The sequence below is a fragment of the Actinosynnema sp. CA-299493 genome, assembly GCF_050946825.1.
Taxonomy (GTDB): domain Bacteria; phylum Actinomycetota; class Actinomycetes; order Mycobacteriales; family Pseudonocardiaceae; genus Actinosynnema.
In genome coordinates, this window is sequence record NZ_CP191993.1 from 6,071,326 (window position 1) to 6,127,470 (window position 56,145).

General features: G+C 73.8%; 56 protein-coding genes (2 of these 56 cut by a window edge). 16 read left to right on the forward strand and 40 right to left on the reverse strand.

Annotated elements, in window-relative coordinates; genetic code table 11:
* The 3 genes in view from ACQPYE_RS25305 to ACQPYE_RS25315 are tightly spaced (at most 37 nt apart) and all read left to right on the forward strand, a layout consistent with a single transcriptional unit that may run on beyond the window.
* On the forward strand, positions 1–1,049 hold the 3' portion of the coding sequence (locus ACQPYE_RS25305; protein WP_498714877.1) for a FecCD family ABC transporter permease. The gene continues 64 nt to the left of window position 1, outside the view; 1,049 of the gene's 1,113 nt are visible here — the last part of the coding sequence; the start codon falls outside the window, past its left edge; its stop codon occupies positions 1,047–1,049.
* Positions 1,046–2,113 carry an ABC transporter ATP-binding protein gene (locus ACQPYE_RS25310; RefSeq protein WP_498714878.1) on the forward strand — a complete coding sequence of 356 codons (1,068 nt, stop codon included), beginning with the start codon at positions 1,046–1,048 and terminating at the stop codon, positions 2,111–2,113. Before ACQPYE_RS25305 ends, ACQPYE_RS25310 begins: the two co-directional genes overlap by 4 nt.
* Before the next feature lie 37 nt (positions 2,114–2,150).
* Positions 2,151–3,359 carry an ABC transporter substrate-binding protein gene (locus tag ACQPYE_RS25315; protein ID WP_498714879.1) on the forward strand — a complete coding sequence of 403 codons (1,209 nt, stop codon included), beginning with the start codon at positions 2,151–2,153 and terminating at the stop codon, positions 3,357–3,359.
* Between the two features lie 18 nt (positions 3,360–3,377).
* Here the strand turns inward: ACQPYE_RS25315 and ACQPYE_RS25320 are convergent, their stop codons facing one another.
* The 4 genes from ACQPYE_RS25320 to ACQPYE_RS25335 all read right to left on the reverse strand — a co-directional run bounded on the left by ACQPYE_RS25320 (position 3,378) and on the right by ACQPYE_RS25335 (position 6,504).
* Positions 3,378–4,115, reverse strand: coding sequence for a class I SAM-dependent methyltransferase (locus ACQPYE_RS25320; protein ID WP_498714880.1), 738 nt, complete (start codon positions 4,113–4,115; stop codon positions 3,378–3,380).
* 142 nt (positions 4,116–4,257) lie between these two features.
* Positions 4,258–4,392: a (2Fe-2S)-binding protein gene (locus tag ACQPYE_RS25325; protein ID WP_498722983.1), complete on the reverse strand. Its 135-nt coding sequence runs from the start codon at positions 4,390–4,392 to the stop codon at positions 4,258–4,260.
* 171 nt (positions 4,393–4,563) lie between these two features.
* Complete coding sequence (locus tag ACQPYE_RS25330) at positions 4,564–5,850, reverse strand: ArsB/NhaD family transporter (protein ID WP_498714881.1); 1,287 nt, start codon at positions 5,848–5,850, stop codon at positions 4,564–4,566.
* 186 nt (positions 5,851–6,036) lie between these two features.
* The gene (locus ACQPYE_RS25335; protein WP_498714882.1) at positions 6,037–6,504 is read right to left on the reverse strand and encodes a CBS domain-containing protein; all 468 of its coding nucleotides are present in this window, start codon (positions 6,502–6,504) and stop codon (positions 6,037–6,039) included.
* Between the two features lie 302 nt (positions 6,505–6,806).
* Between ACQPYE_RS25335 and ACQPYE_RS25340 the strand changes: the two genes are divergently transcribed.
* On the forward strand, positions 6,807–7,760 hold the full coding sequence (locus ACQPYE_RS25340; protein WP_498722984.1) for a HAMP domain-containing sensor histidine kinase: 954 nt from the start codon (positions 6,807–6,809) through the stop codon (positions 7,758–7,760).
* 2 nt (positions 7,761–7,762) lie between these two features.
* Positions 7,763–8,419, forward strand: a complete 657-nt coding sequence (locus ACQPYE_RS25345; protein ID WP_498714883.1) for a response regulator — start codon at positions 7,763–7,765, stop codon at positions 8,417–8,419.
* A 64-nt stretch (positions 8,420–8,483) separates the two neighbouring features.
* On the opposite strand, the gene ACQPYE_RS25350 is transcribed toward ACQPYE_RS25345, so the two are convergent.
* From ACQPYE_RS25350 to mbhE, 9 genes are all read right to left on the reverse strand, one after another.
* Complete coding sequence (locus ACQPYE_RS25350) at positions 8,484–8,648, reverse strand: hypothetical protein (protein ID WP_498714884.1); 165 nt, start codon at positions 8,646–8,648, stop codon at positions 8,484–8,486.
* A gap of 216 nt (positions 8,649–8,864) precedes the next feature.
* The gene (locus tag ACQPYE_RS25355) at positions 8,865–9,299 is read right to left on the reverse strand and encodes a hypothetical protein (protein ID WP_498714885.1); all 435 of its coding nucleotides are present in this window, start codon (positions 9,297–9,299) and stop codon (positions 8,865–8,867) included.
* Positions 9,300–9,369: 70 nt separating this feature from the next.
* Positions 9,370–9,708 carry a monovalent cation/H(+) antiporter subunit G gene (mnhG, locus tag ACQPYE_RS25360; protein ID WP_498714886.1) on the reverse strand — a complete coding sequence of 113 codons (339 nt, stop codon included), beginning with the start codon at positions 9,706–9,708 and terminating at the stop codon, positions 9,370–9,372.
* Positions 9,705–9,974, reverse strand: coding sequence for an MrpF/PhaF family protein (locus ACQPYE_RS25365; protein WP_498714887.1), 270 nt, complete (start codon positions 9,972–9,974; stop codon positions 9,705–9,707). Before ACQPYE_RS25365 ends, mnhG begins: the two co-directional genes overlap by 4 nt.
* 5 nt (positions 9,975–9,979) lie before the next feature.
* Positions 9,980–10,489, reverse strand: a complete 510-nt coding sequence (locus ACQPYE_RS25370) for a Na+/H+ antiporter subunit E (RefSeq protein WP_498714888.1) — start codon at positions 10,487–10,489, stop codon at positions 9,980–9,982.
* Positions 10,486–11,868: a complex I subunit 5 family protein gene (locus tag ACQPYE_RS25375; protein WP_498714889.1), complete on the reverse strand. Its 1,383-nt coding sequence runs from the start codon at positions 11,866–11,868 to the stop codon at positions 10,486–10,488. The genes ACQPYE_RS25370 and ACQPYE_RS25375 overlap by 4 nt, the downstream gene beginning before the upstream one ends.
* On the reverse strand, positions 11,868–12,353 hold the full coding sequence (locus tag ACQPYE_RS25380; RefSeq protein ID WP_498714890.1) for an NADH-quinone oxidoreductase subunit K: 486 nt from the start codon (positions 12,351–12,353) through the stop codon (positions 11,868–11,870). Before ACQPYE_RS25380 ends, ACQPYE_RS25375 begins: the two co-directional genes overlap by 1 nt.
* On the reverse strand, positions 12,350–12,814 hold the full coding sequence (locus ACQPYE_RS25385) for an MnhB domain-containing protein (RefSeq protein ID WP_498714891.1): 465 nt from the start codon (positions 12,812–12,814) through the stop codon (positions 12,350–12,352). The genes ACQPYE_RS25380 and ACQPYE_RS25385 overlap by 4 nt, the downstream gene beginning before the upstream one ends.
* Positions 12,811–15,102 (reverse strand): hydrogen gas-evolving membrane-bound hydrogenase subunit E, encoded by a 2,292-nt coding sequence (gene mbhE / locus ACQPYE_RS25390; protein WP_498714892.1) that lies wholly within the window; start codon positions 15,100–15,102, stop codon positions 12,811–12,813. The genes ACQPYE_RS25385 and mbhE overlap by 4 nt, the downstream gene beginning before the upstream one ends.
* Before the next feature lie 474 nt (positions 15,103–15,576).
* Here mbhE and ACQPYE_RS25395 point away from each other — a divergent pair, with 474 nt between their 5' ends.
* The gene (locus ACQPYE_RS25395; RefSeq protein WP_498714893.1) at positions 15,577–15,702 is read left to right on the forward strand and encodes a hypothetical protein; all 126 of its coding nucleotides are present in this window, start codon (positions 15,577–15,579) and stop codon (positions 15,700–15,702) included.
* A gap of 27 nt (positions 15,703–15,729) precedes the next feature.
* Here ACQPYE_RS25395 and ACQPYE_RS25400 read toward each other — a convergent pair whose 3' ends face one another.
* Complete coding sequence (locus ACQPYE_RS25400) at positions 15,730–16,953, reverse strand: PP2C family protein-serine/threonine phosphatase (protein WP_498714894.1); 1,224 nt, start codon at positions 16,951–16,953, stop codon at positions 15,730–15,732.
* A 273-nt stretch (positions 16,954–17,226) separates the two neighbouring features.
* On the opposite strand from ACQPYE_RS25400, the gene ACQPYE_RS25405 reads away from it, so the two are divergent.
* The gene (locus ACQPYE_RS25405) at positions 17,227–17,499 is read left to right on the forward strand and encodes a GlsB/YeaQ/YmgE family stress response membrane protein (protein WP_367129090.1); all 273 of its coding nucleotides are present in this window, start codon (positions 17,227–17,229) and stop codon (positions 17,497–17,499) included.
* 64 nt (positions 17,500–17,563) lie between these two features.
* Here the strand turns inward: ACQPYE_RS25405 and ACQPYE_RS25410 are convergent, their stop codons facing one another.
* The 8 genes from ACQPYE_RS25410 to ACQPYE_RS25445 are packed head-to-tail and all read right to left on the reverse strand — an operon-like array spanning position 17,564 to position 24,195.
* Positions 17,564–18,169, reverse strand: coding sequence for a GTP-binding protein (locus ACQPYE_RS25410; protein WP_498714895.1), 606 nt, complete (start codon positions 18,167–18,169; stop codon positions 17,564–17,566).
* A gap of 28 nt (positions 18,170–18,197) precedes the next feature.
* Positions 18,198–18,635 carry a roadblock/LC7 domain-containing protein gene (locus ACQPYE_RS25415; RefSeq protein WP_498722985.1) on the reverse strand — a complete coding sequence of 146 codons (438 nt, stop codon included), beginning with the start codon at positions 18,633–18,635 and terminating at the stop codon, positions 18,198–18,200.
* Positions 18,636–18,658: 23 nt separating this feature from the next.
* The gene (locus tag ACQPYE_RS25420) at positions 18,659–20,386 is read right to left on the reverse strand and encodes a sensor histidine kinase (RefSeq protein ID WP_498714896.1); all 1,728 of its coding nucleotides are present in this window, start codon (positions 20,384–20,386) and stop codon (positions 18,659–18,661) included.
* Between the two features lie 16 nt (positions 20,387–20,402).
* A complete protein-coding gene (locus ACQPYE_RS25425; RefSeq protein ID WP_498714897.1) occupies positions 20,403–21,017 on the reverse strand; it encodes a DUF742 domain-containing protein in 615 nt (204 codons plus the stop codon).
* 29 nt (positions 21,018–21,046) lie between these two features.
* Positions 21,047–21,328: a hypothetical protein gene (locus ACQPYE_RS25430; RefSeq protein WP_498714898.1), complete on the reverse strand. Its 282-nt coding sequence runs from the start codon at positions 21,326–21,328 to the stop codon at positions 21,047–21,049.
* Positions 21,329–21,362: 34 nt separating this feature from the next.
* Positions 21,363–22,610, reverse strand: a complete 1,248-nt coding sequence (locus ACQPYE_RS25435) for an NAD(P)/FAD-dependent oxidoreductase (RefSeq protein WP_498714899.1) — start codon at positions 22,608–22,610, stop codon at positions 21,363–21,365.
* Positions 22,607–23,449, reverse strand: coding sequence for a 4Fe-4S domain-containing protein (locus ACQPYE_RS25440; RefSeq protein ID WP_498714900.1), 843 nt, complete (start codon positions 23,447–23,449; stop codon positions 22,607–22,609). The genes ACQPYE_RS25435 and ACQPYE_RS25440 overlap by 4 nt, the downstream gene beginning before the upstream one ends.
* Positions 23,440–24,195, reverse strand: a complete 756-nt coding sequence (locus ACQPYE_RS25445) for a DUF4142 domain-containing protein (RefSeq protein WP_498714901.1) — start codon at positions 24,193–24,195, stop codon at positions 23,440–23,442. The genes ACQPYE_RS25440 and ACQPYE_RS25445 overlap by 10 nt, the downstream gene beginning before the upstream one ends.
* 933 nt (positions 24,196–25,128) lie before the next feature.
* On the opposite strand from ACQPYE_RS25445, the gene ACQPYE_RS25450 reads away from it, so the two are divergent.
* The 5 genes from ACQPYE_RS25450 (at position 25,129) to ACQPYE_RS25470 (ending at position 31,896) form a co-directional block, all read left to right on the forward strand.
* Complete coding sequence (locus ACQPYE_RS25450; RefSeq protein ID WP_498714902.1) at positions 25,129–26,235, forward strand: cytochrome P450; 1,107 nt, start codon at positions 25,129–25,131, stop codon at positions 26,233–26,235.
* Between the two features lie 2 nt (positions 26,236–26,237).
* A complete protein-coding gene (locus ACQPYE_RS25455) occupies positions 26,238–26,327 on the forward strand; it encodes a hyalucidin A family RiPP precursor (RefSeq protein ID WP_498714903.1) in 90 nt (29 codons plus the stop codon).
* A gap of 54 nt (positions 26,328–26,381) precedes the next feature.
* Positions 26,382–27,629 (forward strand): cytochrome P450, encoded by a 1,248-nt coding sequence (locus tag ACQPYE_RS25460; RefSeq protein WP_498714904.1) that lies wholly within the window; start codon positions 26,382–26,384, stop codon positions 27,627–27,629.
* Positions 27,630–27,842: 213 nt separating this feature from the next.
* On the forward strand, positions 27,843–30,593 hold the full coding sequence (locus tag ACQPYE_RS25465) for an ATP-binding protein (protein WP_498714905.1): 2,751 nt from the start codon (positions 27,843–27,845) through the stop codon (positions 30,591–30,593).
* Between the two features lie 229 nt (positions 30,594–30,822).
* The gene (locus ACQPYE_RS25470) at positions 30,823–31,896 is read left to right on the forward strand and encodes an alpha-hydroxy acid oxidase (RefSeq protein WP_498714906.1); all 1,074 of its coding nucleotides are present in this window, start codon (positions 30,823–30,825) and stop codon (positions 31,894–31,896) included.
* Here ACQPYE_RS25470 and lipP1 read toward each other — a convergent pair.
* The 14 genes from lipP1 to ACQPYE_RS25540 form a co-directional block, all read right to left on the reverse strand.
* Positions 31,886–32,824 carry a LipP1 family hormone-sensitive lipase gene (gene lipP1, locus ACQPYE_RS25475; RefSeq protein WP_498714907.1) on the reverse strand — a complete coding sequence of 313 codons (939 nt, stop codon included), beginning with the start codon at positions 32,822–32,824 and terminating at the stop codon, positions 31,886–31,888. The genes ACQPYE_RS25470 and lipP1 overlap by 11 nt on opposite strands.
* A gap of 14 nt (positions 32,825–32,838) precedes the next feature.
* Complete coding sequence (locus ACQPYE_RS25480) at positions 32,839–33,807, reverse strand: alpha-ketoacid dehydrogenase subunit beta (protein ID WP_498714908.1); 969 nt, start codon at positions 33,805–33,807, stop codon at positions 32,839–32,841.
* The gene (locus ACQPYE_RS25485; protein ID WP_498714909.1) at positions 33,807–34,790 is read right to left on the reverse strand and encodes a thiamine pyrophosphate-dependent dehydrogenase E1 component subunit alpha; all 984 of its coding nucleotides are present in this window, start codon (positions 34,788–34,790) and stop codon (positions 33,807–33,809) included. Before ACQPYE_RS25485 ends, ACQPYE_RS25480 begins: the two co-directional genes overlap by 1 nt.
* Positions 34,778–35,686 carry a phytanoyl-CoA dioxygenase family protein gene (locus tag ACQPYE_RS25490; protein WP_498714910.1) on the reverse strand — a complete coding sequence of 303 codons (909 nt, stop codon included), beginning with the start codon at positions 35,684–35,686 and terminating at the stop codon, positions 34,778–34,780. Before ACQPYE_RS25490 ends, ACQPYE_RS25485 begins: the two co-directional genes overlap by 13 nt.
* Positions 35,683–36,765, reverse strand: coding sequence for a 4-hydroxyphenylpyruvate dioxygenase (gene hppD, locus ACQPYE_RS25495; protein ID WP_498714911.1), 1,083 nt, complete (start codon positions 36,763–36,765; stop codon positions 35,683–35,685). Before hppD ends, ACQPYE_RS25490 begins: the two co-directional genes overlap by 4 nt.
* A complete protein-coding gene (locus ACQPYE_RS25500; RefSeq protein WP_498714912.1) occupies positions 36,765–37,040 on the reverse strand; it encodes a hypothetical protein in 276 nt (91 codons plus the stop codon). The genes hppD and ACQPYE_RS25500 overlap by 1 nt, the downstream gene beginning before the upstream one ends.
* A 4-nt stretch (positions 37,041–37,044) precedes the next feature.
* Entirely contained in the window at positions 37,045–38,454 is a 1,410-nt protein-coding gene (locus ACQPYE_RS25505) for a class I adenylate-forming enzyme family protein (RefSeq protein WP_498714913.1), read from the reverse strand.
* Positions 38,455–38,554: 100 nt separating this feature from the next.
* Entirely contained in the window at positions 38,555–39,883 is a 1,329-nt protein-coding gene (locus ACQPYE_RS25510; RefSeq protein ID WP_498714914.1) for an aminotransferase-like domain-containing protein, read from the reverse strand.
* Positions 39,880–42,519, reverse strand: a complete 2,640-nt coding sequence (locus tag ACQPYE_RS25515; RefSeq protein ID WP_498714915.1) for a condensation domain-containing protein — start codon at positions 42,517–42,519, stop codon at positions 39,880–39,882. Before ACQPYE_RS25515 ends, ACQPYE_RS25510 begins: the two co-directional genes overlap by 4 nt.
* Before the next feature lie 3 nt (positions 42,520–42,522).
* The gene (locus tag ACQPYE_RS25520; protein WP_498714916.1) at positions 42,523–44,169 is read right to left on the reverse strand and encodes a class I adenylate-forming enzyme family protein; all 1,647 of its coding nucleotides are present in this window, start codon (positions 44,167–44,169) and stop codon (positions 42,523–42,525) included.
* Positions 44,166–44,930 (reverse strand): ABC transporter permease, encoded by a 765-nt coding sequence (locus ACQPYE_RS25525; protein ID WP_498714917.1) that lies wholly within the window; start codon positions 44,928–44,930, stop codon positions 44,166–44,168. Before ACQPYE_RS25525 ends, ACQPYE_RS25520 begins: the two co-directional genes overlap by 4 nt.
* Before the next feature lie 12 nt (positions 44,931–44,942).
* The gene (locus ACQPYE_RS25530) at positions 44,943–45,998 is read right to left on the reverse strand and encodes an ATP-binding cassette domain-containing protein (protein ID WP_498714918.1); all 1,056 of its coding nucleotides are present in this window, start codon (positions 45,996–45,998) and stop codon (positions 44,943–44,945) included.
* A 35-nt stretch (positions 45,999–46,033) separates the two neighbouring features.
* The gene (locus ACQPYE_RS25535) at positions 46,034–46,939 is read right to left on the reverse strand and encodes a thioesterase domain-containing protein (protein ID WP_498714919.1); all 906 of its coding nucleotides are present in this window, start codon (positions 46,937–46,939) and stop codon (positions 46,034–46,036) included.
* A 26-nt stretch (positions 46,940–46,965) separates the two neighbouring features.
* Complete coding sequence (locus ACQPYE_RS25540; RefSeq protein ID WP_498714920.1) at positions 46,966–48,111, reverse strand: glycosyltransferase; 1,146 nt, start codon at positions 48,109–48,111, stop codon at positions 46,966–46,968.
* Between the two features lie 43 nt (positions 48,112–48,154).
* On the opposite strand from ACQPYE_RS25540, the gene ACQPYE_RS25545 reads away from it, so the two are divergent.
* The 4 genes from ACQPYE_RS25545 to ACQPYE_RS25560 are packed head-to-tail and all read left to right on the forward strand — an operon-like array spanning position 48,155 to position 51,318.
* The gene (locus tag ACQPYE_RS25545; protein ID WP_498714921.1) at positions 48,155–49,096 is read left to right on the forward strand and encodes a 3-oxoacyl-[acyl-carrier-protein] synthase III C-terminal domain-containing protein; all 942 of its coding nucleotides are present in this window, start codon (positions 48,155–48,157) and stop codon (positions 49,094–49,096) included.
* Between the two features lie 25 nt (positions 49,097–49,121).
* Positions 49,122–49,403, forward strand: coding sequence for a phosphopantetheine-binding protein (locus ACQPYE_RS25550; protein ID WP_498714922.1), 282 nt, complete (start codon positions 49,122–49,124; stop codon positions 49,401–49,403).
* Between the two features lie 5 nt (positions 49,404–49,408).
* Positions 49,409–50,167: a hypothetical protein gene (locus tag ACQPYE_RS25555; protein WP_498714923.1), complete on the forward strand. Its 759-nt coding sequence runs from the start codon at positions 49,409–49,411 to the stop codon at positions 50,165–50,167.
* 32 nt (positions 50,168–50,199) lie between these two features.
* Positions 50,200–51,318 carry a DegT/DnrJ/EryC1/StrS family aminotransferase gene (locus ACQPYE_RS25560; RefSeq protein ID WP_498714924.1) on the forward strand — a complete coding sequence of 373 codons (1,119 nt, stop codon included), beginning with the start codon at positions 50,200–50,202 and terminating at the stop codon, positions 51,316–51,318.
* A 33-nt stretch (positions 51,319–51,351) separates the two neighbouring features.
* Here the strand turns inward: ACQPYE_RS25560 and ACQPYE_RS25565 are convergent, their stop codons facing one another.
* The 4 genes in view from ACQPYE_RS25565 to ACQPYE_RS25580 are tightly spaced (each overlapping or abutting the next) and all read right to left on the reverse strand, a layout consistent with a single transcriptional unit that may run on beyond the window.
* Positions 51,352–52,356, reverse strand: coding sequence for an aminotransferase class I/II-fold pyridoxal phosphate-dependent enzyme (locus ACQPYE_RS25565; protein ID WP_498714925.1), 1,005 nt, complete (start codon positions 52,354–52,356; stop codon positions 51,352–51,354).
* The gene (locus ACQPYE_RS25570) at positions 52,353–53,645 is read right to left on the reverse strand and encodes an FAD-dependent oxidoreductase (RefSeq protein WP_498714926.1); all 1,293 of its coding nucleotides are present in this window, start codon (positions 53,643–53,645) and stop codon (positions 52,353–52,355) included. Before ACQPYE_RS25570 ends, ACQPYE_RS25565 begins: the two co-directional genes overlap by 4 nt.
* A complete protein-coding gene (locus tag ACQPYE_RS25575) occupies positions 53,642–55,300 on the reverse strand; it encodes a prenyltransferase/squalene oxidase repeat-containing protein (RefSeq protein ID WP_498714927.1) in 1,659 nt (552 codons plus the stop codon). Before ACQPYE_RS25575 ends, ACQPYE_RS25570 begins: the two co-directional genes overlap by 4 nt.
* Positions 55,297–56,145, reverse strand: partial view of a UbiA family prenyltransferase gene (locus tag ACQPYE_RS25580; RefSeq protein WP_498714928.1) — the 3' portion only. Its footprint extends 204 nt past the window's final position; only the last 849 of its 1,053 coding nucleotides appear in the window; its start codon lies off the right edge, out of view; the stop codon is at positions 55,297–55,299. The genes ACQPYE_RS25575 and ACQPYE_RS25580 overlap by 4 nt, the downstream gene beginning before the upstream one ends.

The following is a 56,145-nucleotide window of genomic DNA, read 5'->3' on the forward strand; positions in this document are numbered from 1 at the left end:
CCGGGTCCCGCAGGCGCGTCGGGCACGTGGCCGGGTTGTTCGGGCTGCTGGTCCTGTTGTTGCTGGGCGTCGTGGTGGTGCTGGTCGCGCAGGGGTCGATCGCCATCCCGATCGGTGACGTGCTGCGGATCCTGACCGGTCAGGACGTGCCGTCGCAGGTCAGTCGCACGATCGTGCTGGACGCGCGGCTGCCCAAGGTGGTCGCCGGGTTGCTGGCCGGTGCGGCGCTGGCGGTGGGCGGGGCGCAGATGCAGACGCTGTTCCGCAACCCGCTGGCCGACCCGTTCGTGCTCGGCGTCAGCTCCGGGGCGGTCCTGGGCGCCTCGGTCGTCATCCTGGGCACCGGTGGCGTGGGCTGGTTGTCGGGGTTGGGCGTCGTCAGCCAGCTCGGGGTGACCGGTGCGGCGGTCGCGGGGGCCGCCGGGGTGCTGCTGATCGCCCTGGGCATCGCCCGGCGGGTCGGCGACCCGGTGGTGGTGCTGGTGGTCGGGGTGATGCTGGGCTACCTGGCCGGGGCCGCGGTCGACGTGCTGGTCTACTACACCGACCCGGACCGGTTGCAGGCGCTGGCCACGTTCACCCGCGGTTCGGTGCGCAACGTGACGTGGACCGAGTTGCGGGTCGTCGCGGTGTCGTGCGGGGTGGTGCTGGCGCTGTCGGTGTTCCTGGCCCAGCCGCTCAACGCCCTGCTGCTGGGCGACCGGTACGCGGGCAGCCTCGGGATCGACGTCCGGCGCGTCCACTTCCTGTCCCTGGCGAGCGTCGCGGTGCTGTCCGGCGTGATCACCGCCTACTGCGGCGCCATCGGGTTCGTCGGCTTGGCCGCGCCGCACCTGGCGCGCGGGCTGGTGCGCACCGCCGACCACCGGGTGGTGCTGCCGGCCGCCGCGCTGATCGGGGCGGTGATCGTGCTGGTGGCCGAGTACGTCGCCGGCGGCAACGGGTTGACCGGGACGTCGCTGCCGCTGAACTCGGTGACCGCGTTCGTCGGCGCGCCGGTGATCCTGTGGGTGCTGCTGTCCGGTCGGGCGAGGAGGCAGGCGCGATGACCGTCGAACCACGTCCGGCGCTACAGGCGGTCGCGGTGCGCGCGGGCTACCGGCGACGTCGCCGGCACCCGGAGGTCACCGTGCTGCGCGACGTGCACCTGGCCGCCCGGCCCGGCGAGCTGATCACCCTGATCGGCCCCAACGGCGCGGGCAAGTCCACCCTGCTGCGCACGCTGGTCGGGGCGCAGCCGCCGCTGGCCGGTCACGTCCTGCTCGACGGCCACGACCTCGCGGACCTGTCGCCGCGGCAGCGCGCCCGGCGGCTCGCGGTCACGTTGACCGAACCGGTCGACGTGGGGCAGATGAGCGTCGAGGCGGTGGTGGCGCTGGGTCGGATCCCCTACCGGTCGTGGATCGGCCGGGAGAGCCCGCGAGACCGCGACGCCGTCGACCGGGCGCTGCTCGACGCCGGGGTGGCCGACCTGCGCGACCGCCCGTTGACCGACCTGTCCGACGGTGAGCGGCAGCGGGTGATGGTGGCCCGCGCCCTGGCGCAGGAACCGGCGGTGCTGGTGCTGGACGAGCCCACCGCGTTCCTGGACGTGGCGCGCCGCATCGAGTTCGCGGCGATGCTGACCCGGCTGAGCGCGACCACCGGCACGGCGATCGTGCTGTCCACCCACGACCTGTCGTTCGCGCTGCGCCGCGCCGACCAGGTGTGGCTGGTCGGCGGCGACGGCGCGGTGACCGCCGGCGCGCCGGAAGACCTGGCGTGCGGCGACGCGATCACCCGCGCGTTCACCGGCGAGAACATGTCGTTCGACGACGCGGCGGCCACCATCGTGGTCGCCGACGACCAGGCGCCCGGCGCCACCGTGCGGGTGGTCGGCACGGGTCGGCCGCGGCAGTGGGCCGAGCACGCCGCCCGCCGGGCCGGCTGGACGCCCGTCCCGGACACCGCCGACCACGTCCTGACCGTCGAACCCGGCACGCCGTGCCGTTGGCGGGTCGACGGGGCCGGCGTGCCGGACGCGACGCGCGGGCACGGGGTCGGCTTCGACTCCCTCGTCACCCACCTGCGCGGCTGCGCCGTGCCGTCGCGCGAAGACGCACGGACCGGCTGACCCCCCGCACCCCACGCACCAGCAGGAGGGCACCACCGTGAACGCACTCGTCCGCTCCACCGTCGCGCTGCTCGCACTGCCCCTCGTCCTCGCCGGGTGCGGTGGGTCGAGCCCCGCCGCGTCGGGTGACCGGGGGGACGCCGAGGGCTGCGTCACCGACTACACCGAGGGGCGCGACTACTTCCCCGACAAGAGCACGGTCACCGAGTCGGAGCTGTGGGACATCACCTACCACGGCTCCTACAAGACCATCACGCTCACCGACACCGAGAACTCCGACGGCGGGAAGCTCACGTACGTGCTCTACCAGTGCGGCACGCCCCGGCCGGCGACCACCGGGGACCTGGAGGGCGCGCTGGCGGTCCAGGTGCCCGTCACCAACGTCTCGGTCACCTCGTTCAACGCGCTCGCCATGGTCGACCGGCTCGGCCGCAACGGCACCGTCACCGGGCTGAGCGGCCAACTCCTGGGCAACGCCGGGAAGGACGAGTGGTACGCCGGCGTGGTCGGGGCCGCGGGGACGCCGATGTCGATCGGCGAGTACACCGATTTGAACAAGGAAGCCGTGCTGGGGTTGGCGAACCAGGTCGTCCTGATGTCCGGGTTCGGGTCGGGCTTCGACGACATCAGCAACGCCCGCGCCGCCGGGCTGCCCGGGGTGAGCGTGTCCAACCGGTTGGAGCGCCACGCCCTGGCCTCGGCCGAGTGGATCAAGATGGTGGCGGCGTTCTACAACGCCGAGGCCGCCGCCAACACCGAGTTCGACCGGATCAAGGGCAGGTACGACGAGGTCGTCTCCACCGTCTCGGGCAAGATCGGCGACCGCAGGGCGGGCTACCTCTGCGTCGCGCCCGAGCGCGGCTGCGAGTTCCTCTACGGCCACGGCGCCGAGACCCTCGTCGGCCGGCTGCTCACCCGGCTCGGGGTGGACAACGTCTTCGCACCCGACAACCCCGCGCCCAACGGCCAACCGTACGACTTCGAGAAGGCCGTCGGCACCGCGGCCGACGCCGACTTCTTCATCGTCTACGACCCGATGGCGATGACCCGCGCCGCGCTGGAGGCCGACCCGCGCACGAACCAGTTCCGGCCCTTCCGGGAGAACGCCTTCATCGCGGGCGTGGACGAGAACTTCGAGGAGTGCCGCGCCAAGACCTACCTCGACGTGGACGTGCTCGTCCGCGACTTCGCCATCGGTCTCGCGCCCGATCTGTTCCCCGGCGCCGAGGGCACCTGCTTCGCCTGAGACCGCCGCCGTGCGGCCTCAGGCGCGGGTGCCCCGCACGATCAGCCGACGGGCGTGGTTGTCGTACGGCGAGCAGTCGAAGCCGCCGAAGCACTCGACGTCGGTGAACCCCGCCTCCTCGAACAGCGCCCGCAACTCGGCGGCGCTGTAGAGGGTGGAGTAGAGCGAGGTGCGCCGCACGTCGTCACCGCGCACCCAGGTCCAGTCGCTGCGCACGCGCGTCCAGTCGTCCAGGACCGTGTCGCGCATGAACACCGTGCCACCGTCGACGTCCACCGCCTGCGGTCGGCCCACCCACCCGGCGAACACCTCCTTGCCCAGTACGTCGACCAGCAGCCGGCCGCCCGGGACGAGGCTGGCGTGGGCGTTGCGCAGCACCGCGAGGTTCTCGCCCGGATCGGTGAAGTAGCCGAACGACGTGTACATGTTGATCACGAGGTGGTACGTGTCCGGCTCGACGTGCGCGCGCATGTCCGCCCGCACCAGCCGGGCGTCGAGCTCCGCCCGCTCGCACACCTCGCGCGCCCGCGCCAGCATCGCCTCGCTCAGGTCCACCCCGGTGACCGCCGCCCCGCGCCGGGCCAGCGGCACCAGGTGCGTCGCCGGCCCGCACGCCAGGTCGAGCACCCGGTCGCCCGGGGCGACCTCGAACAACGGGGACGTCGCCACCACCCGCTCCGCCTCCGCCACGCGGCTCGGTGGGAACATCACCTCGGCGAAGCCCGTCCAGAGATCGTCGTCCTCGTACCAGCCCATGCCGCTCCAGCCGTGTCGTCCTCGCGCGGAACAGCGCCGTCCAGTCCTACTGGTCGTCGGGGGACGCCGATCGGTTCCCACGACACGTGAACGCCGTCGGTTCCGGGAACCTCCCTGGACACCGGCACGAGCACCGCCGCGTTCAGCCCCCAGCGGGTCGAGTCCGCCTGGTCACGGCGGCGTCCACGAGCGGGCAGGCGCGGCACGTGTGGCCGGTCGGCGTGCGGTAGAACAGGCAGCAGCGAGCACCCCGGCGTCCGGCCCGAGGACCCGACAGGTCGAGGCGGTGGGCGGCACGACCGCCGGCTCGTGCGGCGACGACCTGTTCGGCTCACAGGTGCTCCGGGTGGGTGGTGGCTCGGACCGGCGGCGGATGCACCCTTGCCCGAGTGGTCGTCCACGGGCTGCCGCCGGTTCCCGCGGCCACGCTCCGGGGTGAGCCGGCGGGTCACGCGAAGTAGCGCAACCAGACGTAGGCCCAGGCCATCACCGTGCTCAGCACCGTCACGACGATGCCGTACCTGGTGAACTGCCAGAAGCTGATGTGGTTGCCGGTGCGCGCGGCGATGCCGATGGCGACGACGTTGGCGCTGGCCGCCACCGCCGTGCCGTTGCCGCTGAAGTCCGCGCCGAGCGCGAAGGACCACCACAGGGCCTGCCCGGTCGCCGGGTCCGGGACCTCCGCGACCATGCCCTCCACCACGGGGCTCATCGTGGCCGCGTAGGGGATGTTGTCGAAGAAGGCGCCGAGCACGCTGGAGCCGAACAACAACGCGGTGGCCGCGACGAAGTAGTTGTCGCCGACGCCCTGCACCGCCCAGCGGCCGATCGTCTCGATGACGCCGGTGTGCACCAGTCCCGCGACCATGACGAACAGGCCCATGAAGAAGGCCAGGGTGTGCCACTCGACCTCGCGCAGGACGTCGCCGACGTCGGCCCTGGTGGCCAGCATCATCAGCCCGGCGCCCACCAGGGCGACCACGGCCGGGTCGAGGTGCAGCACGGAGTGCAGGCCGAACCCGACGACCACCACGGCGAACACGGCGAGGCACCGGCGCAGCATCCTGACGTCGGTGATGGCCCGGCGCTCGTTGAGCGCCATCACGGCGGCGACGTGCTCGGGGTGGTGCTGGAACGACTTGCGGAACAGCACCCGGGTCAGCAGCACGAACACCGCGAAGATGATGACCACGATCGGCGCCATGTGCACCAGGAAGTCGGTGAACGTCAGCCCGGCGCGACTGCCGATGATGATGTTGGGCGGGTCGCCGATGAGCGTCGCCGCGCCACCGATGTTGGACGCGAGCACCTCGGCGATCACGTAGGGCTGGGGCGCGATGCGCAGCCGGTTGCACACCACGATGGTCACCGGGACGACGAGCATGATCGTGGTGACGTTGTCGAGGAACGGCGACGCCACGGCGGTGATCGCCATCAGCATCACCATCAGGCGGTACGGCTTGCCCTTGGCCTTCTTCGCCGCCCAGATGGCGAGGTAGTCGAAGATCCCGGTCTGCTTGACGATCCCGACGATGACCATCATGCCGAACAGCAGGAAGATGACGTTCCAATCGATGCCGGCGTGCTCGGAGAAGAACACCTCGGCGCCGGGGACCAGGCCCAGCACGGCCATCGCGCCCGACGCGATGAGCACCACCTTGAGCTTGTCCGCCTTCTCGGTGGCGATGAAGAAGAACGCCACCAGGAAGATCGCGAGGGCGAGGACGGCGCTCATCGGTCACGACCCGGGGGACCGGTCCGGCCGTCGGCGTGGCCCGAGTCGGCGGTGGGTTCGCGGCCTGGTGATGGGGTGGTCGCGGCACTCGGGCACACGGGAAGCACTCTCCTAAGAGGACGTGGTGAAGCGCACCCGCGAGGAAGCGCGGGTGCGAGAGGGGGAACGGTGGTGCGACGGGTGGCGTCAGCCGTCGCCGGGAGTGCCGCCGAACACCGCCAGGCTGGTGATCAGGCGTTCCAGCGTGACGGCGCCGAGGAGCGCTCCGGCCGCGTCGACCACCGCCACGAGCGGGCTGTGCAGGCGGGCCATGAGGGCGGCGACCTCCAGCAGCGTCGCGTCGGCCCGCGCGGTCACGGGTTTCACCGGCCGCCGTGGCGCGCAGTCGCCGACCGTCAGGTCGTCCGACTCCAGCCAGAAGCGGTCCGCGTGGGCCTCGTCGACGGCCCGCGCGAGCGCCGGGTCCTCCTGGTAGGCGCTGGGGACCACCAGGCGCAGCACCTGGGTCCCGGGCAGCACCATCAGGGGCCGCGACCGCTCGTCGACGACGATGAGGCCGGGCAGGCGGCTCACCGCCATCACCCGCACGGCCCGCGCGACCGGATCGTGGACGGTGACCGTCGGCACGTTCACCGCGATATCGCTGGCGTGCATGGAATCACCCTGTTCGGCGTGGCGGTGGAGGTGTGCCTGCGGCGTTCTCGCGGTCGCGTCACCGGGAACGGGGGTCGGCCGCGGTCGTGCGAGCGTCCGAGGTCTCGATCCCACCACGGCTCCCACCCCTTCCACCGGCGTCGTGATCCGTCCGCCCCAGTCTCCGAAGTGCGCGGTGACGGCACAATCGGTGCTGACACCCATCCGCGGGCGGTGGTGACGTGCACGTGGCGAATGGGTGCCGCCCCGGATGGACAGACGCCGGGCGGACCGGCAGCCTGGGACCGGAGGAGGCCGTGACCATGTCCCTGTTCTGGCGGATCTTCCTGCTCAACGCCGTGGTGCTGGTCCTGGCCGCGGCGGCGCTGCTGCTCGGGCCCGTCACGGTGTCCACTCCGGTCCTGTTCACCGAAGCGGTGGTCCTGTCCGGCGGGTTGGTGGTGATGCTGGTCGCCAACGCCGTGCTGCTGCGGGTGGGCCTGGCCCCGCTGGACCGCCTCACCCGGGCGATGACCACGACGGACCTGCTGCGCCCCGGTCCGCGCCCCGCGCCCACCGGCCACGGCGAGATCGCGGGTCTCATCAGGACCTTCAACACCATGCTCGACAGGTTGGAGGCCGAGCGCGGCGACAGCGCCGCCCGCGCCCTGTCCGCGCAGGAGGCCGAGCGCAGCCGCGTCGCGCGGGAGCTGCACGACGAGGTCGGCCAGACCCTCACCGCCGTCCTGCTCGAACTCAAGCGGGTGGCCGACCACGCGCCGCCCACCGTGCGCGACGAGCTGCGCCAAGTGCAGGAGACCACCCGCGGCGGCCTCGACGAGATCCGGCGGATCGCGCGCCGGCTGCGCCCCGGTGTCCTGGAGGAGCTCGGGCTGGTCAGCGCGCTCAAGGCGCTGACCACCGAGATCGCCGGCCACAGCGGCCTGTCGGTCCGCCGGCGGTTCGACGGCAACCTCCCCGACCTCGGCAACGAGGTCGAGCTGGTCGTCTACCGGGTCGCGCAGGAGGCGATCACCAACGTCGCGCGCCACGCGGGCGCCGACCACCTCGACCTCACGCTCAGCCACGACCGCGACAGCGTGGACCTCCGCATCCGCGACGACGGTCGCGGGTTCGGCCACTCGCCGGAGGGCTCCGGTATCCGGGGCATGCGCGAACGCGCCCTGCTCATCGGCGCCGGGCTCACCGTCCACTCCGACCCCGGCGGTGGCACCGAGGTGCGACTGCGCGTGCCGAACCCCGCCCGGAGCAGCTGACCATGCCGAAGCCACCGACCCGCGTCCTGCTCGCCGACGACCACGCGCTGGTCCGCCGGGGCGTCCGGCTGATCCTGGACGGCGAGCCGGACCTGACCGTGGTCGCCGAGGCCGGTGACGGCGCCGAAGCCGTCGAGAAGGCCCGCGCCGAACGCCCCGACCTGGCCATCCTGGACATCGCCATGCCCAGGCTGACCGGGTTGCAGGCCGCGCGGGAGCTGTCCCACCTCCAACCCGACCTGCGCATCCTCATCCTGACCATGTACGACAACGAGCAGTACTTCTTCGAGGCGCTCAAGGCGGGCGCCTCCGGGTACGTGCTCAAGTCGGTCGCCGACCGGGACCTGGTCGAAGCCTGCCGGGCCTCGATGCGCGGCGAGCCGTTCCTCTACCCCGGCGCGGTCACGGCGCTCATCCGCAACTACCTCGACCGCGCCCGCGACGGCGCGGACATCCCCGACAAGGCCATCACCGACCGCGAGGAGGAGATCCTGAAGCTCGTCGCCGAGGGCCACTCCTCCAAGGACATCGCGGGGCTCCTCGTCATCAGCGTCAAGACCGTCGAGCGGCACCGGGCCAACCTGTTGCAGAAGCTCGGCCTGAAGGACCGGCTGGAGCTCACCCGCTACGCGATCCGCGCCGGTCTCATCGAACCGTGACAGCGGGCCGACCATCACCGGGTGAGATCGGCAGAGGTCGGCCCGCTCGCCACGAGCACCCGCGCTAGGCGACGGCCATGTGCGCGAGCGCCAGCAGGGCGCCCGGGCCGGTCAGCACACCGAGTCCCAGCGCGCCGTAGAGCGGCTTGTCCTTGACGACCATCCCCACCATCAAACCGATCGCCGACAAGACCATGGCGGCGAGCAGGACGAGCACGACGAAGTACATGTACGGGGTTCCTCACGGAAGTTTGCGGCCGTGCGGGCATCCGTCGTCGTCCACCGCCACGGGGTGGTGACGCGCGACGGACCCGGCACGGGAAGGCGGCACGACGTCGAACGGCCCGCGCGCGTCCGTCGCGCCACCTCGGACGAGGAGGTGCGCGGACGACGTGGCAGGGCGGTTCGGCTCCGGCGCGGCCGGATCAACTCCGGCGCGGCCGGATCACGCGGTCGGCGGCGCTCGACTCGACCGCGGCGTCGGCTCCCCGGCGCCCGTCCCGGTGCGGTCGACCTCGCCGCCGGGCAGCGGTCCCGGCCGGGCGCCCGCACCGGCCGCGCGGGGGTGGGCGGCCCACCAGGTCTCGGGCACCGCCGTGTTCGGCGCGGACCGCGCCGCCATCGACAACCGCAGCCAGTCGTGCAGGTCGTCGTTCATCGACGGCGCGGCCGACGCCGACTCCCCGAGCAGCGACGCGCCGTGCCACGGCTGCGGTCGCGGCCCGGCGGTTCCGCCGTCGGTGTCCGGCGCGACACCGGCGCTCACGCCGAGGAGCACGAGCAGGAGGGCGAGCAACAGCCCGAGCCGGCACGTCTTCTCGACTGCTCGCACCCGCCGGCCCTCCTCCACCACGTCGACGTGCTCTTCCGAGGTGCGCACAGCCTACGTGCTGCCCGGGGCGTCACGGCGAGCGTTCGCCCTGGGCCGGTGCTGTCGGTGACCGTCGCGGTCAGGGCATGGCGCTGCCGTTCTCGGCCTGGTCGTCGGTCCCGCGCACGTCCCGGCTGCCGCGGCGGTGGGCGGCGCGGGCTATCGCGTGACTGGCGACCGGCGAGGTGAGCGTGACGAACGCGATCGCCAGCACGGCGAAGGTGATGATCGTCGCGTCCTCGGTGGCGATCGAGGAGGCCAGGACCGCGATCACCCCGGGCCCGGCGGCCAGGCCCTGCGCGTGCAGCTGGCTGTAGGTGTCGGGCAGTCGCAGGACGCCGACGAGGCTGATCGTCAGCAGCACCAAGCCGAGCAGGAGCAGTGCGCCGCCGACCACGTCGAGCAGGGTGGAGATCATCCGAACGGCCCTCCCGAGTCGAGGTAGCGCGCCGCCGCCACGGTGGCGACGAAGGAGAGCAGGGCGAGCGCCACCGCGGCGTCGAAGTAGTACGCCTGGCCGCGCAGCTGGGAGAGCAGGGCCAGCAGCGCGATGACGATCACGGCCAGGAGGTCGAGCGCGACCACCCGCTGGAGCGCGTCGCGGGCGCGGACCAGCGCCAGGCCGCCGGCGACCAGCAGCAGGGTCACCCAGAACAGCGCGGGGATGACGACGAAGGCGGGCACGGCGGTCAGGGGAAGACCCGGCGCTGGCGCCGCTCGTAGGAGTCGTGCTGCGCGGCGACCACGGCCTCCGGGTCCCGCGCGTCGAGCACGTGCAGCAGCATCCGGCCACGCTCCTCGTCCAGCTCGACGACGACGGTGTCCGGCACGAAGCCGACCCGGACGCCCCAGGCCGCGGCCGAGACCGCTCCACCGCGGGGGATCGGGACCTCGACGAGCCCGGCCGCCGGCGGGCCCTTGCCCACCAGGCAGGCGGCGGTCTGCCAGGTGCCGACCACCAGGTCGACCAGCGTGCCGCCGATCAGCGCCGGCACCCCCGCGAGCCGGCGGCCCAGCGGCACGGTCGACGGTGGTGGTCGGTGCGGGCCGACCCGCCTGGCCACCACGAGGAGCAGGGTCGACAGGACGAGCCCGACGAGGACGTCCCCGGGGTGCAGGCTGGTCAAGGCCAGCAGGTAGATCGAGGTGAGCACGACGACGCGCAGCAGCATGGCGGGCATCCGAACCTCCGTTGTCATCGCGGTTCCACGGTCAGCAGGGCGTCCACCGCGTGCCCGGTGAGCAGGAGCAGCGGCTCGGGCCACAGCCCGGCGGCGAGCACCAGCAGCGCCAGCGCCGCCGTGGACAACCGCTGCGGCAGCGGGGTCGTCATGCCGGTCGCGGACGGGTCGGGCCGCCAGAAGCTGCGCTGGTAGACCTGGAACAGGTAGACCAGCGAGAGCGCGCTGCCGACCACGAGCAGCACCACGAGGGCGGCGCTGCCGGCCACGATCGCGGTGCGGAACAGCTCCAGCTTGCCGATGAACCCCGCCGCCGGCGGCACACCCGCCACGCTGAGCGCTCCGACAGCGAACGCCGCCGCGACCAACGGGCCGCGCACCCCCGAGGCCAGGAACAGCAACGCCTTGTTCAGCGAGTTGATCACGCTGTAGAGCACCGCGGCGACCAGGCCGACCGGCCCGCCCACGCCCAGCGCGACCAGCACGTACCCGACCTGGCCGATCGCCGAGTAGGCCAGCATCTCGGCCGCGTCGCCGCGCGCGACCGCCAGCACCCCGCCGTAGACGATCGACGCGGCGCCCAGCACGACGAGCACGACACCGGCGAGCCGCAGCTGCTCGGGGAACAGGTCGACGCCGAAGCGCAGCAGGCCGTAGGCGCCGATGTTCGCCACCGCGCCGCTGAGGATCGCCGCGACCGCGGGCCGGGCGCCGGCGTAGACGGTGGGCAGCCAGAAGTGGAAGGGGAACAGGCCGAGCTTGACGCTGAAGGCGATGAAGAACCCGGCCGCGATCAGGATGGCCGCGTTGGGGTTGACGGCGGGCATCCGCTCCGCCACCTGCCCCATCGCCAGGGCTCCGGTGACGTGGTAGGCGCCGGCCACGGACAGCAGGAAGACGAACGAGCCCAGCAGGTTGACCGCGGTGAACACCACCGCCGCCCTCAGCTGGCGCCGCTTGCCCCCGTAGGCGCTGAGCGCGTACGAGGCGGTCATCGCCAGCTCGAAGAAGACGTAGAAGGAGAACACGTCGGCGGTGAGGAACAGGCCGGTCAACCCGGCCCCCAGCAGCACGACCAGGCCGGGGAAGGTGCGCGACCGCACCCCGCCCACCGCCTCGTGCGCGGCCCCGGCCAGCAGCACGAGCACCGAGAGCAGGGCGAAGGCGACCCCCAGCGCGTCCGCCCGCAGCACGATGCCCACCCCGACGGGCCAGCCGCCGGTGACGACCTGCCGGGCGGCCCCGCCGAACACGTCGGCGGCGAGCACACCCAGCACGGCGAGGGTCGCCGCGAGCGACGCGACCGCGAGCCAGGCGACCACCCGCCGACGTCCGTCCAGCGCGACGAGCACGGCGCCCGACACCCAGGGCACGAGGAGCGCGATCGACAGCAGCATCAGCGGCTCCGCCCCCGCCCGGCCCGCCGCTCGTCCGCCAGGCGGGCCTCGTCCTCCGGGTGTGCTCCACCCGCCGAGGGGGTCTCGTCCTCCGGGCGCGTCTCGGTCTCCTCGCGGTCGGCCTGCCGCTGCTGCTCCAGCCCGGCCTCGTGCTCGGCCTCGGTCGCCGCCAGCTCGTCCTGCTCGGCGGTCCGGAAGACCACGACGGCCCGGTGCACCAGCGCGAGCAGCAGCGCCACCGTGGCCAGCCCGATGACCAGCGCGGTCAACGCCAGCGCCTGCGGCAACGGGTCGCTGACGGCGTCGCCCGGCGCCACCGCGATCGCTGCCCCGCCCCGGCTCAGCGCGGCGGCGATGATGGTGACGACGGCGCTCTGCGAGATGAGCATGATGCCCGCGACCATCCGGATCAGGTCGCGTTTGAGCAGCAGGTAGGCGCCCGAGCCGAACAGGACGGCCGCGGCGAGGGCGAAGGCGAGGATCACCGCTCGACCACCCCCGGGGGTCGGCCGAGCTGGTGCAGCAACGTCGTCAGCACGCCGACGACCAGCAGGAACACCCCGAGGTCCAGCAGCAGCGGGGTGAACAGCTCCAGCGCGCCGACCTTGGTGACGTGCTCCCCCGGTGCGGGGCGGTGGGTCACCGGCGCCTCGCCCAGCAGGAGGGGGAAGAACCCGCTGGCGAGCGCGAGGAGCAGTCCGCCCACCGCGAGCTTCGGCGCGTGGCGCAGCACCGGCAGCGCCGCCTCGGCGGCCACGGCGCCGAGCGCCACGTAGATCAGCGAGATCGCCAGCCCGACGATCACCCCGGCGGCGAACCCGTCACCCACCTCGGCGTACCCCTTGGCGATCAGCGCGGCCGCGACCACGAGGCTCGGGCCGGGCAGCAGCCGGGCGACGACCCGCACCACCGGGTCCGTCGGCGCGCCGCCACCTCCCGCGCTCACCACAACCTCCCCCGCCGCATCAGGGTGGCCACGCCGACCACCGCGACCAGCAGCACCGTGATCTCGACCAGCGTGTCCAGGCCGCGGAAGTCGGCCACGATCACCGTGACGACGTCACCGCCGTGCGCGGCCGGGGTGAGCCGGATGTGCTCGGCCGAGACGCTGTCCGCCGCCGGCTGCGACAGGAACCCCCACACCGAGGCGAAGACGGCGAGCCCGGCGACGCCGCCGGCCAGGGGGTCCCGCCAACGCCTGCTGGGACGGGCGGGGACGACCGCCGCGTCCCGCGCCGAGTCCGCGCCGGGCATCCGGGCCAGCGCCGCGAGGAAGACCAGGGTCAGCATGGTCTCGACCACGACGGCCACCAGCGCCACGTCCGGCGCGCCGACCAGCGCGTACACCGCCGCCAGCGCGAAGCCGACCACCGACAGGGCGAGCGCCACGGCCAGGCGGGACCGGGACCGGGCGATCACCACGGTCGCGACGACCGTCAGCACCAGCAGCGGCAGGATCAGCCAGTCGGCTCCCGCGACCACCCCGACGACGTACGCGCCCGCCGTCGGGGTGGCGGCGAAGGCGAGGCCGATCAGCAAGCCGGCCGGGACCAGCACCGCGGCGATGCTGGTGCGCAGGTCCCGCACCTCGCGGTCGTGCAGCGCGGCCGACAGGCGGCCCAGCGCGTGCAACGCCGCCTCGTAGACCCGCCGCGGCCCCCACCGCTCCCCCGCCGCCACCGCGACCCGCGCCACCCGGTCCCCCACCCGCGGCACGGCCAGCAGCAGCCCGCCCAGCACCCACGCGGCGACCGCCATCAGGTTCTCCGGTCGGGCGTCGAAGTGGTAGGCCGGGGAGACCGTGACCGGCGCGCCGGTCGAGACACCGGCCGCGTCACCGGCCAGCCGGGCGAACGGGGCCACGACCAGGCCCCCGAGCAGGGCGATGGCGGCCAGGACGACGACCGGTGCGACGAGCAACCCGGACGAGGCGCCGACGTGCCCGCGCGGGGGGCCGAGGAACAGCGCCAGCCAGAAGCGGCCGATGTAGGCGAACGTCAGGGTCGCCGCGAGGACGGCCAGCGCCGCGGTCGCCGGACCGTGCCGCAGCGCCGCGGTGAACAGCAACTCGTCCTTGAAGAAGCCGATCGTCAGCGGCAGCGCGGCCAGCGTCGCGGACGCCACGCCGGCCGCCGCCGCGAGCACCGGCGCGCGACGGCCGAGTCCGCCCAGCCGGGACAGCCGGTCTTCCCCGGTGGCCATCGTCACCGCGCCGGCGGTCATGAACAGGGCGCTCTTGGCCATCCCGTGCGCCAGCACGTAGAACGCCGCCGCGCCGTTGCCCTCGGCCCCGCCGATCCCGTACAGCATGACCAGGTAGCCGTACTGCGAGATCGTGGAGTAGGCGAGGACCTGCTTGAGCACGTCCTGCCGCAGCGCCAGCACCCCGCCCACCACCACCGACGCCGCTCCCACGACCACCAGCCCGGTCAGCACGGCCTCGCTGCGGGCCAGCAGCGGGTGCACGCGCCCGATCACCAGCACACCCGCGGCGACCATCGCCGCCGAGTGCAGGTAGGCCGACACGGGTGTCGGCGCCGCCATCGCGCGCGGCAACCAGAAGTGCACCGGGACCTGCGCGCTCTTGGTCAGCGCGGCCACCGCCAGCAACGCGGCCGCCACCGTGGTGGTCGTCGACGGACCGGCTCGGACCAGCAGCTCGGGGATCGAGAACGTGCCGTGCACCGCGTAGAGCACCACCGCGGCGACCAGCATCGCCACCGCGGCGACCACCGTGACCAGCAGCGCCATCAGCGCCGCGGTGCGCGCGCCCCGCTCGGCCCGGTCGAACCCGATGAGGAAGTACGAGCACACCGCGGTCAGGTCGAAGAAGACGAACACCAGCACCAGGTCCTGCGCGGTGGCCAGGCCCACCATCGCCACCGCGAACAACGCCATCCACGGCCAGAACCGCCAACGCTCCACCGCGGAGCGGCGCTGGTGCTCCAGGTGCAGGGTCAGGTAGCGGGTGCCGTAGGCGAAGACGAGGGCGCCGACACCGGTGGCCAGCAACCCGTAGAGCACGGCCAGGCCGTCGAGCGCGAAGCTCAGCCGGAGGTCCAGAGTGGACGCCCACGGCACCGAGAACGCGCCGCCGCCGGCCAGCCAGCCGAGCAGGCACAGGGCGAAACCCACCGCCGCGGCCGCGCACGCCACCCACCCCTGCCAGTCCACCGACAGTCCCGGGCGCCCACCCTCCTCGCGCGTCGCCGCGGCACCGTGCGTGAGGGCCACGGGCAACTCCTCCAGCCGGACGTCGACTAGATCGCAACGTACGGGATCCACACAGGACTCGCAGACGGGACGAGCCCGCACGGCCGCACGACCCCCCGGGCGGGTTGACATGGTTTGCATCACCAACCATTATCGAGGTAGTTGGTATTACAAACCAACCGTCCGGTCCACCACTGACCCGAGGAGGGTCCCCATGCCCGCGATCAAGGCCAAGCGCCGAGCGGCAGCCCTGGCCACCGCGACAGCGGCCCTGGCGTTCGGCGCGTCCGTCAGCTCGTCCGCCCAGGCCGCCGCCCCGTCAGCGGGGCCGACCGCCCGTTCCGCCACGTCGGGGGTCCCGGCCCTGGTCGACTCCGCGGTCGACCTGGACAGGCACGCGCCCGGACCCCAGGAGGCCTGGTTCGACTCGATCTACTTCACCAGTTCGGTGCGGGCGAGTGGCACTCCCGACCACCGGCCGGTAGCGGTCCGGGTGTGCGCGAACTCGACCCCGTCACCGCCGAGGGCCCCCGCGCGCCGGACGGCTCCCTGCCCGTCACCGGGTACCTCACCGACACCAGGGACGCCTCCGTGGGCGCACCCATGACCGCCCCGCGCTGAACGAGCAGGTCAGGTGGCGGATCCCGGTCAGGACGGGTCGGCGGTCGGGGTGTGCCGGATGACCAGCAGGGCGATGTCGTCGGTGGCGGGTCGGTCACCCACCAGCGTGGTCATGATCCGGGTGCAGGCCGCGTCCGGTGTGACCGGGGTCACGGCCCGGCGGAGGCTGTCCAGCCGGTCGTCCAGGTCCTGCCCGCGGCGCTCCACCAGGCCGTCGGTGAACAGGGCGACCAGCGCGCCGGGCGGCAGGTCGACCCGGGTGCCCCGGCGGCCGGTGACGCCGAGTCGGTAGCCGATCGGCGGACCGAGCGCGGCCTCGACGAAGGCCGTCTCCCGTCCCGGCACGGCGAGCGCCGGCGGCAGGTGGCCGGCCAGGACGAGCTCCATCCGCGAGGTCGTCAGGTCGATGACGGCGTAGGCGACCGTGGCCATGGCGTGGGCCTCGAAGTGGCTGGCCTTGCGGTCGAGCTTGCCGAGCACCTCCGCCGGGTCGGCGAACTCCAGGGCGTAGGCGCGCAGCGCGCTGCGCAGCCGTCCCATGACGATCGCGGCGGGCAGCCCGTTGCCCACCACGTCGCCGATCACCAGGCCGATGCGCCCGCCGGGGAGGGTGAACACGTCGTACCAGTCACCGCCGACGCCGCTGTCGGTGCCGGGGACGTAGCGGGCGGCCATCTCCCAGCCGTCCGTGGCGGGCAGGTGCCCGGGCAGGAGGCTGTCCTGCAACGTCGCGGCGGCGGCGCGCTCCGAGCGCGACCGGTGCACGTGCGCGGCCATCGCCAGCCGGTCGGCCACCAGCCGCAGCAGCTCGACCTCCTCGTCGGTGAACCGGCGGGGCGTGGTGCTGCCGACGTGCAGCACCCCGGTCAGGTCTCCCTGGGCGACCATCGGCACGCCCAGCAGGGTCCGCAGGCCTCGTTGCCACAACAGGGGGTTGACCACGGTGGACTCGTCGACGTGGGTGAGCTGCACCGGTTCCCGGCGCTTCGCCACCTGCCCGGCGAAACCGGCGCCCACCGGCACCCGGACGCCCTGGAAGACCTCTTCCTCCAGGCCGGAAGCCGCCCTGGCCACCAACTGCCCGCCGTCCGCGTCGGTCAGCAGGATGGTGGCGGTGTCCACCGCGAACAGCTCGCGCACCTGCGCCAGGAGCACCTCGAACACCTTGTCCAGGTCGAGTTCGCGCAGCGCGCCGTCGGTGACCGCTTCCAACACCCTCAGCCGTGCCCCCGGGGCACTCACGTCATCCATCCGTCGATCCCATCCACGTCTTGATCACGCACACCGAGCGGACAACGCGAGCGCGTGACGGATGCCAGTGAGTTGGTGTCGGTCGGGACAGGGTACCCGGAGGGGCGGTGCGGTGAGTCGGGCCGCACCCGCCACCGGGCGCCGGCACGGACTACCGGACACGTGAGATGGCTCTCCGGAGGTGTGAAATCGGTGCGAGTTGGGCAACCCCGTCTCTGTAACGATCACGCCGCGTCAGGAAGACGGCGTGGCACGAGGACAAGGAAGACCGCAGTGGGCATCCTGGGTTGGATCGTTCTGGGCCTCATCGCCGGCGCCATCGCGAAGGCGATCATGCCCGGCAAGGACCCCGGCGGCATCGTCATCACCATGCTGCTCGGCATCGTCGGCGCCATCATCGGCGGCTTCATCGGACGAGCCATCTTCGGCTCCGACATCGGCAGCTTCTTCGACCTGAGCACCTGGCTGCTGGCCATCCTCGGCTCGCTGGTCGTGCTGGGCATCTACCACGTCGTCACCAAGCGGGGTCACCGCGCACACAGCTGACACCCCCACCACAGCGCACGGGCCCGCCGGCACACAGCCGGCGGGCCCGCTCCGCGTCCGCCCCTCAGACGGTCACCGGGTCGGCGGTCTGCTCCACCTTCCGCATCACGTGGGCGATCAGTTGCAGCAGCGTCTGCTTCACCTCGGCGCGATCACGCGCGTCGCAGCGCAGCACCGGGATGCCCGGGTCGATCGCCAACGCGCGCCGGACGTGTTCGAGGGGGTGGTGCAGGATCCCGTCGAACGTGTTCACCCCCACGGCGTAGGGGATCTTGCGGTTCTCGAAGAAGTCGATCGAGGTGAACGAGTCGGTGAGGCGCCGGGTGTCGGCGAGGACGACCGCGCCCAGCGCGCCGCGCACCAGGTGGTCCCACATGAACCAGAACCGCTCCTGCCCCGGTGTGCCGAACAGGTAGAGCAGCAGGTCGTCGCCCAGCGCGACCCGGCCGAAGTCCATCGCCACCGTGGTCGCCACCTTGTTCGGGATCCGGCTGGTGTCGTCCAGCTCGTTGCTGACGGTGGTCATCATCGCCTCGGTCGTCAGCGGCCGGATGTCCGAGACGGCGCCGACGAAGGTCGTCTTGCCCACGCCGAACCCGCCCGCCACCACGATCTTCGTGGAGGTGACCGAGCCGACCTTCTTCACGGGACCGAAATCATCCATCTTCATCTGCGTCGCCTTCCCCTTCCTCGGTCCCTCAGTTGGACGCGGAACCGGCGGAGACGCCCTGCTCCACGTCGTCCGCCCGCTCCCCCGGCGTCAGCTGGACGCTGAACTTGTCCACGAGCAGCGCCATCTCGTAGGCGATCTGGCCGATGTCGTAGCCGGGATCGGCCAGGATCGACAGGCACGAGCCGTCGCTGATCGCCATCAGCAGCATGGTGCCGGCGTCCATCTCGACGATGGTCTCCCGGACGTTGCCCGCCTCGAAGCACCTGGCCGCGCCGTCGGTGAGGCTCAGCAGTCCCGACGACACCGCGGCGAGCTGGTCCGCGCGGTCCTGCGGCAGCGCGCCGGAGGCGGCGAGGAGCAGTCCGTCCGCGGAGACCGTGATGCCGTGCGCCACGCCGGGAACGCGATCCACGAACTCGTTGATGAGCCAAGAGCACTTGTCGACGAGCTCCTGGTACGTCATCGACCGCGACTTCGACTGTCCGCTCATGTCCCTGTCTCCCTCTCCAGCACGGTCCAACCGCCTGTGTGTGGTCGCCGGCCCCGCATCCGGTCCTCTTGTTCCTTCGCCTTCCGCACGCCGACCTGGTAGCTGGACAACCTGCGCCGCAGGTGTGCGGGGTTCCGCTCGATCGGTTTGTGCCGGTCCACGCCGACCGCGACGGCGCCCGCGCTTCCCGGCAGGAGGTTCGCGCCCTTCCGGCGCAGCGGCAGCCCGTCCTCGGTGTAGACGGTCTCCTGGCGGGGCGCGTCGGGCGTGGCCGGCACGGGTGCCGCCGTCTCGTCCGGCCGGGGACCCGCCTCCCCGTCCCGCGCCCTGAACCACCGGGACGCCGCCCGCGCGTCCGGTCCCCCGTCAGCGGGGTCACCCGAGGTGGCCGGCGCCGCGCCTCGACTGCCGGGAACCCTCATCGGCAGGTCCACCGGGATGTCGTCGTGCTCCTTGCCCCTCCGCTCGGCGGCTTCCCGACGCGCGCCGCGCAGCGCGTTGTCCCGTTCCGCGCGCCACGCCTTCGACTTGCCGTACCAGGACGACACCCGGTGGACGCCCGCGTCGTCGCCCTGGACAGGCCTCGTCTCCCGCCTCCGGACGGTGGTCCTCACGGCCACCGGGTCGGGCACGCCCGCGCGCACCGCTTCCTCTTCCAGCAGCACCGGGCCGGGCACCGAGATGAGCGCCGACACGCCCTCGACCTCGTCGCCGCCGAACAGCTCGACCGTGAACCCGTGCCGACCGGCGAGCCTGCCCACCACGAACAGGCCCACCCGGCGCGACCGGGCGACCTGCGCCGACCCCAGGTTCCCCAGCTGCTCGTTCGCCTTGCGGACGTCCTCGTCCGACATGCCGATCCCGTTGTCGAACACGCCGATGGACAGCCCCCCGTGCCTGCCGAGCTCGGCGTTGACCGTGACCTCCTTGTCCGGCGGGCTGAACGCCGTCGCGTTGTCGAGCAGCTCGGCGACGATCCGGATGAGGTCACCGGCCGCCGTGGTGGAGATCCGCACCGACGGCATGCCCAGCACCCTGATCCGCTGGTACCTGTCCACCTCGGACATCGCGGCGCGGAACACGGCCTCGATCGGCACCGGGTTCTTGGTCGCGCGCACCAACTCCGTCCCCGCCAGCACGAGCACGTTCTCGTTGTTGCGCCGCATCCGCGTCACGAGGTGGTCGAGCTGGAACAGCAGGTGCAGGTCGGTGGACGACCGGTCGCCGCCCTCCAGCCGCTCGATCACCTCCAGTTGGCGCTGCAACAACGTCTGCGACCGCCGGAACATGGTGACGAACACCTCGGTGTACCCGGCGCGGACGGCCTCGTTCTCCAGGTCCCTGCGCGACACGGCCGCGCACAGCTCCTCGACGCGTCGGACGAGCAGGGCGAGCCCGGCGTCCGACACCGCGGGAAGACCGCTCCGGACCTCGACGTCCTCGCCGCCGGGTACGCCGGGTACACCGGGTGCGCCGGCCAGGACGTCGGCGAACGGCACCGCGGCCAAGGCGTCGATCTCCTCGCGCACCACCGCCCGCGACCGGTGGAGGCGTCGCACGTCCAGTGCCACCGCGGCCAGGAGCGCGACCGCGCCGACCGCGAGCGCCGCCACCACCGCGCGGACCCAGCCACCGGTCCGGAGGTCGGCGAGTGCCGCGAGGGCCACCACCGCGAGCTGCGTCGTCGCCAGAGCGGCGATCTTCACGTCCAAGCGTGTGTTCACGGCTGCTCCGTCCTGGTCATCGGGTGTCGGACAGCTGCGACAGCCCGGAGTAGACCCGTCGGAGCAGGTCCAGCGAGGGCAGGCCGTTGACGATGGGCGCCGTCTCGTGCACCCGCAGGTAGTCCCCCTTGATGCACTCGCCGACGATCGTCCGCGTCAGGCCGAGCGGCGCGGAGATGGCGACCGCGACCTCGGCGACCGACTGCGGCACCACGCACACCCGGCACACCGCCCGCTGGTCGTCGGTCATCCCACCGGCGGGCAGGGAGACGAGGGGGCGGGCGAGCTGGACCACGGTCTCGAACTCGAGGTTGTCGTCGTCTCGGGCGCCGGGACGTTCCGCCGGGCGCACGTACGGCCGGATCAACGCCGCGTCACCGAGTTCGGGCGCCGGACCGAGCTCGAACTCCGGCTCCGCCACCCCGCTCGACGGGACCAGGCAGGACCGCCGCGACCCGCCGTTCTCCTCCCGCACCAGGACTCTGATGGGCACGAGGTCGGTCAGCGCCTCGACCACGATCGCCGCGTCCGTCGCCGGACCGGGTTCCTCCGCCGCCGACCGGTCGCGGAAGTCGTGCTCGGCCCACTCGCGGTAGTCGGTCCACCCGCCGAAGCGCGCCGGTACGGTCACCCCGGTCGAGCCCCGCTCCCGGCTCGCCATCACCCGTGCGCCCCGTGATCCGCGCGCATGCCGATGCCCCGCGCGGACTCCGGCCAGACGTCGTCGAAGCGCTCCGCTCCCACCGGCGCGACCACCGTGCGCCGAGGCTCCCGGTACGGCAGCGGGACGACGACGCGCAGCCCGTGCTCCGAGTCGGAGGTGAAGATCGTGACTTCGGTGGTGAGCGACGAGAAGTTGGGCGACTGCGCGACGGCGACCGCGGCACCGGCGCCGACGAGCAGGCCGAGCACCGCGGTGAGCGCCCGTGGGTTGAGTCGCATCGCTTGTGCCTTTCGGAGGTGGTGTGCGGGCCGGCTAGACGTGCGACAGCGGCTGCGAGGGCGGCCCGGGGAGCCGCGGGTCACCGGCCGCGCCGGTGTCCGGCCACGACGCGGCCCGCAGCTTCTTCCCGTAGTCCAGCACCGCCACCGAGCGGTCGAACCCGATGACGCCGGTGAGCTTGCCGTCCCGCAGGTAGCCGGTGAGCGATCGCCGCGAGGTGGACGCCTGGTCGAGCGAGACGTGCTCGGCGCCGACCGAGGGCATCCCGACGGCCTGGATCCGCAGCCCGTGCTGTTCGGACCAGAACCGGGGAACGGGGGTGAACGGCGTCGCCGACTCGCGACCGCTGAGCAGGCTCTCCGCCGCGGCCCGGCCCATCTCGATCGCGTTCGTCCAGTGCTCGACCCGTCGCGGCTTCCCGTCGAACCGCAGGTTGGGCCAGGAGGCGACGTCGCCGGCCGCGACCACGTCCTCCATCCCCTCGACGTGGCACGTCGCCTCGCACACGACGCCGTTGTCCAGTCGGGCGCCGGAGTCGCGCAGCCAGGAGACCGCCGGGACCGAACCGACCGCGACGACCACGCAGGACGCGCCGAGGGTTCGGCCGGTGGACAGCAGCAGCTCCGCGCGGGAGGACCCACCGGCCCAGGACCGCACGGTGACACCGAGTTCGAGCCGGACCTTGTTGCGCCGGTGCAGCTCGGTGAGCCGGGTCGCCAGGTCGTTGTCGAGGAGGTTGTTCATCAGCGTGCCGGTGCGCCCGACGATCGTGACGGACCGGTCCATGGACCTCAGGCTCGACGCGACCTCGCACCCGATGAAGCCCGAGCCGATCACCACGACCTGCTCGCGCGAGCGGTCGAGCAGGTTCTTCACCTTCCGCGTGTCCGCGCGGGTGCGGACCACCACGACCCTCGGGTGCGCGTTCATCCCACCGGGGTGCCTGCGCGGCTCGACCCCGCTCGCGATGACCAGCCCGTCGTACTCCAGCTCCTCCCCGCCGGGCAGGTGCACAACCCGCCGGCTCGGGTCCAGCTGGGACACCGGGGTGTTCAGCCGCCAGGTCGCGTCGAGGTTCTCGGCCGGTGTCGTCAGCACGTCCGCGGCGGCGAGCTCCCCGGTGAGGAACTGCTTGGACAGCATCGGGCGGTGGACCGGCATGGTCGACTCGGAGCCGACGATGACGACCTCACCGTCGAACCCGAGCTCGCGCAGCCGTTCGGCGGCGCACAGACCCGCGATGCCCGCTCCGACGACCACGATCCTCGGCAATCCGTTCACGCGTCCCTCCCGGCGACTTCGATGGCCCGCATCGGGCAGGACCGCGCCGCGGAGAGCACGTCCAGGTTGCGGGTGGTGTCAGGGCTCTGGCGGTAGGCCAGCCGACCGTCCTCCTGGAGCTGGAAGACGTCGGGGGCCTCGGTCTGGCAGAAGCCGTAGCGGTGGCAGCGCTGGTTGTCGACGCTCACCCGGAGCGGGGCCGCCTTGTCCACCGGCGCCGCCCGGACGGCGTCGCCCTCGATGAGCCCGACCTTGGCCAGCACCCTCGTCGGCACGAACCGCACCACCGCCAACGTCACGGCGGGCGCCGAGGCGGTGAGACCGGCGAGCCACACCAGCTCGAAGTTGCCGTTGGCCCACGCTCCCCACCACGCGTGCGCGGCGCCGAGCACGAACACCAGGTACGCGGTCTGGTGGAACCGCAACCAGTTGCGGTAGCGGAAGACGCGGTGCATCCCGGCCGTGATGACGATCGCCACCATCAGGTCGAAGGCGATGATGCCCAGCGCGTGCCGGACGTAGCCGTTGAGGAACGGGACCACCACCTGCGAGCCCACGACGAGCTGCTCGTCCAGGAACCGGAACCCGAACCCGTGCACCGCCGCGGTCGCCAGGGTGAAGGTGGCCAGCATGGAGTGCCCGCCGCGCAGCGCGTGGTGGCCGGTGAAGCGGCGGACCCAGCCGGTGGCGGTGAAGACGCCCCAGCACAGGGTCAGGCACAGTGAGAGGTAGGACAGCCGCGCGGAGAGCGCGACCACGCTGCGCACGCCGTTGTCGTTGCCGGTGTAGCCCGCCGCGAGCACGTCGACGGCCAGGCTCGTCATCGGGATCACGTCCACGCCCCTTCCTCGGTCTCCTCGTCCTCGACGGCCTCTTCGGGCCGCACCCGCGAGCCGAGCCGGACCACCAGCAAGGTCCCGGAACCCACCGCCACCAGCAGGACGAACCCGAGGACGAGGTCCACCGGCGCGGGCAGGGCCTGGTACCGCGCGTCGGCCCCGGAGTGCACCGCCAGCGCGTCGGACGTGGCGAGGCCCGTGCTCTCCAGCAGGGCCATGTGCCGTGACACGTAGTCCTCGGCGATCGCGGCGGAGGAGCGGACGACGTCGTTCTCCGTCGTGGACCGGACCGTGGCGATGGCCATGTAGACGGACCCGTGCGCGGCCCTCGTCAGGTTGACGTAGACCCGGTCGAGCTCGTCACCGCTCGCCGCGCGGATCTCGTCCCGCCACGCCCGCTGCTGCGGGGTCGGCGCCTGCGGCAACCGCACCTGCAACCGGTCCGCGGCGGCGATGTTGTCCTGGTGCAGCACGTGGTGCTCTTCGGCGAGCTGCGCCGCCACCGCCCGTACCTTCGGGTTGGTGCTGCGCCGGGCGACGTCCTCGCTCGCCGGCGCCTCCCACAGGCCCGCTTGGGCGACCGCCACGAGCATCTTCACGTCGGCCGGGTACAGCGGGCCGTGCGGCGCGTCGACGGTCGTCTCCTCCCGCACGCCGCGGCCCGGTGGATCGCCGTCGTGCCAACCGCCGGTCGCCGAGACACCGCACGACCCGACCGTCCCGGCGACGGCCAGGACGAGTGCCAACCGAACGGCCGGCGACAGCCGCCCGGCGCGCGTACTACGCCAGAAAACGCTCATCGATGCCTTCATCCGGGAGTCCTGGGGCTGAGGTGTGGTCGAGCCCGGCTGGTGGGACCGCGGACCGACGGCGTCAGTCAACACGCCGACCCGGTGGAGCGGAACGACCACGGGGACTTCAGGTAGTCGCCGTACCCGAAGAGGAAGAATCACCCGTGCGGACTTGTCCACCAACCCACGTGCTGGTACCGAAGCAGAATCGACGGTGCGGAGTCCGCCGTGTCCGCCCGCCGTGTCCGTCTATTGCGGACGCTTCCGGTCGCGCGGAACGTGACGCGCAGCAGCGGACCCCTCGGCAAGGCGATCCGCCGCTGTGACACGGGTGAAGCGCGGGCAACCCCTACCCGCCGCACAGTTGCCGTCCAGCTTCGGGGAACTCGGCGACCTCGCTCGACCGCGAGCTCTCCGCCTCGGTTGACTGACCCCGTTGCGGGACCACGCGGACCGCCGGGTCGCCGCGCTGTTCGCCGACGCCGACCGCGTCGGCGCGGTGGGGCTCGACGGCCTCCCGGCCGGTGCGACGCCCGAGGCGGCGGGGAGAGCGTTCGCGGACGCGCTCGGCCTACCGGTGCGGTCGCCTCCCACCGGGCGCGCGGAGACGACAAGAACGACGACTGACCCCTGCGCCGGTCGACGTGCCGCCCGGTGGCCACGAGCGAGGTCAGCGCACCCGGCGGGCGGTGGTATGCGAAGCGGAGTGGCATGACGCGCGGTGTCCGCGCCCGAGCCACCGGTTCCCGGCGGCGAGGTCGGGATTCACCGCCGGAGCAACGGTTTCCGGCGTTCCCGCCGGAGTCCCGGCCATTCGGTGGCTTGCCTGGCGGCACGCGCGGCGCGAAGCTGCTGTGGTCCGCGAAACCGGCCGGGCGGGGCGAACAAGTGGACGAACTGGAAGCGCTCGACGACCTTCGCGCCCGTCACGGGCCGATCTTCCGACGCGCGCCGGGCGTGCTCTACGTGGGCGAACCGGCCGAGGCGAAAGCCGTTCTCGCCAACACCGGGTCGCGTTACCGGGAGCACTCGGACTTCTTCCGGACCAGCGAGGGCGTCTTCGGGCCGCGTTCGGCGCAGCAGGAGGTCGGCCGGGTGGCGAGGAACCTGCTGCGCGACCACTGGGCGGCCCGGTCGGACCGACTGGCGGCGACCGTCGAGCGGGAGATCGGGCCGGACAGCCGGTGGCCGGACGCGGGAAACCTCTTGCTGCACAGGTGTTTCCGCGACGTGCTGGCGCCGGAGGGCGAGCTGCGCCGGCTCGTCGACCAGGTGGTCCGGCACGCGGTGCTGGCCGGTGCCCGGGACCGGCGGTCGGTGCTGTCGCGGGCCGTGTTGCGGCACAGGATCCGCCGCGCGCTGATCGCCGAGCTGTCCCGTCGACGCGCCCGGGACGTGCGGACGCCGGGCGACCTGCTGGACGTCCTGGCCGCCGCCGCGCCGGACGGCTCCTCCCGCACCGCGCTGGTGCGGCTGGCGGAGGTGTTCCTGTCGTTCCTGTTCGCGGTCACGGGCTCGACGGGGTTCCTGTTGGGCTGGTCGGTGTACCTGCTGGGCACCGAACCCGGAGCGGGCGGCGACCTGGCCGGCGTGGTGCGCGAGGCGTTGCGGCTCTGGCCGGTGGCCTGGAACTTCGGCCGCTTCCCCGCCGAACCCCACCGGCTGGCCGGAGCCGAGGTCACGACGTCCGACGAGGTGGTGGTGTGCAGCTACCTCGTGCACCGGGACGGCCGCTTCTGGCCAGACCCCGACGAGTTCCGCCCGCAGCGGTGGTCGGCCGGCATGCCGCGGGGTGGCGCGGAGGCGTTCATCCCGTTCGGCTGGGGCGCCCACACCTGCGTGGCGGCGGGCTTCGCCGCACAGCTGGTGGAGGACGTCCTGCGGGTGCTGCCGCCGGCCGAGCGGTGGCGGGTTGAGGCCCACCAGCACCGCCCGCACGTCGCGGCGGCGCTCGCGCCACCGGACTTCACCCTGCGCACGAGTGGGAGGAGGTGACCATGGCCAAGATCATCCACGCCGCGCTGGTAGCGCTCAACATCCGCAAGAGCGATTCCGAGTACCGCTGGTACGTGTACCACCACATCTGATCGACGCGGGTGGGGGGCGTGGGCCACACGCTCCCCATCTTGAGGAGACGCGTGATGACCGGTCGCGACGACCCGGACCTGCTGGCGAACCTGCGTGCCCCCAACGCCGAGCACGACGGGGTGTTCTGGCACGGCGACCGGCTCCTGATGGTGTTCGACGCCGACGCGGCGAGCCGGGTCAACGCCGAGAACTTCGCCGACCTGACACTGCCCGACCGGTTCGTCGACCGGATCCGAGGCCGCCGCAGCCCGGCCGTGTCGTGGCGGCAGGTGCGCTCGCTGTGGCTGTCCCAGCTGCGGGTGCTCAGCGGGGAGGACCGGCTGCGCGCGCTGGCCGACCGCATGGCCGCGATCCTGGACAACCGCCGCGACCAGCACGTGGACTTCGCGTGGCTGTCACACGAGGTGGTGTTCCGCGCCCTGGTCCCCGTGGTGGTCGACGGCCTGTCCGCTTCGGGCCAGGCTTGGCTCGGTCGCGACGCGATCGCGAAGCTGACCCGACTGGACGCGGGCCCCGGTGGTCAGACCCGCCGGCAGAAGTGGCAGGCCGTCATCGCCCAGCTGCACACCGGACGGGTCGTGCGCGAGGAGATCCGCCGTCGGGCGCGTGGCGGGCGCACCCACGTCGACCTCACGCAGCCCGTCGTGGACCAGTTGCTGCCCTCCCTCGGCCCGGACCGGGCGTTGGAGGCGGTGACGACCGTCCTGACCGCGATCGCCGGGCCCCCGGGCGCGGTCGCCGGCTGTCTGATGTACGAACTGGCGAAGCGCCCCGAGTGGGTGGCCACCCTGGCGGAGGAGTTCGCGGCCGGTTCCGTCGAGCAGCTGTACCGGACCGGCACCAGGTCCGCGCCTATCGCGCACCAGTTCGTGAAGGAAGTCCTGCGGATGTGGTCGGCGCCACTGCTGATGACCCGCAGCGCCCGGGTTCCCCTGACCGTCCGCGCCAACCGGCTCGACGTGGGCCGGCACTACCTGGTGAGCCCCTACCTGGTCAACCACGACGAGCGGCACTGGTCCGACCCGGACACGTTCGACCCGCACCGGTGGTCGGCCGGTGCGGACCGCCGTCCGCCAGGGGGGCACTACTACGTGCCCTTCGGGTGGGCGCCCACCGCGTGCGTCGGCGCCGGGCTGGGGAGCATCCAGCTGGTGCTGTTGACCTACCTGCTGTGCACCCGGTTCCGGTTGGAACTGCGCGCGCCCGACGCCGCCCGGATCTCCCTGGCGGCCGTGCCGCGCCCCCTGGACTTCGACGGGTGGGTGCGCCTGCGTGAACCCTCCGGGACTGCGGGGGCGTAGCGCGGGCACCCCCGCGGCCGACCACCTGGACGCGATCGATCTGATCGAGGCGGGGTACCGGGCTGCCCGGCGACAGGCCGAGGAACCCTCGCTTTTCCTCGGAGCGGCGCGTGTGCCATTGTGCGGATCGCGGTCCCGGGCCGGTCCCCGGTCAGGCGGGGAGGCGGCGCCTCGCGGGCAAGCGGGATTCACACGGAGGAGACGGAGCGAGGCATGCGACGACGGGCGCTGCTGGGTCGGGAGACGGAGCGTCGCGCGCTGGCTGCCCTGGTCGAGCGGGCCGCCTCCGGGTCGGGTGGCGCGCTGGTGGTCCTCGGCGCACCCGGGATCGGCAAGTCGGCGCTGGTCGCCGAGGCGGCGGCGCGGGCCGCGTCCCACGGGGTCCGGGTGATCACGGCGGTGGGCGTGGAATCGGAGGAGGACGTGCCCTGCGCCGGCCTGCACCAGCTGGTCCACCGGCTGCGGGACGGGATCGACGACCTGCCCGGGCCGCAGCGTGCCGCGCTGCGCGCCGCCGTCGGGCTCGTCGACGAGGCCGTGCCCGACCTCTACCTCGTCGGCCTGGCCGCGCTGACCCTGCTGTCGGACGCGGCGGTGAAGGTGCCGCTGCTGGTGGTCGTCGAGGACGCCCACTGGATGGACCGGGCCAGCCTCGACGTGCTCGGGTTCGTCGCGCGGCGGATCGAGTCCGACCCCCTCGCCCTGGTGGCCGTCACCCGCGGCCTCGACGACCGGCTCGGCGGCGCCGGGCTGCCGGTGCTGCCCCTGGACCCGCTGACCGACGAGGTGTCGGGCGAGCTGCTGGACGCGGTGGCGCCGCACCTGGGGCAGCAGGTCAGGCGGCGGCTGCTGGCGGAGGCGGCCGGGAACCCGCTGGCGTTGACCGAGCTGCCGGTCGCGCTCCAGTCGGTCGGTGGGGCGTACGCCCTCACGCCCGGTCCGCTGCCGTTGACCGAACGGCTGGAGCGGACCTTCACGGCACGGGTCTCCCGCCTTCCCGCCGACACCCGGGCGGTGCTCCTCCTCGCGGCCCTCAACGGTGACGGGACGATGGACGAGTGCCTCGCCGCCGCCGGCCGGATGCTCGGGACGGCGGTCGACGTCGCCGCCCTCGACCCGGCGGTCGCCGCGGGCCTGGTGGAGGCGTGGGGGATGGTCTTCCGGCACCCGCTCGTCCGCTCGGCGATGCACCACGCCGCGACCGCCGCGCAACGGCAGGCCGCCCACGCCGCCCTCGCCTCGGAGCTCCAGGGGCAGCCCGACCGGCAGGCGTGGCACCGCGCCGCCGCCACCGCCGGTCCCGACGAGCACGCGGCGCGTGACCTGGACTCCACCGCCGGCAGGGCCTTGCGGCGGGGTGGTGTCGCCGCGGCCCTGGCCGCGCTGCGGCGTGCGGCGGAGCTGACCGCGGACCCGGCCGCTCGCGCGGACCGGCTGCTGCGCGCGGCCGAGCTCGCCCTGGAGTCGGGCCGGAGCGATGTCGCGGCGCACCTGCTGGCCCAGGCGCGCTCGCTGGACCTCTCGGTCCGGGACCAGGGCCGGGCGGCCTGGGTCGGCATCGCCCTGGTCGAGGGTTCCGCGCAGGGCGAGGGCGCCGCGACCGCCGGGCTGGCGGAGCTGGCCGTCGACATCGCCGCAGGTGGCGAGCCCGTGCTGGGGCTGCGCATGCTGTGGGGCGCGGTCCTGCACTGCTTCTGGGGAGAGCCGGGGCCCGCCGCCCGCCGACGGGTCGCCGCCGCTGCCGACCGGATGCCCGTGGACGCGGACAACGCCGACGTGGTGGCCTTGCGCGCGTACTGCGCGCCGGTCGAGGGTGGGCGAGCCGTCCTCGACGCCCTGGCCGGTCAGCTGGAGCGTTCGTCCGAGGACGCCGAGGGGGACCAGCTCCTGGGTGCCGCCGCGGTCACGGTGGGTGCTCCCGCCCTGGCGGGCCGGCTGACCGGGAGGTCGCTGGCGGCCCTGCGGGCGCAGGGCCGCCTGTCGATGCTGGCCCGCGCCCTCTGCGTCCAGGCGGGGAGCGCCGCACGGCTCGGTGACGTGCGCGCCGGTCACCTCGCGGCCGAGGAGGCCGCCGAGCTGGCCCGCGAGACCGGTCAGCCCCTGGTGCACGCGATGGTGCACGCCATCCGCGCACAGCTCGCCGCCGTCAGCGGGGACCCGCGGGCGGAGGCGTGGGCAGCGGAGGCGGAGCGCACCGCCCTCCCCGGCGGCGCGCGCCCGGCGCTGGCCATCGTGCAGATGGCCCGCGGTCAGACCGCCCTCTGCCAGGGGCGCTACGGCGACGCCTTCGGGCACCTGCACCGCGTCTTCGACCCGGCCGACCCCGCCTTCCACCCCTGGCTGCGCTTCTACGGGGTCGCCGAGCTGGTCGAGGCGGCCGTGCGCAGCGAGTCCGCGCAGGCGGCGCGGACCGTCGTGGAGGAGCTGGCCCCGCTCGAAGAGCCGACCCCCTCCCCCGCCCTGCTCTGCGGGCTGCGGCTCGCCCGCGCCCTGCTCAGCCCGCCGGACGAGGCCGAGCCGCGCTACCGGGCGGCCCTCGACGCCGTTCCCGTCGACTGGCCGTTCGAGCGGGCCCGGGTGCACCTCGCCCTGGGCGGGTGGCTGCGGCGCCACCGGCGGCCCGCGGAGTCCCGCGCGGTCCTGCAAGCCGCGCGCGAGGTCTTCGACGCGCTCGGCGCGTCGGCCTGGGCGGAGCGGGCACGCCAGGAGCTGCGCGCCGCGGGCGCGTCCTCCCCCCGCCAGGACCCGGCCGTCGCCGACCGGCTCACGTCGACCGAGCTGCACGTCGCCCAGCTCGCCGCGCAGGGGCTGACGAACCGGGAGATCGGCGAGCGGCTCTACGTCTCGCCCAGGACGGTGAGCACCCACCTCCAGCGGATGTTCCCCAAGCTGGGCGTGACCTCACGCGGTGAGCTCGCGGTGGTGCTGCGCGGCTCGATGGCGCACGCCGGGACCGTCGTCTGACGGACGCGGCCGGTCCGCCGCGGCTCGGCCCCTCCCCGGCCCGTCCGACTACGGCATCCCGACCGAATCCGTCCGCCGAGTGGCGGCGCGGGCGTCCCTCCGAGGGAGGGTTCCGTCATCCTCGGTGCTGCGGACGCGTTGGCGCCGCCCCCGCAGCACACCCCGACCCGCGTGAGGACCTATGAACAGCGACAGCGGACGCGGGCCTCGACCGCCGACGAGCGACCCCATGACCGCGCCGGCACTCCACTCGGTCGCCGACGTCGAGCGCCTGGCGGCCGAACGCCTGACCCCGGACGTCCGGGACTTCGTCTCCGGCGGAGCGGGCGACGAGGTCACGCTCGCCGCCAACCGCGCCGCGTTCGACAGGGTGTCCGTGGTGCCCAGGTCGCTGGTCGACGTGTCCCGGTGCGACACCGGCCGCGACCTGTTCGGCGCGTGGTCGTCGCTGCCGCTGGCCATCGCGCCGATGGCGTACCAGCGCCTGGTCCACCCGGACGGGGAGAGCGGTGTCGCGCGGGCGGCAGCGGTGGCGGGCGTGCCGAACGTGCTGGGCATGCTCGCCGCCGAGCCGATCGAGGACGTGGTGGCGGCCGGTGGCGCGCACTGGCTCCAGCTGTACTGGCTCAAGGACCGCCAGGTCGTCGCGGACCTGCTCCGGCGGGCCGAGGGCGTCGGCTGCCGGGCCGTCGTCCTCACCGTCGACGTGCCGGTGATGGGGCGGCGCATCCGGGACCTGCGGAACGGGTTCTCGCTGCCGCCCGGGATGCGGCCGGTCAACATCGGCGGTGACGTCGGCGAACGCCGAACCGGCGACTCGGCGGTGGCCCGGCACACCAGCGCCGTCTTCGACCCCTCCCTGACGTGGCGCGACCTCGACTGGATCAGGGAGCGCACGCGACTGCCACTGGTGCTGAAGGGAGTCCTGGACCCCGAGGACGCCCGCCGGGCCGCCGAGTCCGGTGTGGACGGCCTCGTGGTCTCCAACCACGGCGGGCGCCAGCTCGACGGCGCGGTGCCCTCCCTCGACGCCCTGCCCGACGTGGTGGACGCCGTGAGCGGCCGGTGCCGGGTGCTGCTGGACAGCGGGGTGCGCACCGGGGTCGACGTCCTGCGGGCGCTGGCGCTGGGCGCGGACGCGGTCCTGCTCGGCCGCCCGGTGCTGTGGGGCCTCGCGGTGGCCGGGCGGCAGGGCGTCGCCGCGGTGCTCGACGTGATCCGGCAGGAGTTCGAGACCGCGCTCCGCCTGGCCGGTTGCCGGGACGTCGAGGACGCGCGCCGGCTCCGCACGGTCAGGGCGTGAACCGCGCCCGCAGGTAGGCGGCGACCTCGGCGTGCGCCGCGCGGGCCGCGTCGAGGACGTCGGTCATCGCGAAGAACCCGTGCGCCATGCCGGGGTAGCGCGTCGAGACGACGTCCACGCCCGACGACGCCAGCCTCCGCGCGTACTCCTCGCCCTCGTCGCGCAACGGGTCGTGCTCGGCGGTCACGACCAGGGCCGGCGGCAGCCCCGACAGGTCGTCGGCGCGCAACGGCGACGCGAGCGGGTCGAGCCCGTCCGCCGGGTCGGCCAGGTAGTGCGACCAGTACCACGCCACCGAGTGCCGGTTGAACAACGCCGGATCGTCGCTGTCGCGCGACGACCGCGTGTCCGCGCGGTAGTCGGTGTTGGGGTACACCAGCACCTGCGCGGCCAGCGACGGGCCGCCCCGCTCGCGGGTCAGCAGCGTCACGGCCGCCGTGAGGTTGCCGCCCGCGCTGTCACCGGCCAGGGCCAACCGCCCGGCGTCGACCCCGAGCTCGTCGGCGTGCTCGGCGATCCACGCCACGGCCGCGTAGCTGTCGTGCACGGCCGCCGGGAACCGGTGCTCGGGCGCGAGCCGGTAGCCCACGGTGATCACCTGGCACGGCACGGCGTTGGCCAGCGACCGGCAGATCCCGTCGGACGTCTCGACGCTGCCCAGCGCCCACCCGCCGCCGAACAGGTACACCAGCGTCGGCAGCGGACCGGTGTCGTCGGTCGGCCGGTAGACGCGCACCGGCAGGTCGCCGCCCGGTCCGGGGACGTGGCGGTCCACCACGTGCCACACCGGCTCGCCCGTGCCCGCACCCGCCCGGACGGCGGCCAGGTCGGCGGCGCGGGCCTGCTCGACGGTCAGCGTGTAGAGCGGCGGCACGCCGTCGGCGACGCGGCGCGCGCGCAACTGCGCCACCTGGGGGTCCAGCGGCACGGCGGCCTCCTCGGTCAGTCCTTGAGCACCTTGCGGATGGCGGTCGCGAGCTGGTCGCGGTCGGGCTGCACGGCCCGGTCGAGCGCGGGCGCGAACGGCACCACCGCGCCGTCCGGCCGGGTCACCCGCGCGGGTGGCGCGGTGAGGTCGAACCGCTCGGCGGCGGTGGCCAGCACCTCGGCGGCGATGCCGCACGTGCGGTTGGCGTCGTCCACCACGACCAGCCGGCCGGTGCGCCGCACGGAGTCGGCCAGCCCGTCCCAGTCGAACGGGTAGACGGTGCGCGGGTCGAACACCTCAACGGACGCCTCGACGGCCAGTTCGTCGGCGACGGCCAGCGCGTCGTGCACCAGGTGGCCGATGGCGACGACCGTGACGTCCGTGCCTGCGCGGTGCACCCGGCCCACGCCCAGCGGCACCGGCGCCAGCGCGGAGAAGTCGACGTCGACCCGCACGTCCAGCGCCCCGGCCGGGGCGAACACCACCACCGGGTCGTCGTCGCGGATCGCGGACACCACCAGCCCGTAGGCGTCCTCGGGCGTCGCGGGCACGACGGTCTTCACACCCGCGTGCGCGAACAGGGCGTAGGGGTGGTCGGAGTGCTGCCCGGCCCAGCCGGTGCGCGACCCCGAGCCGGGCACCAGGTAGGTGACCGGCACGGCGGTCTGGCCGCCGGTCATCAGCGAGAACTTGTGCGCCTGGTTGACGATCTGCTCGAACGCCAGGAACAGCAGCGCCGGGATCTGGAACTCGATGACCGGCCGCATCCCGGCCAGCGCCGCCCCGGTGGCGAACCCGGTGAACGCCTGCTCGGACAGGGGCGTGTCGAGGACGCGCTCGGGCCCGAACCGGCCGAGCAGCCCGGCGGTCACGTTGGACACCGCGACCCGGACGTCCTCGCCCAGCACGAACACCGCCGGGTCACGGGCCAGCTCGTCGCCCAGTGCCCGGTTGAGGGCCTTGCGGTAGGACAGCCACGGCATCAGCGACCATCCCCCGGTCGTCCGCGCGGCCCGGTGGCGTACAGGTGGTCCAAGGCGCCCTCCGGGTCCGGGTGCGGGCTGCCCAGCGCGAACGCCACCGCCTCGTCCACCAGGGACTCGACCTCGGCGTCGACCCGCTCGCGGTCCTCATCGGACAAGCGGGAACCCTGGATCGCCAACGGGTCCCGGGATCGTCCTTTGAGGACCTCTTCGTCAGGGCGGTATCGAACCCGTGCGCGGTGCTCCCACGTGTGGTGCGCGTCGAACCGGTAGGTCACGCACTCGATCAACGACGGCCCGTCGCCCGCCCGGGCGCGGTCGACGGCGGTGCGCGCGGCGTCCAGCACGGCCACGGGGTCCATGCCGTCGACCGTCACCGACGGGATGCCGAACGCCTCGCCCCGCCCGGTGATCGTGCCCGCGACCGCGTCCGCCACGGTCAACGTCGTGGCGTAGCCGTTGTTCTCGCACACGAACAGCACCGGCAGCCGCCACAGCGCGGCCAGGTTCAGCGTCTCCAGCAGCACGCCCTGGTTGACCGCGCCGTCGCCGAAGAAGCTCACCGCCACCCGGCCGTCGCCCGCCCGCTTGGCCGCCCACGCCGCGCCCGCCGTGATCGGGGCGTTCGCGCCGACGATGGCGTTCGCGCCGAGGATGCCCAGCCGGAAGTCCGCGGCGTGCATGGACCCGCCGCGCCCCCGGTTGAGCCCGGTGGCGCGGCCCGCCAGCTCGGCCAGCACCCGCTTCGGGTCGGCGCCCTTCGCCAGCACGTGCCCGTGCCCGCGGTGGGTGCTGGTGATCATGTCGTCGGCCCGCAGCGCCGCGCACACCCCGGCGGCGACGGCCTCCTGCCCGGTGCAGGGGTGGATGCCGCCGACGATGTCGCCCGCGCGGACCAGCTCGACCGCCCGTTCCTCGAACCGGCGGACCAACCGGACCACCCGGTACAGGTCGGCGTGCGCCGCCGCGCTCAGGAGCGCCACAGCGGCGGGCAGAACTCCGGGTCCGCGTAGTCCGGCCTGCCGTCGGGCGTGCGGCGCACCAGCGAGTCGTGGTTGTAGAACGCCGAGGTGCCGTCGGAGAGCCGGAAGTCGCGGAAGGCGTTGTCGCCGTCCTGGAGGTGCAGCGAGATCGCCTGGCGCGGCCGGGTCGACCGGTTGGCGGCACTGCCGTGGTAGGTGCGGCAGTGGTGGAAGCTCATGTGCCCCTTGGGGATGATCATCGGGATCTTCGACACCCGCGCGCCGTTGTGGGCGGCGTTGGCGGACAGCAGCTCCTCCAGTTGGTCGCGGTCGCGGTCGGCGAAGTGGTGCGTGGCGCTGTCGTCGGACCCGACCTCCTCCCAGCGGTGGCTGCCGTCCACCATGGTGATGGTGCCCAGCTCCTCGTCGCAGTCGTGGAACGGGATGAACGCGGTCAGCATCCGGTCGGAGGACGACGACGACCAGTAGTGCTTGTCGAAGTGCCACGGCACGACGTTGGACGGCTCGTCGGCGATCGGCGGCTTGTGGATCAGGGTCGACTGGAACACCCGGATCTCCGACGCCTCGGCCAGCCGCGCGGCCACCGCGCCGATGATCGGCTTGAGCAGCGCCTTGGCGATGCCGTCGCTCTCGTAGTGCACGTAGTCGTTGTGCCGCTGCACGTCGCCGTGCGCGGGCTCCCAGTAGGCCAGGCGCGGCGGGCGGGAGGGCAGGCGGCGGCTGCGCTCGCCCTCGTAGTAGCGGGCCACGGCGGCGGCCAGCTCGTCCACCTCGTCGTCGGACAGCAGCTTCCTGGACAGGTACCAGCCGTGCTCGGCGAAGAAGCGGACCTCGTCGTCGGTCGGGAGCAGCTCCCGTTCCCGCTCGGTCAGCGCGAAGGCGGTCACCTCGGTCACTCGTCCTCCCCAGCGGTGGCGCCGGACAGTTCCGCGCGCTTGGCCTCGTACAGGGCGCGGATGTTGCCGCTGCCGAAGGTCAGCGCGCCGCGGCGTTCGATGATCTCCAGGAACAGCGTGCGGCGGACGTGCATCGACTCGGTGAAGATCTGCAGCAGCCTGCCCCAGTGGTCGCGGTCGACCAGCACGCCCAGGCGGCGCAGCTCGTCCAGCGGCGCGTCCAGGTGGCCGACGCGGTCCTCCAGCGAGTCGTAGTAGGCGTCGGGCGTGCCCAGGAAGCGGACGCCGTGCTCGGCCAGCGTGCCGACCGCGCGCACGATGTCGTCGGTGCTGAACGCGACGTGCTGGACGCCCGCGCCCGCGTGCCAGGTCAGGAAGTCGTCGATCTGGCCGGGGGTGCGGTCCGGGTCGGGTTCGATCAGCGTGAACGTCACCTCCCCGGACGGGCTCTGCACCACCTTGGAGTCCATGCCCTGCCCGCCGACCTCCACGTAGTCCTCGAAGACCTGCTCGAAGCCGAACACGGAGACGTAGTAGTGCGCGGTCGGGCCCAGCTGCCCGGCGGGCACGCAGATCGCGAGGTGGTCGATGGCGCGCAGCAGCTTGCTGTCGCTGTACGGGTCGGGCTCGTCGACGACCAGCGCGCCGGGCAGGAACTCGCGCCGCGCGCCGTGCCGCTCCACCAGCCGGTGCGTCACGTCGGAGAAGCCGGAGACCTCCGCGACGACGACCCGCTGCTCACCCTCGCCGTACGCCTTCGGCGGTGACAGGGGTCGCGCTCCGCGCTCGACCAGCAGCCGGTACGCCGCCACCGCGTCGTCCACGCCGATGCCGACGACGGCCACGCCGTCGCCGTGGCGGCGCACGTACTCGGTGGCCCGGTGCCCGGCGTCCAGCCCGGAGGTCAGCACGACCTGGATGTCGCCCTGGCGCAGCAGCAGCGAGCGCTGCTCGCCCAGGCCCGTCTCGGGCCCGCCCTGGCCGCGCACCTCGAACCCGAACGCGGTGCACAGGTAGAACGCCGCCTGCTTGGCGTCGCCTACGTACAGTTCGATGTGGTCGATGCCGGAGATCCGCATCAAGCCGCCCCGATCGCTTCCCGCAGCACGTCGACCGCGCCGTCGATGGTGGTCATCCGACCGTACTGGTCCTCGTCCAACTCCACGCGCGCCCCGTAGCGCTGCTCGACCTGGTGCAGCAGCCAGGCCAGCTCCATCGACTCGATGCCCTCGGGGACGTCCCGCGCCGACCTGCCGTCGAGGCCGGCGAGCATCGCCACGACCTCCTCCCGGCCCGGCGCCGACCCGCTCGCGCGGGCTCCCCGACCCGCGGCGGGGTGGTCTGGCGTCCTCATCGGATCACCTTCCTTCTCGCGGGGCCTCGCGGAGCACCGACCGGTCGCGCACGAGCTTTCCCGTGGTGGTGCGCGGCATCGCCGCCAGCACGTGCAGCTGCCGCGGTCGCTTGTAGCCGGCCAGCCGCTCGGCGAGACCGGCGCGGACGGCGTCGACCGACGCGCCCGGCGCGAGCTGCACGTAGCCGGTGATCGCCTCGTCGTGCAGCACGACGGCGGCCTCGACGCCCGGCAGCGCGGTCAGCGTCGCCTCGACCTCGGTCAGGTCGACCTTGAGGCCGCCCACCGAGACCTGCGAGTCCAGCCGGCCCTTGATGGTGACCAGGCCGGTGGCCGGGTCCACGACGCCCGCGTCCCGGGTGCGCAGCCACCCGTCGGACCAGCGGGTCGGGTCGGACAGGCCGACGTAGGGCGATTCCGGCCTGCTCACCAGCAGTTCCCCGGCACGTTCGACGACGGTGAGGCCGGGGGCCGGCGTCAGCGCGGGGCGGTGCGCGCCGAACAGGTCGGTGGCGATGACGCCGACCTCGGTCATGCCCCACATGTTGCCCAGCGGCACGTCGTACTTGTCCAGGAACGCGGTGGCCGTCGCGGCGGGCACCAGTTCGCCGCCGGTGGTCATCCGCTTCAACTGGGGCAGGCGCGGCGGGTCGGCGACCGAGGCGAGCAGTCCGATGTGGAACGGCACGCCGAGCACCGTCGCCGGGCTGGTCCCGTCCGCCACGGCCGCCAGGACGCCGTCCCCGGTGAGCCGTTCCGGCGGCCGGACCTGGACGCCCGCGTGCAGCCCGTGCAGCAGCGCGCCGACCAGGCCCAGCACGTGCACCATCGAGGCCAGCACGATGATCCGCTCGCCGGGCAGCGGCACACCGTCGATGCGCGCGTAGCGGTCGACCTCGGCGATCAGGTCCGCGGCGGTGCGTCCGATCACCTTGGACGGTCCGGTGGAGCCGGAGCTGAGCTGGATCACCGCGTGCGGTGTCGCGGCGGGCCGGCCGGGGTGCGGGGTGACGGTCTCCTCGACGTCGGCGAAGGCGCGCAACGGGTTGCCGCGCACCACGCCGGGCGCGACCACGACCTGCGGCGCCAGCCGGGCCAGCGCGGCGTCGACCTCGAACGGCGTGAGCCGGTGGTCCAGCAGCGCGACCTGCGCGCCGATCCGCCAGCCCGCCAGCAGGTTCGCCACGAACGCCAGGGACGGTGGCAGGCGCAGCACGAGCGAGCCGCCCGCGCGCAGCCCCGCCGCCTCCAGGCGGGCGCGGCGCTCGGCGACCAGGCGGCGCAGCGCGGCGCGGTCCACCGGGCCGTCGACGTGCAGGCACACCTGGGCGTCCGGGCCGCGCAGCAGGACCTCGTCCACCCACTCGGGGCCCGCCACCGGGGCGGCACCGGCCTCCGCGAGATGACGTGTCACGAACACCCCCGCCCGATTGCGCGCCTGGTGAACGAAATGCCGAAGTGATACGCGTGCCGGAGTAATGCGTGGCAGCGGGATGAACGTGCTGAAGCGTACGTCACCGCTCGCCCGAGGCACTATCGGCCAATTGGTCGCGGTGGTCGTCGATCAACGCCGCCAGCCGGTCCAGCCCGGTGTCGATCGACGCCGGGGAAACCGCGCTGATCGAAAGCCGCAGCGCGCGCACGGGCGGCGTGCCGTCGTAGAAATGACCCATGGGCGTCCACAGCACCCCGTAGTCGCGGGCGGATCGTTCCAGCAGCGCGTCGTCCACCGGAAAGGGAACGTTCACCACCACGAAGAATCCCCCCGCGGGCGCGGTCCAGGTGACGTCGCCGTCTTCGGGGAACCGCGCCGCGAGACCGTCCAGGACGCGGCGCAGGTTGCCCGCGTACAGCTCGCGCTGACGCGCGGTGGCGTCGACCAGGCTCCCGCCGTGCTCGACCAGCGCGCCCCCGATCACGGCCTGCGCGATGGGCGAGGTGTTCACCGTGACCATGCTCTTGATCTTGGACAGCTCGTCGGCGAGCAGTCCCACCGCGCCGGACGCCGAGGCCACCCGCTGGTCGGCCACCACGTACCCGACGCGGGCCCCGGGCAGCACCGACTTGGCGAACGACCCCAGGTAGACCACCCTGCGGTGCTCGTCCAGCGCCTTGAGCGCCGGCACCCGCGCACCGCCGTGGAACAGCCCGTACGGGTTGTCCTCGACCAGCAGGACGTCCTCCTCGCGCGCCACCTCCAGCAGCGCCCGCCGGGTCTCCAGGTCCATGCTCAGGCCGGACGGGTTGGCGAAGTCCGGCATCACGTAGCAGGCGCGCGGACGGCGTCCGGCGGCGCGCTCGCGGCGGATCACGGCCACCAGGTCGGCCAGGTCGACCCCGTCCGCTGAACTCGCCACCGGCCGCACCGGCAGGTCGGCCAGCCGCGCCGCGCCGGTCAGCCCGACGTACGTCGGCGACACCGCGAGCAGGACGTCCCGGGCGTCGGCGCGGAATGCGCGGGCGACCAGGAACATCGCCTCCTGGCACCCCGCCGTGACGACGACCGACTCGGGGTCGACAACGGTTCCCTCGTCGCGCCGCAGGTTCTCGGCGACCAGTTCGTGGATGATCCCCTTGGTGCGCCCGTACTGCAATACGGTGCGCCGCACCTCGGCCGGCCCCAGTCCCCGATCACGTTCCAGGTGGTCGCCGAACAATCGCAGATACCGCGGCACGTCGGCCAGGTCGAAGAACTCCTCGGTGGGCCTCCCGGCGGCCAGGGAAATGGCTTCGGGATAGCGCCCGGCGATCTCGTTGAGGAAATTCATCGAGTTCGCCGCGGGATCTTCCAGCCCACCGAACAGCTCCGCGGTGGCCAGGTCGGCGGTCTCCGCGGTGCTCACGTCGCCTCCCCCCGGGCGGTGCGGCGGCGGTCGCGCGCGGCGAGCACCGAGCGCAGCAGGTCGTCCAGCTCCGCGTCGGACAGCTCGGCCAGCCCGTCGTCGGGTTCGGGTCGCCGCTCCTCGGTGACGACGGCCGCGAGCGCGGCGATCGTGGGCGTGGCGAAGATCCGGTGCAGCGGCAGGTTCACGCCGTAGGCCTCGGCGACCTTCGCGGCGAACCGCATGACCGTCAACGACCCCGCGCCGCGCCCGAACAGGTTGTCGTGCACGGCGATCCGGTCGGTGGTGCGCAGCAGGTCGGCCCAGATCCGCGCCATCGTCCGCTCGACGTCGTCCCGGGGCAGTCCCCAGTCGGGCTCGGGCAGGGTGTCGGGCAGCTCGTCCAGCGCCACGAACAGCTCGGGGACCACCCGCTCCGGCAGCGTGGCGCGCAGGTGCCGCCGCAGGGCTTCGCCGCTCTCGTCGGACACCACGTACGCGACCAGCACCGTCTCGCCGTCCTTCGGCGCGCCGATCACGACGGCGTCCCGCACGCCCCGGTGGGTCCGGAGCTCCGCCGCGATCTCACCGGGGTCCACCCACGTGCCGCGGACCTCCACCTCGTCGTCGGTGCGCCCGACGAGGTCGAGGCGCCCGTCCTCCCGCCACCGCGCCAGGTCACCGGTCGCGTGCTCGCCGACGTGCACCTCGCCGATGGCGCCGATCGGCACGGGCACACCGCGCTCGTCCAGGATCCGGGCCCCGGAGCGGATCGTCGCGGGCCAGCGCCCGGCCACCGGCCAGAGCGCCGACTCCGCGTCGCCGTGGACGTGCCACAGCTCCGCCCCGGGGGTGTCGAGCGCCTCGGCGAGATCCGGGGTGAGGCCGCTGCACAGCCGCAGTCGCACGCTGTCCGGCACGATCGGCAGGTTCCGCCACGTGTGCGCCGACCCGTGCAGGGCGGTGATGCCGGTCAGGTCCTCGCCATCGGTGACCACCACGTCCGCGCCGCACACCAGGGGCAGCAGCAGCTCCATCAGGGCGACGTCGGCAGCGGCGCCGATCGCGGCGAAGCGATCTCCCCGGCCCAGCGGGAGATCACGGCGGAGCACCGCGAGCACGTCGGCCACCGCACGGTGCGTGACGTCACGACCACCGACGACGTAGGCGACCGGGTTCGGCTCCGCGGCGTCCACCGGTTCGCCGGTCGCGGCGGTGATCACGGTCGCGGCGGTGATCACGGTCGCGCCACCGATCGAGACGTGCTCCTCGTCGGCCACGACCAGCCCGAGCCCGGAGTTCCGGACGCTCTTCTCCACACCGGGCAGCGGGAGGTCCGGGTCCAGCAGCACGGCCGTCCGTCCCGCCCACCACGCGCCCAGCACGGCCACGAGCAGTCCCGCGCCGCGTCGGACGCGCACGCCGACCCGCTGATCCGTGCCGTGCTCGGCGAGCACGCGGGCCAGCACGGCGGCGCGTCGGCACACCTCGGACATGGGCACGGTGCCGGCGCCGTCGGTGATGGACGCCTCCGACTCGCGGAGCGCGCGCACCACGTCAAGATCCGGGACCGCCGGGGCGACGGCCTCCTGCGCCGGGTGGAGCGGAAGGTCCGCGACCGGGGTGTGCGGGTGCTGCCCGACGTGGTCGAGCACCGCCACGACCGACCGCAGGAATCGCTCGGCGAACGTCGTTTCGTACACGTCCGCGCGATAGGTGAGCCTGAGGACGCCGTTCTCCCCCGCGTTCAGCTGGAAATCGGCGCACTCCTGGGCCGTGGTGGAAAACCCGACCGCGGGACGGGCGACACCGAGTTCGGCGGCGAGCTCGTCGAACGGCAGCTCGTCGTGCGACAGCGCTTCCGCGGCGGAACCGCGCACCCGCGCGCGCAGCTCGGCGAACGTGCCGGTGACGGCCACCCGAAGCGGCACGACGTCGGCGAACGGGCCCACGATCCGCTCCAGCTCCACCCGGATGCGCCCGCTGACGGGCAAGCCGATGACCAGGTCGCGCTGCCTGGCGTAGCGGGACAGCACGACCGCGTACGCGGCGAGCGCGGTGTCCGGGTCGCCGGGGGCATCGGCCGTGACCTCGTCCCAGTCCGGGGTGGACGGCGGGTCGGCGGGCAGGGGAACGCCGGTGGGTGCGTCGCGCAGCGGTTCGCGCCAGGGCGCCAGTTGCCGTTCCAGCTCCTCCCCCGCCAGGCGTTCGCGCTGCCACACGGCGTAGTCGCCGTAGTCCATCCAGAGCTCGGGCAGCTCTCCGCCGCCGCACGCGGTGCACAGCTCGTCCAGCAGGAGGTCCAGCGCCGGACCGTCGGCGACGACCCGGTGCGCGGACACCACGAGCGACGGTCGTGCCGGCGGCCCGACCAGCGCGACGCGCACCAGCGGCGGCGTGGCCGGGTCGAACGGCTCGGCCGACTCCTCGTGCGCGACGGGCAGTTCGACGGTGTCCGCCACGACCTGCGCCGGCTCGCCGTCGACCGTGACGACCGACGTGCGGAGGGCGGCCTGCCGGACGACCGCGGCGTCCACCGCCCGGCGCAGGACATCGAGGTCCACCGGGCCGTCGAGCCGGCGGGCGCGCCGCACCACCGCCGCCGGACCGTCCAGGGACCGGGCGCGTCGTTGCGCGAACGAGAGCGGGTACCGCACTCGCTACCTCCCGCCAGTCGCGTCCGCCACGATCCGCTGCCGCATCAGGAACTTGCGCACCTTCCCGGTCGGACCGACCGTGACACCGTCGTCGGAGACCACCTCGACGCGGCGCAGCGTACGGGCCGCCGCCTCTCCCAGCGCGCCGCGCACGACGTCCTCGTGGTCGGCCTCCGGGTCGGCGTCGTCGCGCAGGATCAGCAGCACGTCGGTCACCACCGCGCCGTCCGGTTGCCGGGCCGCCAGGACCGTGCAGTCGCGGACCTCGGGGCTGCGGGCCAGGATGCGCTCCTCGGTGAGCGCGGTGTAGATCCAGTCGCCCTCGCCCAGGTCGACCGCGTCGTTCACCCGGTCGACGTGGTAGTAGTAGCCGTCCTCGTCGCGGTACATGAGGTCGCCGGTGAGGTAGTAGCCGTCGAGGCGGGTCCGGTAGGTGGCCGCGGAGTCGTTCCAGTAGCCCGGGGCCAGCGTCGGCGACTTGAGGCCGCACTGCCCGACCTGCCCGACCGGCACCTCCTCCCCCGTCGTCACGTCCAGCAGCGCCACTTCGGCGAACGGGTACGGCTTTCCCACACAGCGGTCGTAGCGGTCGCTGCCGAGGTGGTGGGCGATGGCGAACGCGCCGTGCCCCATCTCCGTGGAGCCCAGCGTGTCGACGAACTTCGACCCGGGCACGTCGACGACGCCCTCGCGCGTCCACGTCGGGTGGCTGCCCACCGCGACCAGCCGCCGCACGTGCGCCTCGTGCGCGCAGTCGCCGGTGCTCGACCAGTTGCGCACCGAGGACAGGTCCCGGGTGGAGAGGTCGAAGCGGGCCAGTTCCGACCACGTCACGGCGAAGCCGTAGACGCCCGTGGGCCGCCAGCGCTCGATGGCGTCGAGGATCACCTCGCCGCTGCGCTCGAACGGGCCGCCCTGGTTGGACAGGCACAGGATCTCGTAGCCGTTGCACAGCGCCTGGTTGAGCACGATGATCCCGGCGGCGTGGGCGGCGGGCAGCGCGGTCAGCTCGCGCACCCGGCCGTGCGGCCGGGCTTCGGTGAGCCGCACCGCGCGCACGGCGGCGAACAGGCTGTGGTGCGAGTGGACGACCGCCGTGGGCATGCGGGTGGTGCCCGAGGAGTGCGTGATGGCCACCGGGTCGTCGCCGTGGTGGCGGTAGTGCTCGGGCGCCCGGCCCGGGTCGCCCGTGCCGATCTCCGCCGCGTCGCCGAGGATCGGCACGCCCAGGTCGTGCTCGCGCAACGCCGCGTGGTCGTCGTCCACGACGACGCCGACGCCGCGCAGCTTGCGGATGAACTCCGCCGCCACGTCGACCGGCATGTTCGGGTTCATCAGCGCCGGGATCGCGCCGAGCCGGTTGAGGGCGAAGAAGTTGAGGAACACGTCCGCCGCCCCGGTGACGAACAGCGCCACCGGGTCGCGCCGCCCGATCCCCCGGCGGGCGAACCACTCGGCGCGCGCGGCGACCCGTTCGGTCAACCGGCGCAACGACAGCGGCGTCCACGCCGGGATGCCGTCCACGTCCACGTCGAAGCTCACGCGCGGCACGTCGAGGTCCGCGCCGTGCTCGACGAGCATCAGCGGCACGTTGCCCGCACCCACGCGCGCGTCCCGCGCGAGAGCCGTCCGCAGCTGGGCCGAACTCACGAGACCTCCCGGTTGAACAAGCGGATGGACCAGCCGACGGCCAGGCCGCAGGCGGCGAGCATGACGACGCCGCCCTGCCAGACCGCGGGCGCGGTGAAGTGGCCGGTGAACAGGGCGCGCAGGGCGTCGGTGGCCCAGGCGAACGGGTTCCACAGCGCCACGTTCTGCACCCACAGCGGCGCCAGGGTCAGCGGGATGAGCACACCGGCGAGCAGCGACACGGGCTGGCCGACGGTGTTGATCAGCACGCCCAGGCTGTTCTCGTTGCGCACCAGCAGGGCGATGGCGTAGGAGATGGAGATGCTGAGCAGGATCACCAGCGACAGCAGGGCGTAGGACACCACCAGGTCCAGCAGGTTCACCCGCAGCCCGAACGGCACGGCCGCGATGGTGATCACCGTCGCCTGGAACTCCAGCAGCGCCACGTGCATCAGCGCCCGGCCCAGCAGCAGGCCGGTGCGGCTGACCGGGGTGACCCGGCAGCGGTCGATGATGCCCGCGCGCAACGAGCTGAGCAGGCCGTAGCCCGCGTACAGGCCGCCGAGCAGGCCCATCGCGACGAACAGGCCGGGCACGTAGACGGCGTAGGCGTCGCCGTAGCTCTCCACGCCGCGGCCCGCCATCGCGACCTTGAGGAAGGGCGCGAACAGCACGAGGAACGTGATCGGCTGGGCCAGCGTCAGCGCGACCACGACGGGGTTGCGCGCCATGATCTTGGTCTCGAAGGTGAAGATCAGCCAGGTGTCGCGGAGCACTTTCACGCCGGCCGCCCTTCACTCGTCCAGCGTGCGGCCGGTCTTGGCCAGGAAGACGTCGTCCAGGCTGGGCCTGCGCGACTCGATGGAGCTCGGCTCGACCCCGGCGCCCAGCAGCGCGGCCATGATCAACGGGATCGCGGTGGCCGCGCCGTCCACGTACAGGCGCAGGGTCGCGTCGACCGCCTCCACGCCGCGCACGTAGTGCTGCGGAGTCAGCACATCGGCGGCGCGGCGCAGCTTCCCGGCGTCGGGCTGCCCCGCCTCGTCGGGCGCCGCCAGGCCGACCGTGACGACGTCACCGGAGATCTCCCGCTTGAGGTCCGACGGCGTGCCCTCGGCGACGATCAGGCCCCGGTCGATGATGGAGATCCGGTCGCACAACGAGTCCGCCTCGTCGAGGTAGTGCGTGGTGAGGAAGACGGTCATGCCGTTGTCCCGCAACCGGCGCACCTCGCGCCACATGCGCGCCCGGCTGGGCGGGTCCAGGCCCGCGGTGGGCTCGTCCAGGAACATCACCGACGGCCGGTGGATGACGCCCAGCGCGAAGTCCAGCCGCCGGCGCTGCCCGCCGGAGTAGGTGCGGACGCGGCGGTCGGCGAACTCCGCCAGGTCGAAGGTCGTGATCGCGGCGGCGGCCAGCTGCTCCGCCTCCGCCTTGCCCCGGCCGTGCATCCGGGCCTGGGCGACGAGCTCCTGCCGCGCCGAGGCGTCGTCGTAGGTGCCGCTGGCCTGCGCGACGAACCCGATCACGTCGCGGACGCGCGCGGGCGAGCGCAGCAGGTCCACGCCGCCGATGCGGGCGCTGCCGCCGTCCGGGCGGACCAGGGTGGCCAGCATCCGCAGCGTGGTCGACTTGCCCGCGCCGTTGGGCCCGAGGAAACCGAAGATCTCGCCCCGGCGCACCGCGAAGCCCACGTCGCGCACCGCTTCCACGGACTTCGCCTTGCGCCCGCGCTTGCGATAGGTCTTGCGCAAACCGCTCGCCTCGATGACGAGGTCCCGCTGCTCGCCGGCGACGGCTCGATCCGGCGCGACGGGGTCGCGCGCCGACAGCGTTGGGCGGGTGCTCATCCGCTGAGGCTAGGTTAGCTGCGGTGCAACGACAATCACGCTTTCGGACGCGTCGGCGCACCGCCGCTGGGAGTCATCCGCGCGCCGACGGCCGCGCCGATCGCCGCCGCCGGGCGCGGCAGCAGCATGTGCTCGTGCTCGCAGTCCACTTCGACCACCTCGACCGGACCGTCGAGGTGACCGTCCCACGAGGCGACCTTCGCTTCGGTGCTCCGCCGCGACCGGGTGGCCGACAGGAACAGCACCGGGCAGCGCACCAGGCCGGGCCGGTGCCGCTGCGCCACCGCGATGGCGTGGCGGATGACGCGGGGCAGCGCCCGCAACCGCCGGTCGGGCCACTCCGACAGGCCCAGCCCAGGGCGTGCGCGCACCACCTGGACCAGGCGGCCCACCGGGTCGGGGTCGTCCGGCTCGACCACCGGCTGGTAGCCGAACTCGCGCAGCACGAAGTCGCACAGCAGCCACAGGGCGTCCTCACCGACGCCGAGGCCCTGCGACAGGTCCGGCGTGGCGTCCCCGACGACCAGCAGCGCCACCTCGTCGCCCCGCCGCTGCAACTCCTCGGCCACGGCGTGCGCGGTGTTCGCGCCCAGCGACCAGCCGAACAGGTGGTGCGGGCCGGGGTGGGTGGCCCGGATCAGGTCGGCCCAGTCGCGGGCGGTCTCGGCCAGGTCCACCGGCAGCGGTTCGGGTCTCCGCAGCCCGCGGGACTGCAACCCGTACACCGGGTGCGCCTCGTCCAGGTGCGGCAGCAGGGCCAGGTAGCACCAGCTCGCGCCGACCAGCGGCGGCAGGCAGAACAGCGGCGCGCCGGCACCGCCCTCGCGCAGGGGCAGCACCAGGTCGAGGATGCCGCCCGCGGCCCTGATGTCGGCCCGCCGCTGCCGTGCCCACGCGAACTCGTCGGCAGTGGGCAACGCCTTCGCTCTCAGCCCGTCCACCCGCCCATCCTGACGGCTGGGGGCGGTCAGCCGCCAGACGCCAGCGCGACGAGGTGCGCGGCGGCGGCGGGCGCGCCACCCGCGGCGGTGAACTCGTCGGCTATCCGGCGGGCGCCTGCCCGGTGGTCCGGTCCGTCCAGGACGGCGCGCACGGCCGCGTCCAGCTCGGCCACCGACACGTCCAGGATGGGCACCTCGATGCCCGCGCCCGCCGCCGCGACCCGGTGCGACAGCGCCACCTGCTCGGCCCGGACCGGGGCGAGGACCATCGGGACCCCGTAGCTCAACGCCTCGTTGACCGCACCACCCGCGTGGCAGACCACGGCGTCCAAACGGGGCATCAGGTCCAGCATCGGCACCAGGTCGACGGCGATGGCGTTGCCGGGGAACGACTCCGCGTCCACCCCGGAGGTGACGAACACCGCCTGCACGTCGTCGGCCAGCGGCGCGAGCACCGCGGCGGCGCGCTCGTAGAAGTCGCCGATCATGTGGCCGACGATGGTGCCGACCGTGACCAGCACGTGCCGGCGGTCGTCGTCCCAGTCGTGCCAGGGGAACCGCGGCGCGTTGGGCCGCCGGCCCAGCGCCGAGCCGGTCAGCACCGTCCGGGGCGGCAGCTCGTCGGGCGGGGTGAGGCCGGGACTGGACAGGGCGATCACCAGGTGCGGCGAGAACCGGGGGTCCAGCGGCTCGTCGGCGGGCAGTCCCGCCAGCTCGACGGCCCGCGCGACCCGGTCGGCCACGAAGTCGTCGAACCCGACCAGCTCGGGCGGCGGCGCGAGTTCCAGCAGGCCGGTGCACAGGCTGGCCCACCGCACACCCCGGCGGTGCGCCACCAGGCCCCCTGCCAGCGCGTACTGCTCGGCGACCACGACGTCGGGCCGGTGGCGGAGGACCGCGTCGTCCACCGCGTCCAGAATGAACCGGGTGAACGGCAGCAGGTAGCCGTCCCACAGCGCCCGGACACCGGCCATGCCGGTCTCGGCGTAACGGCGGTAGGCGCGTACGCCGGTGGGGTGCACCGTCGCGTCCGGACCGACCAGTGGGCGCAGCACGTCCTCCGGACCGCACCACACCACTTCATGTCCACTGTGGACGAGCTCTTGGCCGATGGCGAGCATCGGGAACAGGTGGCCTTGCAGCGGCAGCACGACGAGCAGGAACCGCGACACCCGACGATGATGGCACACATTGACGTTCTCCAGGACGCGTGGTGTGATCCCGACTGTGACCGCGCTCGACGCGGTGTCGGTGTACACGCCGGCTGTCCGCGTTCCCATCGAGAGCCTCGCAGAACCGCTGGGGTTGACCGACATCCAGGTCCGGCTCTTCCGGCGGTTCCACGGGCTGGACCAGATCAGCCTCGACCCGGAGCGGTCGCTGGCCGACCTGCTGCGCGCGGCGGTCGACGGCGTCGGCTCGCTGCGCGGACGCGAGCACCTGGTGCGGTACGTGGTCTACGGGCGGGCCATGCCCGTCGTGGTCCCGTACCCGGACAACCCGCTGCACGAGGTGTGCCGGGAGGCCGGCCTGGGCCACGCGCTGACGTTCACCGTCACCCACCAGAGCTGCGCCAGTGGGCTGCTCGCCCTGGACACGGCAAGGCGGCTGCTGGAGACCGACCCGGACCCCGACGCGCTCGCGCTCGTCCTCACCGGCGAGAAGGCGTTCACCCGTGACGCGCGCCTGCTGCCCGGCACGTCGATCTTCGGCGAGGGCGCGTCGGCCTGCCTGGTCAGCGCGCACGGCCCGCGCGACCGGGTGCTGTCGTTCGCCTGCACCCAGCGCGGCGAGTTCGACACCGAGTTCGGGCAGAGCGCCGAGCGCTTCCAGCGCGAGTACCGGCCGATCCTGGCCGGGGTGATCCGCGAGGCGGTGGAGGCGGCCGGCCTGGTGCCGGCCGACATCGCCCTCGTGCTGCCCCACAACGTCAACGTCGTGACCTGGCAACGGCTCTGCCTGCTGATGGACTTCCCGGTGGAGCGCGTGCTGCTGTCCAACGTGCCGGTCAACGGCCACCTGTTCTGCTCCGACGCGTTCGTCAACTACGCCACGGCGCGCGAGCGCGGGCTGCTGCGCGAGGGCGACCACTACCTCGTGGCGGCGGTCGGCGCGGGCGCCGGGGCGACGTTCTCCGCGATGGTGTTCCAGCACTGAGTCCCGTTCCACCCAGGAGGCCGCCATGACCGCACCCGACGCCCAGGTCGACACCGAGTTGCGGCCCCGCGTGGTCGAGGCGATGGCCGCGGTGATCGCGCGGCTGTCCGAACGGGAGGGGCCGGTCACCGAGGACCTGGACCTGGCCGACGAGCTGGGCCTGAGCTCGTCGCTCGGCCTGGAGCTGCTGCTGGAGGTCGAGGAGCGGCTGGGCGTGCAGATCGACGTGGAGAAGATGCGCACCGACGAGCTGCGGACGGTGGGTCAGCTGGCCACGTTCATCGCCTCGCACTGCCGGCCCTGGTAGTGCGCGTGCTGCGCGCCGAGCGCCGGGTCTTCCCCGGCCCGGCGGTCTTCCTGGTCGACGACGCGCACCGGGCCGCGGTGGCGGAGTACTTCGCGGACCTGGCCGGGCCGGCGCGGGCGTCGGAGCTGTCCGGCCAGTCCTACGGCGAGATGGCCGCCGCGCTGGTGGCCGCCGCCGTGGACGGGCCGGTGGACCTGCTGGTGCTGGCGTTCTCCATCCACGACATGTGGCCGGGCCGCGCCACGGCCACCTACCTCAGCCACGTCTGCCCCGGCACGCCGCTGTCCTTCGCGGTGTGCGACCAGGGCAGCGCCGCGCCGTTCACCGCGCTGCGCCTGGTCCGCGACCGGGCTCCGCGGCGGGCGCTGGTGGTGGCCCTGGAGCAGGGCGGGCTGCCCTACGACTCGACGGCGACGCCACCGCGCGAGCACCGCGGCGTCGCCCTGCTCTGCGGTGACGACGCGGGCCACCGCGTCACCGACCTCCACCAGTTCCCGGACGTGGCCCCGGAGGCCGTGCCGGAGCTGGCGGCCCGGACGATCGCCGACCTGTCCGCCGGTCACGACCGGGTGCGCCTCGTGCTGGGCGAGGCGCTGTCCGCGGTGTGGCCCGAAGACCCCGACCGCGTGCCCGCCGGTCAGCCGCTCACCGGGGTGTGGTGGCGGCTGGCCGACGTGCTCGCCGAGCCGGGCGGGTTGGTGGTGGTCGGCGAGTACGACCGCGAACTGCGCTACCTCTGCCTGGTCGGGATCGAGGCGCGCTGACCGGAAACCGGCCGCACGACGAAGGAGCACGCATGATCCCCCTGTTCAAGGTCGCGATGTCCGGTACCGTGCCGGCCCTCGTCGAGAAGGTCCTGACCAGCGGCTTCATCGGGCAGGGCGCCAAAGTCGACGAGTTCGAGGCCGCCCTGGCCACCCGGATCGGCAACCCGAAGCTCGCCACCGTCAACAGCGCCACCTCGGGCCTGCACCTGGCCCTGCACCTGGTGACCGGCGGCGTGGGCGGCGAGGGCGGCGAAGTGCTGACCACGCCGATGACGTGCAGCGCCACCAACTGGCCGATCCTGGCCAACGGCTTGCGCCTGCGCTGGGTGGACGTCGACCCCGCCAACCTCAACATGGACCTGGACGACCTGGCCCGCAAGATCACCCCGCGGACGAAGGCGATCGTCGTGGTGCACTGGGCCGGCTACCCGGTGGACCTGCGGCGGCTGGCCGAGGTGCTGGACCAGGCGGAGAAGGTGCACGGCGTGCGCCCCGTGGTGATCGAGGACTGCGCGCACGCCTGGGGCGCCACGTTCGACGGCAAGCAGCTGGGCAACCACGGCAACATCTCGGTGTTCAGCTTCCAGGCCATCAAGCACCTGACCGCCGGTGACGGCGGCCTGGTCGTGCTGCCGGACAAGGAGCTGGCCCGCCGGGCCCGGCTGCTGCGGTGGTACGGCATCGACCGCGAGACCAACGCGCGGTTCTCGTTCCTCAACGACATCACCGAGTTCGGCTTCAAGTTCCACATGAACGACATCAACGCCAGCATCGGCCTGGGCAACCTGGAGCACGTGGACGAGAACCTGGCCATGCACCGGCGCAACGCCGCGTACTTCGACGCGGAGCTGGCCGACGTGCCGGGCCTGGAGCTGACCGAACGCGCGCCCGACCGCGAGTCGTCGTTCTGGATCTACACGATCAAGGTCGACGACCGCGACGGGTTCATGCGCCGCATGGAGGAGGCGGGCATCATGGCCAGCCAGGTGCACGAGCGCAACGACGTCTACACGACGGTGCGCGAGTACGCCACGCTGCTGCCCGGCCTGGACAGCGTGAGCGCGCGGATGGTGTCCATCCCGGTCGGCTGGTGGCTGACCGAGGACGAGCGCGGGCACATCGTGTCCACCATCAAGGCGGGCTGGTAGGGACGCGCGCCGCGCCGGGACCCGGCGCGGCGCTCACCTGCGGGAGCGCGCGAAGGCCAGGAACCGGTCGTTGGCCTCGGCCGTGCCGACGGTGACCCGCACGCCCCGCCCGTCCAGGCACGCCACCAGGATGCCCGCGGCCTTGGCGTCGGCGGTGAACGCGGCGCTGTCCTCCCCCAGCGGCAGCCACACGAAGTTGGCCTCGCTGTCGGGCGCGGTGTACCCGGCGTCGCGCAGCCCGGCGACCAGCCGGGCGCGCTGCGCGGCCACGTCGGCGCACCGCCGCACCAGCTCCTCGGTGACGTCCGGGTCGAGCGCGCGCAGCGCGGCGGCCTGGCCCAGGGAGTTGGGGAAGAACATCATGCCGGTCATCCGCGCGGCCGGCACCCGGTCCGCGGGCAGCACCGCGTAGCCGACGCGCAGCGCGGCCAGGCCGTAGGCCTTGGAGAAGGTGCGCACCACGCACACGTTCGGGTGGTCGCGGCGCAGGTCCAGCGCGTCGGGGAAGTCCGGGTCGGTGACGAAGTGCCGGTAGGCCTCGTCGACCACCACCGGCACGTCGGCGGGCACGCGGCCGAGGAACTCCGCCAGCTCGGCGCGGCCCAGCGCGGAACCGGTGGGGTTGTTGGGGTTGCAGAGGAGCACGCACCGGGTGGCGCCGGTGACGGCGTCGGCCATCGCGCGCAGGTCGTGCCGGTAGCCGTCCATCGGCACGGGCACGCCCTCGGCGCCCGCGTTGGCGATGATCAGCGGGTAGCCCTCGAACGACAGGGCCGCGTGCACGACCTCCGGTTTCGGCCCGAACGACCGCACCAGGTGCTGCAACAAGCCCGCCGAGCCCGGTCCGACGAGCACCGTCTCCGGTGCGACGCCCAGGTGCCGGGCCAGCCCGGCGGTGAGCGCACCGGCCAGCCGGTCGGGGTAGCGGTTGAGCAGCGCCGCGCCCTCGGCGACCACCTGCCGCAGCGCGGGCAGCGGCGGGTGGGGCGTCTCGTTCATCGACAGGTCGTGCAGCCGGTCGGCGTCGACGGCGGTCATCGGACCTCGCTTCCCCTCGGTTCGGCCGCGTGCGGGTCGTGGGCACGCCGGTCGGCGAGCACGCCCAGCTGGTAGAGCCGGTCGACGAACGTCAGCGGCCGGACGTCCGTGCCGGACATGTTGCCCGCGGTGCGCCTGAGCAGCCGGGGGTTGGCCGCGGTGCGGCGCATCATCCGCGCGCCCAGCAGCCGGGGCGCGCCGGACAGCGCGGTGATCATGCGGGCGGCGTTGTGGCTGACCTTCGCGATGTGGTCCAGGCTCGGTCGCCGGGCCGCCTCGTAGGCCGCCAGCGCCTCGTCCACCGCCGGGTCCCCGTCCGGTGCCGACCGCGCGGCCAGCGCCTCTCCCAGCGCCTCCGCCAGCGCCTCGGCATCGGCCAGCGAGCTGTTGACGCCCTGCGCCGCCATCGGGTGCACGGCGTGCGCGGCCTCGCCGACCAGCGCCAGGCCGGGCACGGCCAGCCGCCCCGCCCGCAGCCGGGACACGCCGAACAGCTGCCGGCGGTGCAGGCTCGCCGCCAGCGCGGGCGCCAGCGGCGCGAGCGCGGGCACGTCGCCGAGCACGCCGTCGACCCAGCGGCCCAGCTCGGCCAACCCGGTGGAGCGGAACTCGTCGGGCGCGACCTGGACGTAGAGCCGGCAGCGGCGGCCGGGCAGCGGGTAGACCAGGCGCAGGCCGCGCGCGGTGCGGTAGGCGGTCACCTCGCCGGGCACGTCCGCGTCGGCCACGTCGAAGGCCAGCAGCCGGTGCGGGTACTCGTCCCGGTCGACGGTGATCCCGGCGTCCTTGCGCAGCGCCGAGGACATGCCGTCGGCCGCCACGACCAGCCGCGCGCGGACCTCGCCGCCGTCGGTCGTCACGCCCGCGACCCGTCCGCCCTCGCGCAGCGCCCCGTCCACGCGCACGCCGCGGACGATCTCCACGGTGTCGGGCAGCGAGCGGGTGATCGCCGCGCACAGGTCCTCGTAGGCCGCGCAGAGCGCCTGCCGGTGCGGGCCGGGCAGGGCGCCGTACTCGACGGCCAGCAGCGCGGCGCCGTCGCCGTCGCGGATGGCCAGCCGGTCCACCGGGCGCGCGTCGGCGGCCCGCAGGTCGTCCAGCGCGCCCCAGTCGGCCAGCACGCGCACCGCGCCGGGCTGGAGGATCTCGCCCTTGGCGGTCGGCGCGGGGGTGCGCCTGCGGTCCAGCACCAGCACCCGCAGGCCGGTCGCGCCCAGCGCCCGCGCGGCGGCCAACCCGCCCGCGCCCGCGCCGGACACCACGACGTCGACGGTCCCCGGGAGCGTCATCGGACGGCGGCCCGGTACTCGCCCAGCGCCTTGAGCGCCACGGCCTGCGTGATCACGCCGTTGGCGTAGCGCACGTGGTGGCGGATGTAGTTGCACACCCGCGTGGGCTCCCACCCGCCGTCGGGTCCGGCGGCGGCCACCAGCCAGGCCGCGCCCCGGTCCACCGCGTCCGCGCCGGTTCCCGCCGCCAGCAGCGCCTGGACCGCCCAGGACGTCTCCTCGACCGAGCCCTCGGTCCCGTCGCCCGGACCCCAGGAGCCGTCGGGCAGCTGGGTGCGCAGCAGCCAGTCCACCGCCTTGCGCACGACCTCGTGCCCGCCGTGCCCGGCCCGCGCCAGCGCGCCGACCACGACGGCGGTCCCGGACGTGTGGTCGCGGTACCACAGGTTCTCGAACGTGCCGTCCGGGTTCTGCGCGGTGAGCAGCCACGCGGCGGCGGAGACCACGGCCGGGTCGGCGGCGGGGCGGCCCCCGTCCAGCAGGGCCTGGACGGCTTGGCTGGTGATCGCCGGGCACGGCCCGTCGTTGGCGAGCTTGGTGTCGCGCACCCACAGGCTCCACGAGCCGCGCGTGTCCTGCCGGCCGGTCAGCCACGCCAGCCCGCCGCGCAGCTCGGCGTCCTCGGCGGCGCCGGGCAGCCCGGCCAGCGCGCTGAGGATCTCGGCCGACTCCAGCGCCACCGGCCAGCCGCGCCGGGTGGAGAAGCTCCAGCCCCCCGCCGGGACGTCCAGGACGGTGAACGGCTCGGTGGTGCGGGCGGCGTGCAGGAAGTCGCGGGCCGCGCGCAGCCGGGGGTCCGCGGCGTACCCGGCGGCGACCAGGCCGGTGGTGGCGTAGCCGGTGCGGGTCAGGTCGAGGTTGGCCACCGCGTCCCACGCGCCCTCGGGCCGGACCGCCGCGCGCAGCCAGCCCGCGATGGCGGCGGCGATGTCGGGCGCCTCGCCGGAGCGGGCCAGGCCGAGCAGCACCAGGGCCGCCGGCCACGGGTCCTCGCTGAGCGCCCCGGTGCGGCCCTCGTGCTCGTAGACCGCGCGGACCAGTCGCAGCGCCGCCGGACGGGCCAGGCGCAGGGTGAACCGGCGCAGCGGCCCCGTGGGCAGCAGGCCCTCCTGGGCGAGCGCGAGGCCGACGAACGGCGCGGTGCGGAACGAGATCAGCCGCCGTCGCACCTTGTCGGCCAGCACGATCTCCAGCGGCAGCCGCCGCAGCGCGCCCGCCTCGGCGGTCAGCCCGGCCAGGGTCAGGAACTGGCGGCACATCAGCGCCACCGCGCGGTCGGTCACCGCGTCGACGCCACCCAGCGCGGCCAGCGCGGCACGTCCGGCGGTCACGGCCGTCGCGCTGCGGTCCGGGGAGACGACGTGCAGGGCGGCGGTGGCGATGGCGGTGGGCACGGCCTCGCTGGGCGCGCCGTCCACCCCGCCCCAGCCGCCGTCGGCGCGCTGCCGGTCGCGCAGCCACGCCGCGCCGCCCGCGACCAAGTCGGCGTGGGCGACCGGGTCGGTGGCGTGCAGCGCCGTGATCGTGCCCGCGGTGCCCAGCACGGAGGCGGGCGGGTCGTCGGTGAACGCCCCGTCCGGGCGCTGCCGGGCCAGCAGCGCCTCCGCGCCGCGCTCCACGGCCTTAGCGACGTCGACCTGCGACACGGCTGTCATGTCTTGTCCTCCAACGGGATCAGGCGGCGCGCGCGGACCTCGGCCGGCCGGGACGTGCCCAGCTCGTGCCTGCTCCGCATCGCCGACTGGGTCCACCATGTCAGCGCGGCCAGCGGCAGGACCAGCCCCAGTTGCCAGCCGACGCCCAGGCCGAGGCCGACGATCGCCGAGGCGAGCACGAGCCGTTCGACCACCAGCACTTCGTGGCTCCGCAGCGCGACGACCACCGGCACGTCCGCGCGGCGCCGGACCAGGGGCGCCAGCGCGAGCACGCCCAGCGCGGCCACGACGGCCAGCGTCACCAGGTACGCCGTCCGGTCGCCGACCTCGGCCAGCAGCCCGCCCGCCACCGCCGCGCCGATCACCACCAGGTACAGCGCGAGGACCGTCCACACCGCGAAGGGCGTGCCGCGGCGCACCGGCAGCGTGCCGTAGCCGCCCGCGCGGTCGCCGTCCACGTCGCGCAGCGTGCCGACCAGGTTGGACGTCGTGTCGTGCAGCCAGAACACCGCCGCCAGCACCACCACCGCGGCGATCCCCGACGACGGCCACGTCCCGGCCACGCACACCCCGTACACCAGGGCTATCGCGCCGAGCGCGCCGCGCACCAGGTTGCCCACGATGCCGCGCGCCTTGGCCCACCGGCTGTAGGCGATGATCCCGAACACGCCGAGCACGGCGGCCAGCAGCGTCGGCCACCCGCCCAGCACGGCGATCGCCGCCACCACCACCATGCACAGCACACCGCAGGCCCGGGCGACGCGCGGGCTCAACCGTCCCGACGGGATCGGTCGGTGCGGTTTGCCGATGGCGTCCAGGCGCCGGTCGAAGTAGTCGCCCAGGTA

Bases quoted from the DNA above. Each gene is read 5' to 3' on its own strand.
- ACQPYE_RS25340 (WP_498722984.1), top strand. From the start codon at position 6,807: ATGTCCCTGTTCTGGCGGATCTTCCTGCTCAACGCCGTGGTGCTGGTC.
- ACQPYE_RS25550 (WP_498714922.1), top strand. From the start codon at position 49,122: ATGACCGCACCCGACGCCCAGGTCGACACCGAGTTGCGGCCCCGCGTG.
- ACQPYE_RS25560 (WP_498714924.1), top strand. From the start codon at position 50,200: ATGATCCCCCTGTTCAAGGTCGCGATGTCCGGTACCGTGCCGGCCCTC.
- ACQPYE_RS25500 (WP_498714912.1), bottom strand. From the start codon at position 37,040: ATGAGGACGCCAGACCACCCCGCCGCGGGTCGGGGAGCCCGCGCGAGC.
- ACQPYE_RS25375 (WP_498714889.1), bottom strand. From the start codon at position 11,868: ATGCTGCTGTCGATCGCGCTCCTCGTGCCCTGGGTGTCGGGCGCCGTG.
- ACQPYE_RS25465 (WP_498714905.1), top strand. From the start codon at position 27,843: ATGCGACGACGGGCGCTGCTGGGTCGGGAGACGGAGCGTCGCGCGCTG.
- ACQPYE_RS25480 (WP_498714908.1), bottom strand. From the start codon at position 33,807: ATGCCGTGGCTGTCCTACCGCAAGGCCCTCAACCGGGCACTGGGCGAC.
- ACQPYE_RS25570 (WP_498714926.1), bottom strand. From the start codon at position 53,645: ATGACGCTCCCGGGGACCGTCGACGTCGTGGTGTCCGGCGCGGGCGCG.
- ACQPYE_RS25350 (WP_498714884.1), bottom strand. From the start codon at position 8,648: ATGTACTTCGTCGTGCTCGTCCTGCTCGCCGCCATGGTCTTGTCGGCG.
- ACQPYE_RS25400 (WP_498714894.1), bottom strand. From the start codon at position 16,953: ATGGATGACGTGAGTGCCCCGGGGGCACGGCTGAGGGTGTTGGAAGCG.
- ACQPYE_RS25565 (WP_498714925.1), bottom strand. From the start codon at position 52,356: ATGACCGCCGTCGACGCCGACCGGCTGCACGACCTGTCGATGAACGAG.
- ACQPYE_RS25530 (WP_498714918.1), bottom strand. From the start codon at position 45,998: ATGAGCACCCGCCCAACGCTGTCGGCGCGCGACCCCGTCGCGCCGGAT.
- ACQPYE_RS25310 (WP_498714878.1), top strand. From the start codon at position 1,046: ATGACCGTCGAACCACGTCCGGCGCTACAGGCGGTCGCGGTGCGCGCG.
- ACQPYE_RS25470 (WP_498714906.1), top strand. From the start codon at position 30,823: ATGACCGCGCCGGCACTCCACTCGGTCGCCGACGTCGAGCGCCTGGCG.
- mnhG (WP_498714886.1), bottom strand. From the start codon at position 9,708: ATGATCTCCACCCTGCTCGACGTGGTCGGCGGCGCACTGCTCCTGCTC.
- ACQPYE_RS25460 (WP_498714904.1), top strand. From the start codon at position 26,382: ATGACCGGTCGCGACGACCCGGACCTGCTGGCGAACCTGCGTGCCCCC.
- ACQPYE_RS25455 (WP_498714903.1), top strand. From the start codon at position 26,238: ATGGCCAAGATCATCCACGCCGCGCTGGTAGCGCTCAACATCCGCAAG.
- ACQPYE_RS25430 (WP_498714898.1), bottom strand. From the start codon at position 21,328: ATGCGACTCAACCCACGGGCGCTCACCGCGGTGCTCGGCCTGCTCGTC.
- ACQPYE_RS25575 (WP_498714927.1), bottom strand. From the start codon at position 55,300: ATGACAGCCGTGTCGCAGGTCGACGTCGCTAAGGCCGTGGAGCGCGGC.
- ACQPYE_RS25320 (WP_498714880.1), bottom strand. From the start codon at position 4,115: ATGGGCTGGTACGAGGACGACGATCTCTGGACGGGCTTCGCCGAGGTG.
- ACQPYE_RS25370 (WP_498714888.1), bottom strand. From the start codon at position 10,489: ATGACAACGGAGGTTCGGATGCCCGCCATGCTGCTGCGCGTCGTCGTG.
- hppD (WP_498714911.1), bottom strand. From the start codon at position 36,765: ATGCGGATCTCCGGCATCGACCACATCGAACTGTACGTAGGCGACGCC.
- ACQPYE_RS25345 (WP_498714883.1), top strand. From the start codon at position 7,763: ATGCCGAAGCCACCGACCCGCGTCCTGCTCGCCGACGACCACGCGCTG.
- ACQPYE_RS25330 (WP_498714881.1), bottom strand. From the start codon at position 5,850: ATGAGCGCCGTCCTCGCCCTCGCGATCTTCCTGGTGGCGTTCTTCTTC.
- ACQPYE_RS25415 (WP_498722985.1), bottom strand. From the start codon at position 18,635: ATGACGTACCAGGAGCTCGTCGACAAGTGCTCTTGGCTCATCAACGAG.
- ACQPYE_RS25335 (WP_498714882.1), bottom strand. From the start codon at position 6,504: ATGCACGCCAGCGATATCGCGGTGAACGTGCCGACGGTCACCGTCCAC.
- ACQPYE_RS25410 (WP_498714895.1), bottom strand. From the start codon at position 18,169: ATGAAGATGGATGATTTCGGTCCCGTGAAGAAGGTCGGCTCGGTCACC.